Source organism: Cobetia sp. L2A1 (assembly GCF_009796845.1).
Lineage (GTDB): Bacteria > Pseudomonadota > Gammaproteobacteria > Pseudomonadales > Halomonadaceae > Cobetia.
In genome coordinates, this window is record NZ_CP047025.1 from 863,807 (window position 1) to 921,477 (window position 57,671).

The 57,671-nt window shown below is 58.2% G+C and carries 49 protein-coding genes, 1 tRNA gene and 1 riboswitch (2 of these 51 running past the window's edge); of the genes, 24 read left to right on the plus strand and 26 right to left on the minus strand.

What is annotated here, in order from left to right; genetic code table 11:
• Together GQR90_RS03745 and GQR90_RS03750 are read right to left on the minus strand one after the other, a co-directional pair.
• Window positions 1-850, minus strand: partial view of a putative selenate ABC transporter substrate-binding protein gene (locus tag GQR90_RS03745; protein ID WP_158775290.1) — the 5' portion only. It extends 32 nt beyond the left edge of the window; 850 of the gene's 882 nt are visible here — the first part of the coding sequence; the start codon lies at window positions 848-850; its stop codon lies beyond the left edge, outside the window.
• Window positions 851-1,080: 230 nt separating this feature from the next.
• Window positions 1,081-1,938, minus strand: coding sequence for a MurR/RpiR family transcriptional regulator (locus tag GQR90_RS03750; RefSeq protein ID WP_158772940.1), 858 nt, complete (start codon window positions 1,936-1,938; stop codon window positions 1,081-1,083).
• Between the two features lie 376 nt (window positions 1,939-2,314).
• On the opposite strand from GQR90_RS03750, the gene zwf reads away from it, so the two are divergent.
• From zwf to GQR90_RS03765, 3 genes are read left to right on the plus strand one after another with little or no spacing between them, the layout of a single operon-like run.
• On the plus strand, window positions 2,315-3,805 hold the full coding sequence (gene zwf / locus GQR90_RS03755; protein WP_158772941.1) for a glucose-6-phosphate dehydrogenase: 1,491 nt from the start codon (window positions 2,315-2,317) through the stop codon (window positions 3,803-3,805).
• Window position 3,806: 1 nt separating this feature from the next.
• Window positions 3,807-4,511, plus strand: a complete 705-nt coding sequence (pgl, locus tag GQR90_RS03760) for a 6-phosphogluconolactonase (protein ID WP_158772942.1) — start codon at window positions 3,807-3,809, stop codon at window positions 4,509-4,511.
• 49 nt (window positions 4,512-4,560) lie between these two features.
• Window positions 4,561-5,223, plus strand: a complete 663-nt coding sequence (locus GQR90_RS03765) for a bifunctional 4-hydroxy-2-oxoglutarate aldolase/2-dehydro-3-deoxy-phosphogluconate aldolase (protein WP_158772943.1) — start codon at window positions 4,561-4,563, stop codon at window positions 5,221-5,223.
• Window positions 5,224-5,403: 180 nt separating this feature from the next.
• Here the strand turns inward: GQR90_RS03765 and GQR90_RS03770 are convergent, their stop codons facing one another.
• From GQR90_RS03770 to GQR90_RS03780, 3 genes are read right to left on the minus strand one after another with little or no spacing between them, the layout of a single operon-like run.
• The gene (locus tag GQR90_RS03770) at window positions 5,404-6,441 is read right to left on the minus strand and encodes a ketopantoate reductase family protein (RefSeq protein ID WP_158772944.1); all 1,038 of its coding nucleotides are present in this window, start codon (window positions 6,439-6,441) and stop codon (window positions 5,404-5,406) included.
• 26 nt (window positions 6,442-6,467) lie between these two features.
• Entirely contained in the window at window positions 6,468-8,543 is a 2,076-nt protein-coding gene (locus GQR90_RS03775) for a DNA topoisomerase III (RefSeq protein WP_158772945.1), read from the minus strand.
• 58 nt (window positions 8,544-8,601) lie between these two features.
• Entirely contained in the window at window positions 8,602-10,506 is a 1,905-nt protein-coding gene (locus GQR90_RS03780) for a hypothetical protein (protein WP_158772946.1), read from the minus strand.
• A 267-nt stretch (window positions 10,507-10,773) separates the two neighbouring features.
• Between GQR90_RS03780 and GQR90_RS03785 the strand changes: the two genes are divergently transcribed.
• Together GQR90_RS03785 and GQR90_RS03790 are read left to right on the plus strand one after the other, a co-directional pair.
• On the plus strand, window positions 10,774-11,733 hold the full coding sequence (locus GQR90_RS03785; protein WP_233266419.1) for a homocysteine S-methyltransferase family protein: 960 nt from the start codon (window positions 10,774-10,776) through the stop codon (window positions 11,731-11,733).
• Window positions 11,734-11,853: 120 nt separating this feature from the next.
• Window positions 11,854-13,701, plus strand: coding sequence for a YecA family protein (locus GQR90_RS03790; RefSeq protein WP_158772947.1), 1,848 nt, complete (start codon window positions 11,854-11,856; stop codon window positions 13,699-13,701).
• Window positions 13,702-13,908: 207 nt separating this feature from the next.
• Here the strand turns inward: GQR90_RS03790 and GQR90_RS03795 are convergent, their stop codons facing one another.
• Window positions 13,909-15,285, minus strand: a complete 1,377-nt coding sequence (locus tag GQR90_RS03795) for an AmpG family muropeptide MFS transporter (RefSeq protein ID WP_233266420.1) — start codon at window positions 15,283-15,285, stop codon at window positions 13,909-13,911.
• An 80-nt stretch (window positions 15,286-15,365) separates the two neighbouring features.
• Here GQR90_RS03795 and rfaH point away from each other — a divergent pair, with 80 nt between their 5' ends.
• On the plus strand, window positions 15,366-15,893 hold the full coding sequence (rfaH, locus tag GQR90_RS03800) for a transcription/translation regulatory transformer protein RfaH (protein ID WP_158772948.1): 528 nt from the start codon (window positions 15,366-15,368) through the stop codon (window positions 15,891-15,893).
• A gap of 51 nt (window positions 15,894-15,944) precedes the next feature.
• Entirely contained in the window at window positions 15,945-16,451 is a 507-nt protein-coding gene (locus GQR90_RS03805; RefSeq protein ID WP_158772949.1) for an FKBP-type peptidyl-prolyl cis-trans isomerase, read from the plus strand.
• A 565-nt stretch (window positions 16,452-17,016) separates the two neighbouring features.
• Here GQR90_RS03805 and GQR90_RS03810 read toward each other — a convergent pair.
• Window positions 17,017-17,421, minus strand: coding sequence for a ComEA family DNA-binding protein (locus GQR90_RS03810; protein ID WP_158772950.1), 405 nt, complete (start codon window positions 17,419-17,421; stop codon window positions 17,017-17,019).
• Window positions 17,422-17,719: 298 nt separating this feature from the next.
• Between GQR90_RS03810 and pyrF the strand changes: the two genes are divergently transcribed.
• Complete coding sequence (gene pyrF / locus GQR90_RS03815; RefSeq protein WP_158772951.1) at window positions 17,720-18,427, plus strand: orotidine-5'-phosphate decarboxylase; 708 nt, start codon at window positions 17,720-17,722, stop codon at window positions 18,425-18,427.
• 195 nt (window positions 18,428-18,622) lie between these two features.
• Here the strand turns inward: pyrF and GQR90_RS03820 are convergent, their stop codons facing one another.
• On the minus strand, window positions 18,623-19,453 hold the full coding sequence (locus GQR90_RS03820) for an SIMPL domain-containing protein (protein ID WP_158772952.1): 831 nt from the start codon (window positions 19,451-19,453) through the stop codon (window positions 18,623-18,625).
• A gap of 182 nt (window positions 19,454-19,635) precedes the next feature.
• Here GQR90_RS03820 and GQR90_RS03825 point away from each other — a divergent pair, with 182 nt between their 5' ends.
• Window positions 19,636-20,589: an ABC transporter substrate-binding protein gene (locus tag GQR90_RS03825; RefSeq protein WP_158772953.1), complete on the plus strand. Its 954-nt coding sequence runs from the start codon at window positions 19,636-19,638 to the stop codon at window positions 20,587-20,589.
• Here GQR90_RS03825 and cobO read toward each other — a convergent pair whose 3' ends face one another.
• From cobO to ydiJ, 5 genes are all read right to left on the minus strand, one after another.
• The gene (gene cobO / locus GQR90_RS03830) at window positions 20,590-21,189 is read right to left on the minus strand and encodes a cob(I)yrinic acid a,c-diamide adenosyltransferase (RefSeq protein WP_158772954.1); all 600 of its coding nucleotides are present in this window, start codon (window positions 21,187-21,189) and stop codon (window positions 20,590-20,592) included.
• Between the two features lie 132 nt (window positions 21,190-21,321).
• Complete coding sequence (locus tag GQR90_RS03835; RefSeq protein ID WP_158772955.1) at window positions 21,322-23,199, minus strand: TonB-dependent receptor domain-containing protein; 1,878 nt, start codon at window positions 23,197-23,199, stop codon at window positions 21,322-21,324.
• Between the two features lie 134 nt (window positions 23,200-23,333).
• Window positions 23,334-23,588, minus strand: a riboswitch (cobalamin riboswitch).
• Between the two features lie 166 nt (window positions 23,589-23,754).
• The gene (locus GQR90_RS03840) at window positions 23,755-25,002 is read right to left on the minus strand and encodes a NupC/NupG family nucleoside CNT transporter (RefSeq protein ID WP_158772956.1); all 1,248 of its coding nucleotides are present in this window, start codon (window positions 25,000-25,002) and stop codon (window positions 23,755-23,757) included.
• Between the two features lie 227 nt (window positions 25,003-25,229).
• On the minus strand, window positions 25,230-27,164 hold the full coding sequence (locus GQR90_RS03845; protein ID WP_158772957.1) for a cation:proton antiporter: 1,935 nt from the start codon (window positions 27,162-27,164) through the stop codon (window positions 25,230-25,232).
• 289 nt (window positions 27,165-27,453) lie between these two features.
• Entirely contained in the window at window positions 27,454-30,654 is a 3,201-nt protein-coding gene (gene ydiJ, locus GQR90_RS03850; RefSeq protein WP_158772958.1) for a D-2-hydroxyglutarate dehydrogenase YdiJ, read from the minus strand.
• A 355-nt stretch (window positions 30,655-31,009) separates the two neighbouring features.
• On the opposite strand from ydiJ, the gene GQR90_RS03855 reads away from it, so the two are divergent.
• The 5 genes from GQR90_RS03855 to GQR90_RS03875 all read left to right on the plus strand — a co-directional run bounded on the left by GQR90_RS03855 (window position 31,010) and on the right by GQR90_RS03875 (window position 37,443).
• Complete coding sequence (locus GQR90_RS03855) at window positions 31,010-31,882, plus strand: pyrroline-5-carboxylate reductase family protein (RefSeq protein ID WP_158772959.1); 873 nt, start codon at window positions 31,010-31,012, stop codon at window positions 31,880-31,882.
• A gap of 259 nt (window positions 31,883-32,141) precedes the next feature.
• Window positions 32,142-32,519 (plus strand): fluoride efflux transporter CrcB, encoded by a 378-nt coding sequence (crcB, locus tag GQR90_RS03860; RefSeq protein ID WP_158772960.1) that lies wholly within the window; start codon window positions 32,142-32,144, stop codon window positions 32,517-32,519.
• 136 nt (window positions 32,520-32,655) lie between these two features.
• Complete coding sequence (serS, locus tag GQR90_RS03865; RefSeq protein WP_158772961.1) at window positions 32,656-33,933, plus strand: serine--tRNA ligase; 1,278 nt, start codon at window positions 32,656-32,658, stop codon at window positions 33,931-33,933.
• Between the two features lie 198 nt (window positions 33,934-34,131).
• The gene (gene cobA, locus GQR90_RS03870; RefSeq protein WP_325064288.1) at window positions 34,132-35,337 is read left to right on the plus strand and encodes a uroporphyrinogen-III C-methyltransferase; all 1,206 of its coding nucleotides are present in this window, start codon (window positions 34,132-34,134) and stop codon (window positions 35,335-35,337) included.
• 276 nt (window positions 35,338-35,613) lie between these two features.
• Window positions 35,614-37,443: an acyl-CoA dehydrogenase C-terminal domain-containing protein gene (locus GQR90_RS03875; RefSeq protein WP_158772963.1), complete on the plus strand. Its 1,830-nt coding sequence runs from the start codon at window positions 35,614-35,616 to the stop codon at window positions 37,441-37,443.
• A 138-nt stretch (window positions 37,444-37,581) separates the two neighbouring features.
• Here the strand turns inward: GQR90_RS03875 and GQR90_RS03880 are convergent, their stop codons facing one another.
• Together GQR90_RS03880 and GQR90_RS03885 are read right to left on the minus strand one after the other, a co-directional pair.
• Window positions 37,582-38,124: an Mpo1 family 2-hydroxy fatty acid dioxygenase gene (locus tag GQR90_RS03880; RefSeq protein ID WP_199269468.1), complete on the minus strand. Its 543-nt coding sequence runs from the start codon at window positions 38,122-38,124 to the stop codon at window positions 37,582-37,584.
• Between the two features lie 222 nt (window positions 38,125-38,346).
• Window positions 38,347-38,799, minus strand: coding sequence for a nucleoside diphosphate kinase regulator (locus tag GQR90_RS03885; protein ID WP_158772964.1), 453 nt, complete (start codon window positions 38,797-38,799; stop codon window positions 38,347-38,349).
• A gap of 219 nt (window positions 38,800-39,018) precedes the next feature.
• On the opposite strand from GQR90_RS03885, the gene GQR90_RS03890 reads away from it, so the two are divergent.
• Entirely contained in the window at window positions 39,019-39,345 is a 327-nt protein-coding gene (locus GQR90_RS03890) for a YnfA family protein (protein WP_158772965.1), read from the plus strand.
• Between the two features lie 119 nt (window positions 39,346-39,464).
• Window positions 39,465-39,836 carry a hypothetical protein gene (locus GQR90_RS03895; RefSeq protein WP_158772966.1) on the plus strand — a complete coding sequence of 124 codons (372 nt, stop codon included), beginning with the start codon at window positions 39,465-39,467 and terminating at the stop codon, window positions 39,834-39,836.
• Between the two features lie 294 nt (window positions 39,837-40,130).
• On the opposite strand, the gene GQR90_RS03900 is transcribed toward GQR90_RS03895, so the two are convergent.
• From GQR90_RS03900 to bioB, 6 genes are all read right to left on the minus strand, one after another.
• A tRNA-Leu gene (locus GQR90_RS03900) sits at window positions 40,131-40,215 on the minus strand.
• A gap of 123 nt (window positions 40,216-40,338) precedes the next feature.
• A complete protein-coding gene (gene bioD / locus GQR90_RS03905; protein ID WP_158772967.1) occupies window positions 40,339-41,109 on the minus strand; it encodes a dethiobiotin synthase in 771 nt (256 codons plus the stop codon).
• Between the two features lie 10 nt (window positions 41,110-41,119).
• A complete protein-coding gene (locus GQR90_RS03910) occupies window positions 41,120-41,947 on the minus strand; it encodes a methyltransferase domain-containing protein (protein ID WP_158772968.1) in 828 nt (275 codons plus the stop codon).
• Window position 41,948: 1 nt separating this feature from the next.
• Window positions 41,949-42,740, minus strand: coding sequence for an alpha/beta fold hydrolase (locus tag GQR90_RS03915; RefSeq protein ID WP_158772969.1), 792 nt, complete (start codon window positions 42,738-42,740; stop codon window positions 41,949-41,951).
• Window positions 42,728-44,059, minus strand: a complete 1,332-nt coding sequence (gene bioF / locus GQR90_RS03920) for an 8-amino-7-oxononanoate synthase (protein ID WP_267902043.1) — start codon at window positions 44,057-44,059, stop codon at window positions 42,728-42,730. The genes GQR90_RS03915 and bioF overlap by 13 nt, the downstream gene beginning before the upstream one ends.
• Window positions 44,060-44,065: 6 nt before the next feature.
• Window positions 44,066-45,271 (minus strand): biotin synthase BioB, encoded by a 1,206-nt coding sequence (gene bioB / locus GQR90_RS03925; protein WP_158772970.1) that lies wholly within the window; start codon window positions 45,269-45,271, stop codon window positions 44,066-44,068.
• A 440-nt stretch (window positions 45,272-45,711) separates the two neighbouring features.
• Between bioB and GQR90_RS03930 the strand changes: the two genes are divergently transcribed.
• The 6 genes from GQR90_RS03930 (at window position 45,712) to GQR90_RS03955 (ending at window position 50,891) form a co-directional block, all read left to right on the plus strand.
• Window positions 45,712-46,215 carry a ComF family protein gene (locus tag GQR90_RS03930; RefSeq protein ID WP_158772971.1) on the plus strand — a complete coding sequence of 168 codons (504 nt, stop codon included), beginning with the start codon at window positions 45,712-45,714 and terminating at the stop codon, window positions 46,213-46,215.
• A 238-nt stretch (window positions 46,216-46,453) separates the two neighbouring features.
• Complete coding sequence (locus tag GQR90_RS03935; protein WP_442778546.1) at window positions 46,454-47,437, plus strand: serine/threonine protein kinase; 984 nt, start codon at window positions 46,454-46,456, stop codon at window positions 47,435-47,437.
• A 327-nt stretch (window positions 47,438-47,764) separates the two neighbouring features.
• Window positions 47,765-48,316, plus strand: coding sequence for a GTP cyclohydrolase I FolE (gene folE, locus GQR90_RS03940; RefSeq protein ID WP_158772973.1), 552 nt, complete (start codon window positions 47,765-47,767; stop codon window positions 48,314-48,316).
• Window positions 48,317-48,418: 102 nt separating this feature from the next.
• The gene (gene folX / locus GQR90_RS03945) at window positions 48,419-48,823 is read left to right on the plus strand and encodes a dihydroneopterin triphosphate 2'-epimerase (RefSeq protein WP_158772974.1); all 405 of its coding nucleotides are present in this window, start codon (window positions 48,419-48,421) and stop codon (window positions 48,821-48,823) included.
• 82 nt (window positions 48,824-48,905) lie between these two features.
• The gene (locus tag GQR90_RS03950; RefSeq protein ID WP_158772975.1) at window positions 48,906-49,280 is read left to right on the plus strand and encodes a hypothetical protein; all 375 of its coding nucleotides are present in this window, start codon (window positions 48,906-48,908) and stop codon (window positions 49,278-49,280) included.
• Between the two features lie 153 nt (window positions 49,281-49,433).
• On the plus strand, window positions 49,434-50,891 hold the full coding sequence (locus GQR90_RS03955; RefSeq protein WP_158772976.1) for an NAD-dependent succinate-semialdehyde dehydrogenase: 1,458 nt from the start codon (window positions 49,434-49,436) through the stop codon (window positions 50,889-50,891).
• 397 nt (window positions 50,892-51,288) lie between these two features.
• Here the strand turns inward: GQR90_RS03955 and glsB are convergent, their stop codons facing one another.
• Window positions 51,289-52,230, minus strand: coding sequence for a glutaminase B (gene glsB / locus GQR90_RS03960; RefSeq protein ID WP_158772977.1), 942 nt, complete (start codon window positions 52,228-52,230; stop codon window positions 51,289-51,291).
• Between the two features lie 282 nt (window positions 52,231-52,512).
• Between glsB and GQR90_RS03965 the strand changes: the two genes are divergently transcribed.
• Both GQR90_RS03965 and GQR90_RS03970 read left to right on the plus strand, forming a co-directional pair.
• The gene (locus GQR90_RS03965; RefSeq protein WP_158772978.1) at window positions 52,513-52,722 is read left to right on the plus strand and encodes a DUF2061 domain-containing protein; all 210 of its coding nucleotides are present in this window, start codon (window positions 52,513-52,515) and stop codon (window positions 52,720-52,722) included.
• A gap of 63 nt (window positions 52,723-52,785) precedes the next feature.
• Window positions 52,786-53,868 carry an amidohydrolase family protein gene (locus GQR90_RS03970; protein ID WP_233266421.1) on the plus strand — a complete coding sequence of 361 codons (1,083 nt, stop codon included), beginning with the start codon at window positions 52,786-52,788 and terminating at the stop codon, window positions 53,866-53,868.
• Between the two features lie 148 nt (window positions 53,869-54,016).
• Here GQR90_RS03970 and purH read toward each other — a convergent pair whose 3' ends face one another.
• From purH to prmA, 4 genes are all read right to left on the minus strand, one after another.
• Entirely contained in the window at window positions 54,017-55,594 is a 1,578-nt protein-coding gene (gene purH / locus GQR90_RS03975) for a bifunctional phosphoribosylaminoimidazolecarboxamide formyltransferase/IMP cyclohydrolase (RefSeq protein ID WP_158772979.1), read from the minus strand.
• A 67-nt stretch (window positions 55,595-55,661) separates the two neighbouring features.
• The gene (fis, locus tag GQR90_RS03980) at window positions 55,662-55,958 is read right to left on the minus strand and encodes a DNA-binding transcriptional regulator Fis (RefSeq protein WP_024950777.1); all 297 of its coding nucleotides are present in this window, start codon (window positions 55,956-55,958) and stop codon (window positions 55,662-55,664) included.
• Window positions 55,955-56,989: a tRNA dihydrouridine synthase DusB gene (gene dusB / locus GQR90_RS03985; RefSeq protein ID WP_158772980.1), complete on the minus strand. Its 1,035-nt coding sequence runs from the start codon at window positions 56,987-56,989 to the stop codon at window positions 55,955-55,957. Before dusB ends, fis begins: the two co-directional genes overlap by 4 nt.
• A gap of 121 nt (window positions 56,990-57,110) precedes the next feature.
• Window positions 57,111-57,671, minus strand: partial view of a 50S ribosomal protein L11 methyltransferase gene (gene prmA / locus GQR90_RS03990; RefSeq protein ID WP_158772981.1) — the 3' portion only. 354 nt of this gene lie beyond the right edge of the window; the window shows 561 of its 915 coding nt (coding positions 355-915); the start codon falls outside the window, past its right edge — the gene reads right to left on this strand; its stop codon occupies window positions 57,111-57,113.

Genomic DNA, 57,671 nt, shown 5'->3' on the forward strand with positions numbered 1-57,671 from the left:
TCTTGATGGGGGCGTAGTCGTCGTTGCTGGCAGGAATGAAGCCCGAGCGCGGGAAGCTTTCCAGCAGATCAGGATCTTTCATGTCCAGCAGTGCCTTGGTGACGTGTGCAGTGAAGTCAGCCCCAAAGCGCTTGTCGACATCGCCACGCAGAGTCCACTGGTAGTCCGGATAGCTTGGCGTCTGCCACAGCACCTGAACCTTTTTCGGGTCGACCTTGCCATCTTTCACTGCTGCGTCCCATACCGCAAAATTGACGGCGCCGACGTCATAGGTGCCAGCAGCCACGAGCGCGATGGTACGTGAGTGATCACCCGAGAAGCCGACGCGTGAGAACACTTCATCCGGGGCTTTCTGGAATTTCTCACGCAGATAATATTCCGGCATCAGACGGCCGGATGTGGATGTCTTGGCACCGAAGGTGAAGGTATGTCCTTCAATGGACTCAGGTAGCGCGTCGAGCGGTTCAGAGGCATCACCAGCCAGCTTCAGATCACGCCGGGCGATGAAGTAGCTGCGAAAGGCGGCATCTTCAGCACCCTGCGCTATCGCGACGGAGCCCGGCACCAGCTGGCGCGCCTGAACGCCCGTCAGCCCACCGAACCATGCCATCTGAATCTGGTCATTGCGGAAGGCACTGACGGCCGCGCTGTAGGACTTGACCGGAACGTACTCGACATCAACGCCAAGCTTCTCGGACAGATAGTCCGCGACCTTGTCAAAACGCTCGACCAGGCGTGACTCATCTTCGTCCGGAATGGCCGTGAACTTGAAGGAGTCGGCCTGCGCCTGACTGATGCTCACGGGGAGTGTGGAAAACAGGGTCAAAGCAGCAATGGCCAGCCAGCGCATGGAGACATCCTCGGAATTCACGACAATAGACGCCATGCAGCCTGTGCCACATGGAAGGTTTATGGCGCGTATTGTTGTGCCTAGTCTGCGTTGGTGCAAGCCCAGAGCAGTACTGAGGGATCACTCAAGATTACGTCAAGGACGGGTAGTGCGTTTTACCCACCGAATTGGCCGCCATGACAGCGCTATTCAGTGAGCGTGTGCGGCTGTTGTCACGGCTGAAACATCACTCACGATTCCAGTGGAAAGCGTGTGTCCTTGAGGCTGTCCTTGATCTTCTTGAGGTGCTGCTGAAAGTCCTCGCCACGCCGCAGTGTCACGCCGGTTGCCAGCACATCGATCAATGCCAGATGAATCATGCGTGATGTCATCGGCATATAGATATCGGTGTCTTCCGGTGCCAGCACTTCCAATACCTCGGTGCACTCACGGGCCAGCGGAGAGCCGGGGGCGGTGATGCCGAGTACGGCAGCGCCGTTGCCACGTGCCAGCTTGGCGATATCGACCAGCTCGCGGGTCCGGCCGGTGTAGGAGATGATCACGATGACATCGCCGGTATGGCAGGCCGCTGCCACCATGCGCTGCATCAGTACATCTTCATATGCTACAACGGGCAGATTGAAACGAAAGAACTTGTGCTGAGCATCTGCTGCCACTGGGCCAGAGGCACCCAGGCCAAAGAAGCAGATTTGCTTGGCTTGACTGAGATAGTCCACCGCACGCTCGATGCGCTTGGGGTCCAGTGCGCGACGGGCATCGTCGAGTGCCGCGACAGTCGCGCCGAGAATCTTGTCACCATAGGCCTCGGCGTCATCATTCTGTTCGACACTGCGTGATACATACGGCGTGCCGCCGGCCAGACTCTGGGCCAGCTTTATCTTGAAGTCCGGGAAGCCCTTGGCATCAAAGTTGCGGCAAAAACGATTGACGGTCGGCTCGCTGACCAGAGAGGCCTGCGCGAGCGCCGCAATGCTCATGCCTGTGGCCGCTGAGGGGTCTGCCAGAATGACGTCGGCGACCTTTCGCTCGGAGCGGTTGAGCTCGTCGAGACGTTCACGGATGCGGTTGATGAGGTCGTGTACAGCCATTCGCCTATTACCTTGCCATTGTGTAGTGAAATAACTACGTAATCTGGGCATCCTAGCCTCACTCGCCAGGTAGGCCAAGCATCCCTTCGATGCTGGCAGTGACGAGACGGATGCGAAGCCGACGTTTCCTACCCCTTTTAGGTAAGTTTACCTACTTGTGGGGCGATTTGTCTTGAGGATGCGCCGCGTTATCGCTACATTTGTTGTTAATATAACCAGCCATGTATCGCCAACGCCGTTCTGGTGTCCTGTGTCATTCGAGGTCATCTCTTTGTGTACTGCTTCTGCAGTCATGAGGGATTTCTTCAGGAATAACACGCCACTTCTCCGGTTCAGCTCGGCATGCAGGGCAGATTTGACGGGAGAAATCGGCGGCATGAGTTCCGACATCATTCCGGGCGTGGATATTGCCCTGTTCGGCGCCTTGGGCGACCTCGCCAAGCGCAAGCTATATCCAGCCCTATATCACCTCGATCGCGATGGCTTGCTCGACAAGTCAACGCGCCTCATTGGCCTTGCACGCCAGGACATCAGCCTCGATTCCTTCAAGGAAACCGTGGAGGCGGCGCTCAAGGAGCGCGTCAAGCCCGAGCATCTCGATAAGGACGCCGTTAAGCGCTTTCTCGCTCGGATTGGCTACGCTGCGCTGGATTTCAGCACGGTCGAAGGTTATTCCGCGATTGTCGATTGGCGTGTGGATGCCAAGGGCAAGCCCTTGTCGCGGCCGTTGCTGATCTATCTCTCTGTACCGTCACGTATCTATGGCGACATCAGCAGCAATCTGCAGACCGCTGGCTGTCTGGATGAGCAATCACGCGTCGTGGTCGAGAAGCCGATTGGCTCTGATCTCGAGAGTTCTGGTGAGGTCAATGACGCCATCGGTGCCGTATTTGCCGAATCGCAGATCTACCGTATCGATCATTACCTGGGCAAGGAAACGGTCCAGAATTTGATCGCGCTGCGCTTTGCCAACCCGATGTTCGGCAATCAGTGGAATCAGAATCAGATTTCCCACGTCGAAATTACCGTCGCGGAGAAGGTCGGGATTGAAGGTCGTTGGGGGTACTTTGACCAGGCCGGTCAGCTGCGTGACATGGTGCAGAATCACCTGCTGCAGCTGCTGTGCTTGATCGCGATGGATCCGCCATCCAGTCTGGATGCTGATGCCATCCGTGATGAAAAGGTCAAGGTGCTCAAGGCATTGCGCCCGATCACTGGCGAGCGCCTGAACACTGACTTGGTGCGCGGCCAATACATCACTGGCGCCGTCGATGGTCAGCGCGTTCCGGGGTATCTGGAGGAGGAGGGGGCGAATACCGAATCGTCGACCGAAACCTTCGTGGCCTTCAAGACCGAAGTCTCCAACTGGCGTTGGGCGGGTGTGCCGTTCTATCTGCGTACTGGTAAGCGCATGCCGGAGAAGATGTCGCAGATCGTCATCCACTTCCGTCAGCAGCCACACTATATTTTCGATCCGGACCAGCGCTCGCTGGCATCCAACAAGCTGATCATCCGCTTGCAGCCGCATGAAGGTATCTCCTTGCAGGTGCTGACCAAGGATCCTGGTCTCGACAAGGGCATGCGTCTGCGTCCTGGGCCGCTGGATCTCGACTTCAACAGCGCCTTCCCCAAGCGTCGAATTCCGGAAGCTTACGAACGTTTGCTGCTTGAGGTCATCAAGGGCCAGCAGTATCTGTTCGTGCGTCGAGATGAAATCGAACACGCCTGGCGTTGGGTCGACACTCTCATCGACGGTTGGGAATCACGTGCTGCAGCGCCGAGTCGCTATCCGGCGGGCTCCTGGGGTCCAGTGTCCTCTATCGCGATGATCACGCGTGATGGTCGTAGCTGGTATGAGGAGTATTGAGATGGCTGCTTCGATAACCACATCTCCTGTTGCCAACGACCCACGTCAGCAGACGGCCGAAGCACTGGCGGAGTATCTGGCCGCGGCGCTGACTACAGATCTCGCGGTTGATCCTGCTGTGCGGGCGCTGTTGGTCGTGTCGGGTGGTTCCACGCCCAAGCCGCTGTTTGCCGCCTTGCGCGACAAACCGCTGGACTGGTCACGCGTGGATATCACGCTGGCTGATGAGCGCTGGGTAAGTGAAGATGCCAGTGACAGTAATGCGCGCTTTGTACGTGAGCACTTGCTGACAGGTGCTGCGAGTGCGGCTACGTTTTATCCGCTGACCAATGCCGAAGCCGAGCCGGAAGCAGGTTGCGCGGAAGTGAGTGCTCGCATCGCGGCGCTGTCCTGGCCGGCCAGTGCGTTGATTCTTGGCATGGGCGGCGATGGCCATACGGCATCGCTGTTCCCTGATGGAGATCGTCTCGAAGAGGCGCTGGAAAGTCAGAATTGCTGCGTGCCAATGCGCGCCCCTAGCGTGCCGCAGCCACGTATTACGCTGAGCCTTGCTCGTCTACGCCAGACCCGCCGTACCGTGTTGCATCTAACGGGCGCTGACAAACAGGACGTGCTGTCGCGCGCTCTGGGTAATGTCGAGGCGGTTCGCGAGTTGCCGATTCGGGCCTTCCTGTCTGCGCCGTTGGCGTTGTATTGGGCCCCCTGATCATATCTGCCGCTGCCATCCATGCGCGCCGCGGCACAAGGAGAATGCCATGAGCTTTGAAAAACAGCTTCCGTCGACCCGCACTACCGAGATCGATAGCATCTGCCAGAAGGCTTCTGTGCTGCCGGTCATCGCCATCGAGCGTATTGAAGACGCTGTGCCGCTGGGCAAGGCCCTTTATGAAGGTGGCCTGACCGTACTGGAAGTTACCCTGCGCACGGATTGTGCGCTGGAAGCCATCCGCCGCATGCGTGAAGCACTGCCGAATGCCAGCATCGGTGCAGGTACCGTGCTGACGCCGGAGCAGTATCGTCAGGTCGAAGAGCTGGGTGTCGATTTCATCGTCACTCCGGGCACTACTGAAGCGCTCTATCAGTATGGCGTGACCAGCAGCGTGCCGATGTTGCCGGGCGTCGCGACCGTGTCCGAGCTGATGACGGGCTGGCAGTACGGCTATCGTCGCTTCAAGTTCTTCCCGGCGGAAGCGGCCGGTGGCGTCAATGCCATCAAGTCCTTCGGTGGCCCGATCAGTGAAGCGCGTTTCTGCCCGACAGGCGGCATCACACTGGATAATGCGGCTGAGTATCTGGCGCTCAAGAATGTGATGTGCGTTGGGGGTAGCTGGGTTGCACCGCAGAAGCTGATTGATGCCGGTGACTGGGATGGTATCCGTGAGCTGGCGCGTGAAGCGTCCGAGCGTTTCCATCACTAAGCGCTACTTGCCAGGTTTTTGGTTGATGATCTGAAGAATATTGGTTGCCCGCCCACTCATGACATCGCGTAGTGGCAGGCAACAAGTACTGCTCTCTCTCGACAGCTTGACTGTTGCTTGTGACCCGTCTCTCGCGAGGCGGGTCTTTTTTTTGTCTCTGGATCACGTAGCAGCAGGTGATCAGTTCAGCTCGCGATAGAGTTGGTCCAGCAACGGTAGCTGCAAGCCATATTGAGCGGCTGTCGAGCGTATTGGGCCGAGAATTGCCGCTATCTCGGTCGGCCGCCCGGCCAATACATCTTGCAACATTGAGGCGCGATTGTTGGCGGTGGTGCGAATCACATCATCAATCAATGCTTGCCACCCTTGGGGTGGCGGCGAGATCTGCTTGGCATTCAGTACGGCGCTTATTTCACTGACAGCCTGGCGTACCAGCAATGAGAAAGGGCGATCACGCAGTTGGCCATTGCGAATCCTGTAGCGCGCCACCAGTGGATTGATCGCCGCATTGATGGCCAGCTTGTGCCACAGATGCTCCTGCATGTTATCTGCGGTATTACTGCTGAATCCCGCTCTCGTCAGCCAGTCGATCTGTTGATGAGCGTCGACGATGGAGGCAGCTGACGCCATTCCAGTCGTTGCCCACGGGCCGAGCCAAGTCTGGCCATGACCTGCATGTTGAACCGGAAGTCTCTGAGGCGAGTGTGATTCCGGCAGCCAGGCGCCTTCTGTCGTACTGGCACATAGCAGGCCAGAATGCTGCTCGGCGAGCCAAGGTTGTGCGCTAAGGCCATTCTGCCAGCAGGTGATGGGTGTGCTGGAGGAGATATGCTGTTGCAGTGTTGCCCAGGCATCTTCCACCCCGTATGCCTTTGTGGTTATCCAGATCGCCATGGGTGTTTCTTTTGGTAGATACTCCATGCTGCCTATGCTTGAATTAGTTATCTTTTGGATAACTAATTCACCTGATGGCGTGGTCATCTCTATTGATGTTTCTTGGGAGGATGGTGCTTGTCTTCCGATCAATAGAATCTCGGGGAGCGATGACTTTCCCTGGGATGCGAGGTCGCCAGCGCGAGCACTTGCGATACGTACTGCCAGCAAGCGCCCGATGGCCCCGGGGCCGATAATCCACAACCGGCCGCCCCGAGGAGTCACCGCCTCAGTAGACTGACGGTGACGAGCAGTCTTCGTTTCAGATGAGGGAGGTGTTGTCATGTACGAGATCTCGAGGGGAGGCTGTGTCAGCTACTGCCTTTACGTCGTGAAGCGGCTGGTTTCTTGCGGGCACCCGAACTATCACTGCCACGTGCGGTAGCGGTGCCGCTTGATTTGCGCCGCATGGTTTTTCCTTTGCCCTTGTTGCCACGCGAGCCGCCTGCCTTGCGTGCCGCCGGTGTGGCACCGCCAACAGTCGCCAGCGCGGCGCTCAGGCGACTGGCTGAACTGTTAGCCAACAGGGCACGTAGATCTTCGATCAGCTCACTCAGGAAGGGCGCTGCCGAGTCGCCTTGCTCAAAGATCATGCTCAGGCGCTGTTCCCACAGCGCAGTACGTTCAGGGCGTGAGACGGCCTGAGGCAGGGCACGAATCAGCGCGCGACCAATGCGCGTTGAACACATTGCCTGTCCTTCGCGTACCAGATAGCCGCGATTGATCAATGTCTCCAGCATGCCGGCACGCGTCGCTTCGGTACCCAGCCCATCGACATCACGCAAGGTGCGGCGTACCGCATCGTCCTCGACATAGCGCGCGATGTTCATCATTGCCTGAATCAGACTGGCGTCATTGAAGGGTTCCGGCGGGCGTGTTTCCTTCTGCTCGATTCCACAGTCGATGATGCAGGCAGCTTCACCTTGCTGGAGCGCTGGCAGTGGCGTGGGCGGAGCGGTGTCCTGCGATTTGTTGTTCGGCTTGTCGTCTGCCTCGGCCGCGCGCTGGAATAGTAGCTTCCAGCCCTCATCAATGAGCGTACGCCCACTGGTTCGGAACGGCTCACCGGCAAACGTCAGCTCCACCTTGACCTCACGGTAGCGATGCGGTGGATAGAACTGCGCCAGCACATTACGCGTGATCATGCGGTAGAGATTGGCCTCATCACGGCTCAGGCGCGCGTAGTCAGGCTCACGCCCTGTTGGTGCCAATGCATGGTGGGCGCTGACCTTGGCGTCATTGAAGGCGCGGGAGCGCAGGCTGAAATCTGCACCACCACTGAAGCGCTCAAGCTCGCCATCGCCACTGCAGGCCGTGATCATGATATTGGCCATGCCCGCGTGATGCTCGCGGGGGAGATAGCGACAGTCGGAGCGGGGATAGGTGATCAGTTGATGGCGTTCATAGAGTGCCTGGCAGGTATCGAGCACCTTCTGTGCCGGCAGGCGGAAGCGGCGCGAGGCATCAACCTGCAATGCCGAGAGCGAATAGGGCAGCGGGGCGGGTTGCGACTTGTCGCTGGCGTCGACGCTTTCAACATGGCCATCGCCGAGGTTGGTCAAGGTCACGAGATGCCGAGCAAGGCGTTCAGCCGGGCGGCTATCCAGCAGGCGCCCTTTGTCATCCAGAGGCAGTGTCGTTCCCTTGGCCGCCAGCCGTGCCAACCAGGGCGAGCTTGGCGCATGCCACCAGGCTTTCAGGCTGCCTGACGCGACACCCGCCTCAATCCAGAGTGGGAAAAAGGCCCGTGGTTCGAAGTTCTCGATGTCCTCATCGCGACGTACCACCAGCCCCAGTAGTGGCGTCTGAACGCGGCCCACCGACAGCACGCCATCATGACCCGCCTGACGCCCCGTCAATGTCCAGGCGCGGGTCAGGTTCATGCCATAGAGCCAGTCTGCTCGCTGGCGGGCGAGTGCGGCTTCATACAGCGGCTGCCAGCGCTGATTGTCTTCCAGCTTGTTGAGTGCGCGCGTGACAGCGGGACGGTTCATGTCGCTGATCAGCAGGCGCTTGACCGGCCCGCGCCAGCGCATGTGCTCCAGCACTTCCTGCACCAGCAGCTGGCCTTCGCGGTCCGGGTCACCCGCATGCACGACTTCGCTTGCCAGCTTGAGCTGCTCACGGATGACCTTGAGCTGCCCGCGTGCCTGGCTGCGTGGTTTCAGCTTCCACTGATCGGGGACGATGGGCAGGTGATCCAGCGACCAGCGCTTGAAACGCTCGTCGTAGTCATCCGGCGGTGCCTGCTCCAGCAGGTGACCAATGCACCAGGTGACACGGGTCTCTCCGGCCTCGATATAGCCATCACGCTTGGCGCTGCGACCTGGCAGCGCTTCGGCAATGGCACGGGCAAGACTGGGCTTTTCGGCGATGATCAGACGCATCGGTCATCCTGAGGCTGCATGGTGATTCATACAGTATGCCGTCGGCGACGTGCGGGGATCAATCGTCGTCGAGGACGCGACGCGCCAGAACAAGCGCGCGATACCAGTCGCGATTGGCGGTCTGGATCATCGGCGGGCGATTGGACAGGTAGCTGATCGGGTGGTGGTCAGCCGGCTGGTAGTTGCTGAGCATGTTGAGGGTCGCTTCGCGAGCACCGAAGGTATCACGCAGGAATTCGATCGCGCGTGGCTCCAGTTCGACGCGATAGTGGCGCACGAGTGCAATGGCCAGTGACTCGGCAGTGCGCGATAGATCATCATCGATTTCACGCACCATGGCGCTGCCCAGTGCCGCCTTGGCGGCGGCCGACTGATTGGGTTCCAGCTGACCGAAGTAGGCAGCGTTGGAGCCATTGATGGCGCGCTGTACCGCGGGACGCGACAGATGTATGTGCGGTTCAAGCGCCAATGCTATCTCGATGGCCATCGCCTTGGCCTTGTCGACGCCCACGCGCAGTACCGTCTCGCGGGCCTGATAGGCGATTTCGCTGTCGACGCGCTTGATACGGCTCTCTTCCAGGTGGTCCGCTATGTGCTTGCAAACCTCGGCCTTGGCCTCGTCGTCCAGTGCGATGGTCTTTTCCTGAATACGCAAACCGCGACGACCGGGGCCGACTCTCAGGCGAGTGGCACTGTCTGACATCTGCGAGGTGATGTTCTCCCAGCGCTTGGACATCTTGAGGAAGACGGCGTGGCTGCGTCCTACCTGGTCATAGGCGTTGGTCACCGTCTTGTACAGGCGGATGGCGTTGGTGAGGATGTCGGCACGAGCGCGCAATACGGTGCGGTGCTCGCGGTCGCCTTCGCCCACGGCGATGGCCAGATGGGTCACTTGCTCGGCGAGTGCATCCATGGCTTGAGTCGAGCGTTGTAGCAGTACTTCGGCACGCAGGCCCGAAGCGGCATCTTCTACCAGCGTGCCGGACTCAGCCAGATAGATGGTCAGTGCCTTGAGGCGTGATAGCCCTGTGGCCTGACGAATGCGGTAGCGAGAGCGGGCATGCTCGAGGTTATCCAGCGTCCGGGCCAGTTTCCAGCGACCGCGATATTCAAAGTTGAGTAGCGGAATCTTGCGACCGCTGATCAGCTCGAAGGCCAGAATCAACATCTCTTCCACATCCTGCAGCGTCATCAGCAGATCGTTGTCCTGCTCGATGGCCGCCAGCACTCGCTCGATGAAGTTCTCGTCGCGTGGTACGCCCTTGTGCAGATCCGGTGCACGGCCTTCAAAGCGCTCACGCAGCAAGCCGATCGCTTCTGGTGCCAGCTCTGATAGTTCATTGAACTGCGGATCAAGCCATTCACGGTTCAGGCTGTTGATATCGCGGATACGCGCATGCAGACCGATACGACGATACACGTCAATCTGACTGATGATGCGGGCGGCATCGCGGTCATCCAGTAACTCCAGTGCCGCCAGCTCAACGCCTTCTGGTGCAAGGTCCTGTTTGCGCAGCAGCATGGCAGCTGCCTCACGACGGCGTGCATCACCCTCAAGGCTCTCGACGATCAGGTTGCGCGTGGCGAGGATCAGCTCCGGCACCGTGTCGATCACGCGCTCGATCTTGGCCTCGGTGCGGTCATAGCGACGTGAGCTGGTCAGGTTGTGCGCGATGTTGGCGATAATCCCCGCGACACCTGTGATCACGGTGTAGGAGATGAAGAAGATGTAGTTCTCGAAGGTGGGTTCTTTGCCATATCCGAGCAAATAGCCACCCCAGGCACCCAGCAGCGTCACGGGGCCTGCCGTCCATAGAATCTGCGTCAGGCTGACGGACCACGGTACGCGCTCTACCGCCTGAGTGATGCGGCGAATCTCGTCGCGGCCCTCGCGCTCAAGACGCACTTGTGGCGCATCATTGGCGGTGTTGATACGGGGGCGAAAAGGACTCGGCAACAGCAAGGCAAGGTTCCTTGATTCAGACAGGACATACGGGGAGGGAGGTCAATGGAGTGTTTCGTGACTGTCGTACGGTGATCAATGATAGCGCCGATAAGGTTGTCAGACGAAAGACGATGCTAACAGTAGCATTGGCCGACCTTTTTGCTCCAGTGAACTGCGGGCCGAAGGGGTATTGCGCATGCTAGAATTCTGTCCCTTGACTGGCCGCAAGGCCAGTGCTGACAAGTCATTGGTATCCCTTGGTCATCAAAAATCTCAGGAGGTTGTGTGGAACGTGTAGAAGGCGCTGAGGTTGGAGCGGAAACCGTCACAAGGTCTGGAACGGTCGTGTTGCTGGATGGCGGAATGGGCCAGGAGCTGATCAGGCGCAGCGGACGGACACCGACGCCATTGTGGTCGACCCAGATGATGTTGGACCAGCCCGAGCTGGTGCGTGATCTGCACCTTGATTTCATTCGTGCGGGTGCGCGTGTCATCACGCTCAATACCTATACTGCCACGCCGCAGCGCCTTGGGCTGGCGGGTGCGGGCGAACTCATCGAGACAGTTCACACAGCAGCAGCCAAGGCAGCGCGTGACGCGATTGCACTGAGCGGTGAGACAGGCATCAAGGTGGCAGCGTGTCTACCGCCGCTGGTAGCGACGTATCGACCGGATGTTGCACCGGGGTATGAGGTATCGCTGGAAAGTTACCGGACCCTGGTGGCGCTTCAGGCGCCACACGTCGATATAGTGCTCTGCGAGGCGATGTCTTCGTGTGATGAAGCCCGTGCGGCTGCCACGGCTGCGCTGGAAAGCGAGCTGCCGGTATGGGTCGCGTTGACCGTCAAGGATGACCAATCGTCTACGCTGCGCAGCGGCGAGCCGCTGGCGGACGCCGTCACGCTGCTGGAATCCTTGGGCGTATCGGCCATCTTGCTCAATTGCAGTGCGCCGGAAGCCATCGGGGAAAGTGTGCCGACACTACTGACCAGCACGCTGCCGGTGGGCGCCTACGCCAACGGTTTCACCTCCGTTGCAGCCTTGCAGCCAGGCGGGACTGTCAGTGAGCTCAAGGCCCGCCAGGACCTGGGGCCAGAGCAATATGCAGCGTTGGCGCTTGGCTGGGTGACTGCTGGTATCAGTATCGTCGGCGGCTGTTGCGAAGTCGGGCCGGCACATATCGCCTGTCTGGCCGAGCGCTTGAAGGCTGGCGGATACTCGATTGAATCGAGTCTCACGGCGTAAGCACTCGCTTGTCGGCAGATGAGGGGGAGAAGCTGTCATGATAGACTTCGCCTCCTGATTCGCAGGGCCCTGATGGGCGTTGTGCCTTTAGTCCTGTGAAACGTATTTTTTGGAGATGCCATGCTTGCTGAGTGGGTCGAACGGCTCTTGAGTTACGCCAGTGGTGCGCTGGAAGCCATCCGCGCAGATGAAACTTTTCCTGCCTTCATGCAGTGGGCGCATGCCGAAGGTCTGAATTACGTCGGTGGTGATGAAGCACTCGCCGTCGCGCTGGCGCCGGTGCTTTGGAGTCAGACACCACTGGTGCGCCTGAATTTTGCGTGCGAGTCGCTGGCGCCACCGAATCGTAATGAGCCTTGCTGGTGTGACTCCGGTCGCAAGTACAAGCAATGCTGCGACAAGGCTCAGTTACCGCCAATTCCGGATCATCTGATGTGGATGCTGTCGCTGCGCGAGTTCAAGGGTGAGCAACTCAAGGCGGCGCTGGCTTCCGCTCTGGCACCGGCGCAAGCACTGCTTGAAGCGGGATTGATCAGCGCCGAAGCGGGTAGTCGTGGTCGCGCTCAGCAGATCATGGAGTCGCTATTCGATACCAGTGACTGGTCGCGCCTTCCTGAGCAGGCTGAGCCTGGCTTCGAATTGCTGCTGGACCTTTACCAGGAGCGTGGCTTCACGCGCAAGAAAGCGCTGCTGCTGGATGAGGTGCTCGAACGTGGGCCTGCTTTCCTGCGTGGTGTCGCGCTGGAGCATCAGTGCCTGCTGCACCTCGACAGTGATGATCTTGGCTCAGCGCGGGCAGCCTTCATTCGCGCCCAACAGACGCTGCCGGATTCGCCGACGCTGGCCTATATCGAAGCCATGTTGTTGCTGCACGAAGGCCAGCCGGAAGAAGCGCAGGATCGCGCTCGCTTCTGGTGGCGACGTCTCTCCAAGCAAAAGGATATCGAACCCGGGCAGCTGGAGTTTCTGGCTGACCTGGCCGAGAACCCTCGCGCGACGCTAGCTGAGCAGATGGTCAATTCCGATGAGTCACTGTCGGACTCACTGGCCTCGTTGCAGGCGTTGTTCGAAGTACTGACACGTCCACCGCGCCTGGCATTGGACACACAGGAAGATGGCAGCCTGGTGTTCGGTCAGAATGCCGAGCAGGCCGTGACACTGGGCTTGTGGGAAGCGGTATTCCCGGCACGTATCGAAGAAGAGGCGGCATTGGCGCTCGATATCGACCCGTGGGAAACCCAGGACCCCAATGACTGGCTTCAGCAGCTGTGCGCCTGCCCGGAATGGTTGGATACTCCCGCCGTCTGCCAAGGCGTGATTCTGGCGCTGGCCAGTCGTTTCGGTAGCTTGCCGTGGATGTCTGATGCCTTCTTCGTGCCACTGGCGGTGCGCTTCGGCTACTGGCTTGACCAGATTGAAGAGGCCGGTGGCCTGCTGCGCTGGGAAGATGGCGACAATGCCCAGCTGCTGCGCTGTGGTCTGGGACTGGTCATTGGCATGGAGCGTGGCGAGCGTGAACGTTCGCGTCAGCTGGCGGAGCGTCTGCTCAAGCTCGATGAAGAAGACAGTCTCGGGCTGCGAGAGCTGGTGCTCGATCAGCTGCTGCGCGAAGGACGCAATGATGAAGCCATCATGCTGGCGGAGCATGATCTCGAGCGACGCACTGCCGACGAAGAGATGCCGCTGCTGGGTATCCTGATGGGGAAAGTGCTGGCGCTCTATCGCCTTGAACGTCTTGCTGATGCGCAAGAGGCACTGATCATCGTACGTGAGGCCAATGCCCATCTGATCAATCTGCTGTTGGCTGAAAACCCGCGCCCGGTGAGTCTGGTAGTGGATGCGCCAGAACCAGGTTCACGTGGTGAAGCCTGGCAATATCGCACGCTGATGCGCGATCAGTGGAAACGCAGTGATGGTGCCCTTGAATGGCTCGCCAAGCATCGACAGGACGTTGATGCTTCACGGTGACGAGTGATGCTTTGTAGAAGACGAAAAAACCCCGCAACGCTTCGGCGTTGCGGGGTTTTTTATGGCGAGGGCCTTAGTATTGAATCTGCCCCGTCCTGAATAGCGTTGACTCGTTCTGACTTACCTTTTGGGAGAGTGGGATGAACCTGGATAACCCTCCCGAAGAGTCCCCACGCTCGCCATACCCCCAGTGACTCATTGACTAAGTCACTCTGCCGAGACGGTAGATGCCTTATGTGGCGTCGCCAGCATTGCCCCCCAGTGACGGAAGCGTAGCAGCAGCAGTAGGCCCGGGATGGCGGCAAGGGTACAGATCCAGAAGAAACTGTCCCAGCCAGCTGCCTCGGCAAGGTAGCCGGAAGGCGCAGCGATCACCACTCTTGGCAAGCCCATGATTGAGGACAGCATGGCGTACTGACCCGCGGTAAAGCGCTTGTCGGTCAGGGCGCCCATGAAGGCGATGAAGGCGGCACTGCCCATGCCAGCTGCCAGATTCTCGAACGCTACTACACCTGCAAGCCAGGGGAGGGAGTCTCCGACATGGTGAAGCCACACGAAGCCTGCGGTCGAGATCATCTGCAATAGCCCGAACCACCATAGCGCCCGGTAGATACCGATGCGCATGATCATCAGACCGCCAAAGAAGGTGCCTGCCAGTAATGGCCATAGGCCGAACAACTTTACGGTGGTACCGATCTGGGCATTGGTGAAGCCGATATCCTTGTAGAAAGGCGTGGTCAGGTTGCCCGCAACGGAGTCGCCAAGCTTGTAGAGCAAGATGAACAGTAACAGCCAGATGGCACCATCGCGCTTCATGAAGTGGCGGATGGGGTCCCACAGGATTTCATGCAAGTGGTGGGCGCGCGGTGCTGCATGGGCCTTGGGCTCAGGGGCGAGCAGAGTGACCAGCATGCAGGCACCGAGCGCGCCAGCCATGATCAGGTAGGTGATGCGGAAGCCGATCAGGTCCGCCAGCACCAGGCCGCCCGCCGAGGCTAGCAGCATGCCGATTCGGTAGCCGTAGACATAGAAGCTGGAGCCTAGACCTAGTTCATGATCCGGCAGGTGCTCACGACGGTAGGCGTCGATCACGATATCCTGGGTGGCACTGAAGAAGCTGACCGCTAGTGCGATGGCACCCATGGTCAGTGGTGCCATGTGCGGATCTTGCAGCGCGAGCAGCGCAATCAGCGCTGTCAGCGCTAGCTGAGCGATCATCAGCCAGCCACGCCGTCGCCCAAGGATAGGCGGCATGATGCGGTCCAGCAGCGGAGCCCACAGGAATTTGAGTGTATAGGGGAGTCCGACCAGCGCTAGCAGGCCAACCGCATCCAGTGCCACGCCGGCATCGGTCATCCAAGCCTGGAGTACGCTACCAGTCAGCAGTAGCGGCAGGCCAGAAGCGAAGCCCATCAGGAACGTGATACCATGACGACCAACGAGTAAGCGTAAATCCTTTGAAGTCAAAGCCTTGCCTGTCCTTGCCGAGAGTGTGACCGCACATGCCACCCGCGATGTTTCGATGAAGTGATCGCGTGTGCCTTCAGTTGCCGGATTGTCGCACTGCCTGTCTGCAAGAGCCATGTATTGTCCTGCATGACAGCAGATGAGCAAGCTGGTACCGAGGATGTATTCACGGGGCAGGCAGGTAACAAGAGGTCATCATGAGTGAAGCCCAGGATGCTGCCAAGGCGCGCTGGTACCTTATCCAGTGCAAGGGCGGGGAATCCTTTCGCGCTGCCGAAAACCTGAAAAATCAGGGCTTTCATGTTTTCCATCCTCTGCTTGAGGTGGAGAAGAAACGCGGTAGCAAGCTGCGTTGGGTTGAGGAACCACTCTTCCCTTACTACCTGTTCATTCGCCTGGATCAGGTCGACGACAACTGGCGTCCGATTCGTTCGACACGCGGTGTACTCAAGCTCGTCAGCTTTGGGACGACACCAACGGCAGTCCCCACGGCGCTGGTTGATGCGCTCATGGCCAGTGGCGAGTGTCGCAAGGACCAGCCGGCGGAAAACGTGTATTTTCGTGCGGGCGAGCAAGTCGAGATCATTGATGGACCGCTGACATCACTGAGCGGTGTCTTTGAGGTCAGCAAGGGTGACGAGCGTGTCATCGTGCTGCTCAATTTGCTCAATCAGCAACAGCGAATCGAGTTGTCGAGTCGCCAGCTGCGTCGCACTGAGCGCTGAAGCTGTCCCAAATCTTGTTATTCTGAACCCGAAGACGTGAGTGGAGTCCCCATGCCGATTTCTCCGCAGCAGGTAGTCAGCCTGCATTACATCCTGCGCACTGCTGATGGTGCCACGCTAGACAGCTCTCTCGACCGTGAGCCGATGGATTACCTGCATGGTCATGACAATATTCTCGCGGCGCTGGAAAGCGCGCTGGAAGGGTGTGATGTTGGTGATAAGCGCATTGTCTCTCTCACGGCCGCTGAGGGTTTCGGTGAGCGTGATGAAGCGCTCGTTCAGTATTTCGGGCGCGATGCCTTCGGCCCTGGCGAGATTGGCGTCGGCATGCGTTTTCAAGCGCGTACGCCCGAGGGGCAGCGTTCTGTAACGGTACTCGAGATAGGAGAGCGGCAGGTCAAGGTTGATGCCAACCATCCATTGGCGGGGCAGGCGCTGGATTGGGATGTCGAGATACTCGATATTCGAGATGCCACGCGTGCTGAGTTGTCAGCAGGACACCCGCTGGGCCTCGATGTCAGTCATACCGAGATCGAAGACAAGAAAGTTCGCCGTTGAGGGGCTGCTACTTCAGATATGTTGTGGTTGCCGGCCTGGTACCTGATATGCAGGGGTAAAATGGCGTGTCACGCCACTGGATGACGACACAAAAAGAAGGCGCTCTCGACAATTGTCGGTGCGCCTTCTTTTGTAATATCGGCATATCGTCTATCTCGGCATAGCATCAATATCAGCAAAAATTGATATGGATCATGATGATGTGCGTGGTCGAGGCGCTGCATGACATGGCTTGATGCAGGTCATCTTTCTTGTTCAGAAGTCGCGATATCCTGTTGTCATCAGGAACGGCGTCAAGGAGTAGAAAGGTGTCAATCGCAGGCAGAGATTGGCATTGCAGGATACCTCTTGGGGAAGAGGCAGGCCAAGGATGGCCTATCTGCCAGAGTCTGACATGCAGGTGTCAGTCTTATCGTCAGGGGAGGGGGAAACCCCGCTGGCCGGCCTTCGGGTCGGCTTTTTTTGTGCTACGGCCTCAGGTTGAGACGGAAGCTCCCTGGCAAGAAGCCACAGCGTTAACTGTGGCCCTCATATTTTGACGCTTCCATTGGTATCGATGCCGCTATCAGCTCTCGTTGGCCACTACCTTGGTGAGAGATTCAGGAGGCGCCGTTTTCTGGCCTTGTGTCTTGCTCGTGACCTTGGGTGGTGTGACAGCAGCAGTTGATGCCTTGGCAGATGGTGCTTTGGTTGATGAAGTCTTGGTCGCATTGCCCAGCGTCAGAGTGGTATCCATCCGCTGCAGCGTATTGGTGCTGATACCTTTGACATCCGCGAGTTGCTCGACCGAAGTGAAAGGCCCATTGGCTTCCCTCCAGGCCACGATAGCCGCGGCCTTCTTGTCGCCTATCCCCTTGAGCTGGGTAAGCTGCTCAAGATTTGCCGTATTGATGTTCAGCTCTGCCGCCTGGCTGAGTGAAGAGAACGCCATCAGGCCTGCTACGACAAGTGTTCCTAGAACAGTTTTCATGATCGTATCCTTTGGTCATGATGTGGTGGCCTTGGAGGTAGAATGCCGGGGCTGACCACCTGTCGCCCAGTGCGAGAATTACTGTGGTCCAGTGGTTATATTTTTGGTTATTTAGAATTAAACGATTGCTCACGCTTTCACGCTTTTCTGTCATCAACGTAGAAAAGCGCTAGTGAGGATAGCGAGCTGATTCGTTTCATCTTTCTGTAGGCATACAGACGAAGGGGCGGACGCTATAATGCTGCCCCTAGCCCATGACCCTCTGTCATTGCGCCTTGTCTCAACGCTCGGAGCCTGGATGCCTGTCACGAATTCCCCCCTGATCATCGCCCTTGATTACCCTGACCTCGCTTCGGCGATGGCCATGGCAGACCAACTCGATCCGGCGCGTTGTCGCGTCAAGGTCGGCAAGGAACTGTTCACACGTGTCGGACCAGATATCCTCACGGCGCTGCACCAGCGTGGCTTTGAGATCTTTCTCGATCTCAAGTTTCATGACATTCCCAATACGACCGCTCAAGCCGTGCTGGCGGCGGCTGAGCATGGTGTGTGGATGACCAATGTGCATGCGTCGGGCGGTGCGCGAATGATGGAAGCCGCCGCCAAGGCATTGACTGCACGGAATCTGAAGACGCAGCTGATCGCCGTGACAGTTCTGACCAGCATGGAGCAGCAGGACTTGGCAGACATCGGATTGGACGTGACGCCCCTCGAACAGGTTGAGCGTCTGGCGATGCTGGCTCAACAAAGCGGGATGCACGGTGTCGTGTGCTCGGCACGCGAAACATCGAGTCTCAAGACGCTTTGCGGTTCCGACTTCCTCAAGGTAACGCCAGGGATGCGTCCGAGCTTTGCTCAGGCGGGTGATCAGCGTCGTACCATGACACCGAGCGAAGCGATGGCGGCTGGCAGCACGCACCTGGTGATCGGGCGTCCTGTCACTCAGGCCGACGCGCCGATGATGGCGCTGTCTGCTATTGAGAAAGAGTTGCGTGGTTTGATGTGAGCATTGAGTTGCTGGAATTGCACTACTGGCATTGAGTTGCCGAGCCACTCGGAATAGTACAGATCAAAGTGGTATGGGCTTGAAATGAAAACGCCAGCCGCGTCATTAGCGGCTGGCGTTTTGTGTGGCAGGTATTGCGCGAAGATGATCAGGTGCAAGTCGCAAGTCGCAAGTGCATGTACTCGCCGAACAAGCTTAGTCAGTGGACTTCAGTGCCCAGCTGACCTGTACGTTGCTTTCCAGGCTCAGCTCGCCGGGACGATATTCGCTGCCACTGCTTTTGGCTTCTGCCATGTCAGTACGCATGGCCATCATCTGCGGGCGCGGATTGTTGGAAGATTCGTTGATTGACTGGACTGCGCCTAGCGTAGCTCCCAGCGTTTCAGCCATCAGTTCGGCTTTATGACGTGCGTTCAGGAGCGCTTCCTTGAGTACCTTGTCTTCCAGTGCATCACGATCACTGAGCTGGTACTGCACGCCAGCGAGCTGATTCACACCCGCCCCCAATAGTAGATCAATCACTTCTGGAACCTGATTGAGATCCCCCAGTGAAATACTGATCGGGCGTTCGAGGTGAGTGCGCTGCCACTGCTGTGGATCCTGGTCGTTATCGTTACGCTGATAATACAGCTCAGGACGCAGGTTCAGGCTGCCGGCACTGATCTGCCTGCTATCGATACCTGCCTTCTCAAGTGCCTTGATCAAGGTTGCCATCCGTGTCTCTAGTGTTTCGCGCGCCTGGCGGGCGGCTTCACCTTGTACCTTGCTGTCTGGCGCCTTGTCATCCACTTTGCGAGCAGGCGTCTTTTCCCACAGACGTGCTTCGATACTGGCCTTGTCAGGTGCCGCTTCAACACTGGCACTGGCACTGACATTTACCAGTGCAGGCGATGGAGTCTGATCGGCCTGAGCCGTCCCCAGCGCACTGAGGGCTGTCAATGTCATGCCCAGGCTTAGCACCAGTGCTTTGCGGCTGGTATGCGCAGAGCGAACGACGGAAGGCTTGATGGGGAAGATAGTCAACATGGAAGCTCCTTGGGTGCACGAGGCAGAGATCGGGAGAGGGCTGGTATGACAGGGCGTGACATCAAGTAGGAAGCGATGGGATGCGCTGAGTATCACATGAAGCCATGTTCACGGAGAGGTGACCCTCAAGGCAATGATGAGCAGACAGTTATTGTAGATACAAGCCATGGAGGAAGTACTCATTGAACAAGCCCCATATGGAAACCGGAGTCTCCCCATGCTCGCCTGTCGCGAGTTTCAGACGTCTAGTACTGGGTATGGCCTGCCTGTTGATCAGCCTTGGTGCTGCTCTTCCAGTGCTGGCCGCATCGGCGGTGACGGCTATCGATGACAGCGGTAAGCGCATCACGCTGCCATACGCTGCACAGCGAGTGGTCACGTTAGCACCGCACGCCGTTGAGCTGGTGGCTGCTGCGGGCGGGTTGTCTTCATTGGTCGGCGTCAGTCAGGGCAGTGACTATCCGCTTTCGATCGCTCAGCTCCCCCGTGTGGCCAGTTATCAAGGGCCTGATCTGGAAGCGGTGCTGGCGGCGAAGCCCTCGTTGATCGTGGCGTGGGGCAGTGGCTTGTCGGCAGAGATGCGGGCACGGCTGTCGGCGCTTGGCCTTGTTGTCTTCATCAGCGAGCCAAGGACCCTAGCGGATGTGCTGTCCAATATCACGCGTCTAGGACAACTGATGGGGACCCAGGCAGAGGCGGACAAGCGAGTGGCTGCACTCGCGACACGTATCGATCAACTCGAGGGACACTCGCGTGCAGCAGGAGGCGAGCCACTGCCGGTCTTCTTCATGCTCGGTGACAGCCCAATGACGACATTGGCGGGCGGGCATCTGGTCAATGAGTTGATTCGTCGTTGCGGCGGCGAGCCGCTGCTGGCAGATGCACCGACACTGGTGCCGCAAATTCGTCGTGAGGCATTGTGGTTGGCGCAGCCACACTTGATTTTGCATCCTGTTGTCGCTGGCGCGCCACGTCAGCGTTGGGAGGAAGAGTGGCGGGCACGGAGTGGTTCGCTGGCCTCGGTCGCCTTGGCGGGGCTTGATCCTGATCTGATCAGTCGTCCGGGACCGCGCAGCATTGAGGCGATGGCAGAGGTCTGCGCTGCCATCGCGAAGGTGCGTGCTGACTCACGTTGATCAGAAGTCGATCCCACGGCGGGCCTTGAGGCCGTGATTGAAGCCGTGACGAATCTCGGTCATCTCGGTGACGGTATCGGCGCAGGCGACGAGCTCGCGGTTGGCATTGCGCCCGGTGATGATGACGGTCTGCTCCTCGGGGCGATTTTCCAGCGCGGTCATCACCTCTTCGAGCGATAGATAGCCGAACTTGACCATATACGTCAGCTCATCCAATACCACCAGATAGACGTTCTCGTCGGCCATCATGCGCTTGGCTTCCTGCCAGACCGCCTGGCAGGCGGCAGTATCAGCGTCCCGATTCTGGGTGTCCCAGGTGAAGCCGGTGGTCATGGCGTGGACTTCGAGGTTGGCATCCTCGGCAAGGCGCTCACGCTCTCCGCATTCCCACAGCCCCTTGATGAACTGGATGACGCCAACCTTGTAGCCATAGCCCAATGCACGAGTGATGGTGCCCCAGGCTGCCGTCGTCTTGCCCTTGCCGTTGCCGGTGAAGACCAATAACTGACCACGCTCTTCATTGGCCTGTGCCACCTTGTCATCGACGTGTGTCTTGAGCTTTTCCATTGCCGTTTTATGGCGAGTGTTCCGGTCAGTCATGCTGCTTTCCTCGTCTGGACGATCAGTGCGTCTTCATCGCGTGTCGATGGTTCGTGATTCAAGGCACTGCGCCGACCCATGGGTCGGCGCAGTGCCTGATGTCAGAGAAAGACCCTCAGAAGAAGACCCTCATCAGAAGAAGAACGTGACGCCACCTTCCACGTAACGACCTTCCACATCGTAGCCATTGGCCAATTCATAGTCGCGGTCAAACAGGTTATCCAGTTTGGCGCTCAGCTGCACGCTCGGCATCACCTGCCAGCTGGAGCGTAGACCGACGAGGGCATAGCCCCCCAGGCGGGTACCATCGCTGTCGTAACGCTCACTGGAGCCACGCAGTGTGGTACCGAAGTTCCAGTCATTGACGGCGTAATCGACATCCAGGCGCGCGAAGCGCTTGGCGCGGCGCACCAGCTGACTGCCGTCCGACTTGTCGATCGGGTCCTGCCAGGTGGCGGAGGCCTTGACGTTGAGTGCATCACCCTGCCAGCCACTGGAAAGTTCCAGGCCACGGATACGAGCTTCATCGACGTTGTAAAGGCTAGCGTTGGGGTATTCACCTTCAGAAACTATCAGGTCATCGATGTCAGTCTGGAAGACATTTATACCGACATTCCAGCGCTGCTTGTCGAGACGCCAGAACAGCTCGGTGGTCGCTGAGGTCTCGGCATCCAGATCCGGGTTACTGTAGCCGGGATAGTAAAGGTCAATCAGGTTCGGTGCCTTGAAGGCAGTGGCATAGCTGACACCGATCTGCTGGTCATCCGTCAGCGAGAAGCCATAACTGGCGCTGCCGGTGGTTTCATCGCCAAAGCGATTGTCATCGTCACGACGGATGGCGGCAGACAGCTGATGGCGATCGACTCTGGCCTGCCACTGGGCGTAATAGCCCAGGACATAGCGGCTATCTTCGACATACCCGTCGACATCCAGAGATTCTTCGCGGTAATCGGCGCCTAGACTGACAGTACCCATATCAGTGAAGAAGTCATGGCGCAGGCCTGCTTCATTGCGATTACTAGCGAAGTGGTAGTCGTAATCATAAATATCGTAAGTGGCGCGGGTATGAGCGGCAGTGATGGTCATGTCCCAATCAGGATCGAGGTGCGTCAGCAGGCTGCCGTTGAGGACGGTCTGCTGGCCGCTGCCGGTGCAATCCTCGTCTATATCTCCGCAGCCATCGTAGTCGAAGTCGGTCTCGGTATTGCTGACGCCGACCTCCAGTGTGGCGCGTTTGCCGAAGTCATGCCCCAACTGCAGTTCTGCACCGGTGGCCTCGTAGCCATCATCTTCATTGTTGTCAGACTGCGCCGAATAGCCATCCGATTCATCATGATGGATGTTGGCGGAGATTCGCGTGTCGTCCTCGATGGAAGAGAACTGGGCATTCTGCTTGAAGGTGCCGTTGCTGCCGGCGCGCAGCGAGATCTCGGCGTGCTGGCCATCTTCGCTGCCGCGTCGGGTGATCAGGTTAATCACGCCACCGATGGCATCGGAGCCATAGACGCTGGCGCGTGGGCCACGCACGATCTCGACGCGCTCGATACCGCTCAAGGGCAGCAGTTGCAGATAGGTGGTGCCATCCCCGGCGATGCGCTGACCGTTGACCAGGATCAGACTGTGGCCTGACTTGGTGCCGCGCATGAAGATGCTGGTGGTGCCACCCAGAGGCCCATTGCGTACGATCTCGATGCCGTTGCGCGACTGCAGCAGATCGACCAGCGAGCTTGCCTGCAGGCGGTTGATCTCGTCACGCGTGATGACTTCAGTGCTGGCCAGGACATCATTTTGCAGTTGGGGAATGCGATTGGCGGTGACCTGAACGGTTTCCAATGTATCGGAAGACGTTTCAGCCGCCAGGGCAGCAGGTGCCAGCAGCATGAGGCCACTCAGCGCTGCGCCACTCAGTGTGAGAGATGCCATGCGCGGGCGTCGCAGGATAAGAGACGGGATTACGACGGATTCACCGGACTGCGCGGGCGCGCGACCGTTAGTGTTATAGGTATTCATGAATGATCCTCAAGCGTCGGACGCAATGAGGAGGACAGGCGTGACAGGGTGCGTGAACACACATCGCCCAGACGCATCCTGGCTTGCAAGACACGCTTTCGGGCGATTTGCCACTGGTGAGGCCCTCCGCATCAACCAGTGTGGAAGCGAGGGCCGGTCTCCGGACTGACGCCTGGCGGACTCCATGGAAAGAAGTCTCACCCCCTCATGCGCCTTCCCACCTCCTTCCCTTGGGAGATTCCTGAATGAACAGGCTATCTCGGAGGCAGTGGCTGGTCTTGTCGATCGTTGTCGATCGTTGACGACCGGCATGAGCGTTGCGATCACCGTTGCGGGGGCAGTACGGGGTTCTCACCCGTTTCCCGAACACCCTGGCTTCAACGCGGGTATTGTCTGGGGCAGGGCAAGGGGAGTCAATCAGCAATCCGCCGCTGCGCCGGAATGCTCAGGGCATCTCGTCATCCAGATACGCCAACGCCCGCACGGGGCGGGCGTTGGCGATGCAGAGGCCTGACGTTCATTGCCTACGACTGTTCTACCTTGCAGTGATCCACCTTACAACGACAGGAACAGACCAGCGAGGCTTGCCGACATCAGGTTGGAGAGGGTGCCGGCAAGAATTGCCTTCATGCCCATCTGTGCGATATCGCTGCGACGGTTGGGCGCCATTAGTCCCAGTCCGCCCATCAGGATGGCTACGGAGGACAGGTTGGCGAAGCCACATAGCGCAAAGATGATGATCGCTTCAGAGTGCTCTGAGAGCCTTATCTGATGGCTGGCGAGGTCAGCAAAGGCCACGAATTCATTCAGCACGAGTTTTTGACCGATGAAGCTACCTGCCTGAATCGCCTCATGCCACGGCACGCCGATCACCCATGCGACAGGTGCAAAGGCGTAACCCAGCAACAGCTGAAGCGTGATGTCGTCATAGCCGAACAGGCCGCTGACCCAGCCCAGGATGATATTGCCCAGCGCGATGAGCGCAATGAAGGCCAGCAGCATGCCGCCGACATTGATGGCCAATTGCACACCAGAAGCTGCACCAGAAGCCGCAGCATCAATCACGTTGGTGGGGCGGTCCGTGTCCCTGGCGAGCGCTTCTTCGACGTTCTGCGTCTTGGTTTCCGTTTCCGGAATCAGCATCTTGGCCATCAACAGGCCGCCCGGCGCCGCCATGAAGGAAGCCGCCAGCAGGTACTTGAGATCAATGCCCAGTGAGGCGTAGCCCACCAGCACGGAACCCGCGACGGAAGCCAGACCCCCTGTCATCACGGCAAACAGCTCTGAGCGCGTCATGCCCGCAATGAACGGGCGTACCACAAGCGGCGCCTCTGTCTGACCGACAAAGATATTGGCCGCAGCAGAGAGTGATTCAGGACGACTGGTGCCCAGAAGCTTCGAGAGGCCGCCACCCAGCACGTTGATGACGACGGTCATGATGCGCAGATGGTAGAGCACGGCGATCAAGGAAGAGAAGAACACGATGACCGGCAGCACCCGCAGTGCAAAGACGAAGCCATGGTAATCGCCGAAGGCCTTGGTCATCAGTTCGTCACTGACCAAGGCGCCAAACAGGAAGTCCATGCCCACATTGGCACTGGACATCACGGCCTGAACCCCCTTGCTGAGGGCGAGCAGCATGTCTTTGCCAGCAGGGATGTACAGGACGAAGATCCCCAGCGCCGCCTGGATGGCGAATGCCCCCAATACGGTACGCAGGCTGATGGAACGACGGTTTTCGGAGAGAAGGAAGGCTATCCCCAGCAGGGCAAAGACGCCCACCAGGCCCATGACGATCTGCATCAAGCAGCTCCTGAATGCGTAGGTATTACGTTTGAGGACAAGGCAATAGCACTGGCTACCGGACAAGGTGGCCAAAACTGGCGCGTACTTTACCAGTATTTCGCTCAGCTGTCGGAGTCTGTCAGTAACGTTTAGTGCATTTATTGTGGCCGACAATCCATGACTCCACGCCAGTCGGCACAAGGCCCGCAATATGCGGGCCTTGTGCCATTGGGTGATACGTTGTCTCAGGGATTGGTGTCAGGAAGGCGACTGGCAGGTAGTGGCGTAGAGGTGTCGGTATCAGCGGCAAGTGCAGCACGAGTATCCGTCCTCTGAGATCTGTCCTGCTCGGCTTTGTCAGCTTTGGATTGAGCGGGCTTGGTCAGCTCCGGCGAGTCAGGATAGATCAGGCTGATCAGCGTTTCGCCCGGCTTTGGCGTCAGGGGCAGAGCCGAGGTGGCAATACGGATGCGGCCCTGACTATTGATGCAGAACAACGTCAGCAGACGGTTTTCATGGATGGCGCAGTAATCCTCGAGATTGAAATTCTCGGTGATACTCGTGCGCCGTAACTGGCCACCTTGCGACTGCAGGCTGGCCAGCTTGGCGTAGGTGACCTGGCCATCGAACAGCAGCGGTAGATGTCCCAGTGCTTGATCCTGCTGACGCTTGGCATTCTTGCCGTTATCTTCAGCCAGCCGGAATACCCGCCCATGGCCGAGGATATGCTCGAAATGCAGTGCGGCAAGACTATTCATCTCACGGTAGGGCGACAGCGGTATGAGGTGGCCAATCCCCGTCAGCTCCAGATGTTGGGAGGCATGTTCAGACAGTGGATTACCGTAGTAGACCGGTAGGCCTGCCATGCGTGCTTCTTGTACGGCGTCCCAGTTGGTGTCGGTCAGGCGTACCGAGAAGCCGGCTTCTACCAGCTCACGCGCCACCATGCGCGCCACCGAGTTGGCACCAAGAATCAAGAAGCCGGAGGGTGGCGGCTCGCCCACACCCAGCATCTTGACGATCGGACGTGATAACAGGCTCTGGATCACTACAGTACCGATGATGACGAGGAAGGTCATCGGGACCAGCATTTCCGCACCTTCGATCCCTTTGGACTCAAGCTTGAGCGCGAACAGTGACGCCACGGCGGCCGCGACGATGCCACGTGGCGACAGCCAGGCCAGCAGTGCCTTCTCGCGAAGCGTCAGGCCGCTGCCCATGGTGCATATCCATACCGTCAGCGGGCGAGCGATCCACATCAGGACACCGAGGAATATCCAGGCAGGCCACGAGAGCAGCGACAGCTGGTCTACCGTCAGGCGCCCAGCCAGTAGCAGGAATAGCCCAGAGATCAGCAGTACTGTCAGCGTTTCCTTGAACTCGATGATCTGCTGGGTCGGCACGCCCCGCATGTTGGCCAGCCACACACCCATCACCGTGACTGTCAGCAGTCCTGACTCATGGAATAGCGCGTTGGAAATGGCGAACAGGCCTAGCATTACCATCAGGGTGCCGAAGTTGTGCAGTTTCTGCGGCAGCCAGAAATGTCGCAATACCAACCCCCAGCACCAGCCACCCAGCGCGCCCATCCCCAAGCCGAGGCCTACCGTCTGAGCAAACAGCAGCAAGGTATGGGAGGCAGCATTGCCGGTCATGCCCAGTGCCACGTACTCATAGACGAGTACTGCCAGCAGGGCGCCGACCGGATCGATCATGATGCCTTCCCAGCGCAGAATCTGGGTCAGGTTGCCGCGCGCGCGTAGCGTCTGTAGAAGTGGCATCACCACGGTGGGACCGGTGACCACCAGCAGAGCCCCGAGCACCGCTGCCATCTCCCAGCGCATCTCGAGCAGATAGTGCGCGGCGACCGTGCCGATGACGCCGGTGATCACAACACCAGTGGTGACCAGGCGCCTGACGATATGGCCATGGCCGCGAAGGTCCTTGAAGTCGAGTGTCAGGCTGCCCTCAAACAGGATGACGGCCACCGCAAGCGATACCAGCGGGAAGAGCAGGTCGCCCAGTAACTCGTCTGGCTTCAGCCAACCAGTGACCGGGCCGGCCAGAATGCCGACAATCAGCAGGGGCAGGATTGCCGGTAGACGCATGCGCCATGCCAGCCACTGACAGCCGAGGGCCATCAGGCCGATCATGGTCAGCGCCAGAGCGGGGTCTGTCATCGAGAGTCTTCCTTGGAATCAGCGAAAATGAGTGGTGCCACTGCTGCGATCACCCCTCATGAAATCATCGTATCCTGGTCTTGCTGACCAGTGGTTAATCGCGCATGCACTCATGCCTTCCAAGTGAATGCCTCGCTAACCAATGAATATGTTGTGTGCCTTGCCCAGCCATCATGGACGGGAATGGGCGCAGCCTAGCCGCTGATTTCGTGTGATGCAACGCCGAGTTGCCTGACCGATGACGCTGATGCCAACCCCGCCAAGCTTTGCAGTGACGGGGATCTATCGGCTACTGCACACGACGCAGCAGCGGTAGCAATGACTGCAGCGGATGCGGCAACTGGCTGTCCGAGAATCGTTTGCTCTGGCTACGACACGAGTAGCCGCTGGCGACCAGCTTGCCTTGATTCGCTTCATCCTCGACGACCGATTTCCACGACAGGTCATAGATGGTGCGTGAGGTGGCAAGGTTGCGAGCCTCATGCCCATAGGTCCCCGACATCCCACAGCAGCCGGTAGCAATGGTCTCGAGATTGAAGCCAAAGGCTGCGTAGACCTGCTGCCAAGCCTTGGCTGAGCCAGGAGCATTGGTGCTTTCGGTACAGTGGCTCAAGAGCTTCATGCCCGGGTCCATCTTGCGCAGTGCTGCCTTGGTGACTCCGGCAGGCAGCAGCTTGCGTAGCGTGATCAGCCACTCCTGTAGCAGCAATACCTCGGGCACCGCATCAGGGCCCAGTGTCTTCACATATTCCTGACGATAGGTCAGCGTCATTGCCGGATCGATACCGACCAATGGCACGCCGAAGTCAGCCAATGTCTTGAGGCGCTCAGCCTGACTGCGTGCGGTACGCATGAAGGCACCGGTGAAGCCCTGCACCTGCAGCGGTTTTCCATTGGGTTTATAGGGCGCGACGAAGACGTGGATATCGAGCCGCGACAGTAGCTCAATGATGTCGATGACCAGCTGAGCTTCGAAATGGCTGGTAAAGGCATCTTGAACGATGATGACGCTTCTGGCTTTTTGTGACGCGGTCAATCGGCCCAGCTGAATCGGAGTTGCTTCGCTGACGCCCCAGCTCTTGAGCTGCTTGCGCAGACTGGCACGAGACAGGCGTGGCGCATCCACCATGCCAATGGGACCTGCCATCAGTTTGCTGACCAGGCGATTGGCCAGTAACGCGTTATATAATGGCGCGACGCGCTCGGCCCACGGCAGCATGAATTCGAGGCTGCCGATCAGGTAGTCGCGTAGCGGGCGCTGATAGCGATGGTGGTAGACCTCAAGGAAGCGGCTTCTGAAATCAGGCACGTTGACCTTGATCGGGCATTGCCCCGCACAGGACTTGCATGCCAGACAGCCGGCCATCGCGTCATAGACCTGCTGATCAAAGCCTTGTTCGTCCTTGCCTGAACTGCCTGAGACGGAGCGCCGTGCCTTGAATGAAGCCCCCAGCCGTGCCGGCAGGCGTGTCAGCCACAGGCCCACGCCCTTCAAGCCTGGCGTTCGCGCCGCCTGGGCTTCAGCCAATACATCGCGACCCGCATTGCCTTCAAGACGTAGCCATTCGCGCATCAGGCTGGCGCGTCCCTTGGGCGAGTGAATACGCTGACGCGTCGCCTTCCACGACGGGCACATGGCGTCGTTGGGATCGTAGTTATAGCAGGCACCATTGCCGTTGCAGTAGACGGCACTGGCGTATTCCTGCCACACGCGTTCATCGATCTGACGATCGAGGTCGCCGCGCATGGTCACTTCATCAATCCGCATCAGTTGCGGGTCGAACTGAGAGACACTGGCTGTATCGACATCCTTCTCGGGCTGGTCCGCGCCATCAGAGGCAATGACGGACGTGGCCGGACGCGGTGAGGCGATCTTGCCCGGGTTGAGCTGATTGTGCGGATCAAACGCGGCCTTCACTTCCTGCAAAGCCTCATAGAGGCTGCCGAAGAAGCGCGGCGAGTATTCGGAACGTACGCCCTTGCCATGTTCGCCCCACAGCAGACCACCATACTTGTGGGTCAGCGCGGCCACTTCATCGGAGATCTCGCGAATCATCGCCTGCTGGGCAGGGTCTTTCATGTCGAGTGCCGGACGCACGTGCAGCACGCCAGCATCGACGTGACCGAACATGCCATAGCGCAGGCCGCGTGCATCCAGCGCTGCGCGGAATTCGGCGATATAGTCCGCCAGGTGCTCCGGCGGGACGGCGGTGTCTTCCACGAAAGGCAGCGGGCGAGCTTCCCCCTCGACATTACCCAGCAAGCCCACGGAGCGCTTGCGCATGCCATAGACACGGCCGATCTGGGCACGGCCGCGTGCTTCGGTAAAGCCAAGACGTTCGACACTGGTATCGCTGGCAAGGTGCTCACTGAAAGCGCGCACCTTGGCGTCCAATTCATCTTCTGAATCGGCATTGAATTCGATCAGATTGATGCCGCCAATGGGCGGTGTGCCTGTTTCGCTGGCGGGGAAGAACTCTTCGACGCTATCCCACACGAAATCCTGCATGGCGAGATTGAGGACAGTGTCGTCCACCGTCTCGATGGAGGTCGGGCGATTGTCTTCGACGGCCATCAACGTCTTGGCGTCACGCAGCGCATCCATGAATCCGGCATAGCGCAGGTTGATCAGCGTCGAGCATGGCGCGATGGGCAGGGCGTTCAGCTCCGCCTCGACGATGAAACCCAGCGTCCCCTCGGCACCGCACAGCAAGCTGTTGAGATTGAAGCGACCATCGACTTCGCGCAGGTGGGCGAGGTCGTAACCGGTCAGACAGCGATTGAGAGGCGGGAAGATATCGGCGATTTCCTCGGCGCGCCCGTCAGCGATGGTACGCGCGGTGCGATAGACCTCGCCGACACGGTCATCACGTGCACAGAATATCTCAAGCTCGGCTTCGTCGATGGCGTGGCTGTGCAGACGCGTGCCATCCAGCAGCACACTGTCGAGCGCCAGCACGTGATCACGTGTCTTGCCGTATTCACAGCTGCCCTGGCCGGAAGCATCGGTATTGATCATGCCGCCGAGGGTGGCACGATTGGAGGTCGAGAGCTCCGGCGCGAAGAATAAGCCATGTGGTTTGAGGGCGGCATTGAGCTGGTCTTTCACCACGCCCGCCTCGACGCGCACGCGACGGTTCTCGACGTCTATCTCGAGAATACGATTCATGTGTCGTGAGATATCGACCAACACACCATCATTGAGGGACTGGCCATTGGTGCCGGTGCCACCACCGCGTGGTGACAGCGTGACACCAGCAAAGCGTATCTCATGAGACAGGAGGGCGATGCGTTGCACGTCCTCGGCATCGCGGGGATAGACCACAGCCTGAGGCAGGATCTGATATAGCGAGTTGTCGGTCGACAACACGGTGCGGTTGGCATAGTCCGGACTGATGTCACCGGCAAAGCCTGCATCACGCAGGGCGGCCAGGAAGTCCAGATAAAGCGCGTCGACGGGGGCAGGCGTATTCAGCAGGCGTTCAGTCATGATCTCGCTCGGGCAGTGAGTCGCGTCAGGCAGGCCACAGAGGCCAATGTGCCTAGCTTACCTGAGCTGATCGTGTCGCCCCAGCCCGCCAGGCAGTGAATATCTGTCGATACGGGATAATTCGGTGAAGGAGATAAGGACTGACTACGCTTGAGATAAGCGCCATCCAAGACGCGTCATGCTCTTGTCACGCAGTGCAGATGGTTGATCATCCTGTCAATTATCGCTATCTCTTTATCGTGTTTCTATGCCGTATAGCCGTTATGGCTGTACTTACCGTGACTATTGGCGTCATCTGGTGTTTTCCCGTATCGGTGCTGTTTCCTTTTCATGCTGGGTCATCAGGAGTTAGCTCATGGCATCGCCTTCCTATTCCTCCCCTTGTCATCGCGAGTCTCGCAGTCCCCCTATGCGCCTTGGCGTGCTGGGAGTGGGCGAGCTGACAGAATCACTGCTGGTGGCACTGGCACGAGGCAGTCAACGTGAAGGGCGTTCGCGACACGATCTTGAGTTCCATCTTTCACCGCGTAATGACGTGCGTAGTCATCGCCTTGGCTGGCGATTCGGCGCTGTCCGTCATGTCAGTAACGTTGCCGTCTGTGAGGCTAGCCTGTGTCTGCTGGTGGGCGTGCGCCCGGATCAGCTCGAACCCTTGGCCAGTGAGTTGCGTGAGGCACAGATACTGAAGACTGATCATCACCTGATGGTGACGGCAGCAGGTGTGCCACTGGTAGATTTACAGCGCTGGTTCGCACCGGCTCGCGTGGTACGGGTGATGACAGGGCTGGCAGTGTCGGAAGGGCAAAGTGCGCTGACGCTATACCCTGAAGACCTGCTGACTCGTGATTTACTGAGCCCTGCGGTCAAGCAGGTGATTGCTTTCGAAGAGGAGTCTGCCTTCGAGGCCAGTATGCTGGCCGTGTGTATCAACGCCTGGCAGATGGCGCAGCAGCAGGCATTGCTCGACTGGTTCCAGACGGTACCTGGCATGAGCGGTCCGCAGGCCAGGCAACTATTGATGGCGCAGATGCGTGATGCGTTGGCGTTGATGGAAGCCCACCCCGATACCCCGCCCGGCGAACTTGCCTCACGCATTGGGACACCGGGTACCTGGACAGCACGGGGTCTTGAGCAGTTGGGAGGTAGTGAGGGGGCACATCGTCAGTGGCAGAATGTCCTTGAGCAATTGAGAGATGAGCTGCAGGAGGCGCGTCCGAGCAAGAGCTGAAAACAGGCTGCTCGTGCATGCCAGGGTTATTGGTCTGCCTGGCTCACTGCTTTTGTCGGCTACGGGGCTGGGCCAATGTGCTGGCGCCAGCAGCGTTGTCTTTTATCGAACCCTTCTTTCGTGTCGTTTTCGTTCCCCGCGCTACGGGTTTTTCCTACAATAGGACTTCGACCTACAATAGGGCTTCGATATGCGCCCTGCGGTATGTGGGGGAGAAGACCGTGCGCGGACCGATACGAAGACAAGGCGAATACGACACATGGGAACCTGGTTGGCAGTAGCAGCGGGTGGTGCTCTCGGCGCCTTGGGACGATATTTGGTCAGCGGTTTGATCACCGGCGCCGCTGGGCGCGGTTTTCCGTGGGGAACGCTGGGCGTCAACCTGGTCGGCAGTTGCCTGATGGGCTTCCTGTTCATCTGGGTGACTCAGGAGTTGAAGCTGGCACCCGTATGGCAAGCGATCATGGTGGCGGGCTTTACCGGCGCCTTCACGACTTTTTCGACCTTCGCGCTGGAAGCTCTCAATCTAATGATGAGTGGCCGCACAATGGCGGGTCTGGCGTATATCGCCATCAGTGTAGTGGCCTGCCTGGGGATGGTGGCGTTGGGCATGAAGATTGCGCGGGTATTGCTCTAAGGGGTCTCAATGCCACGTGACGGCTTGTCGAGGCTCGCTGCGGCTGCGAAGTGAGGCTTGGCTGAGGTAGACTAGGCCGCAGAACCTTTCCGCGCCGCCTTGCGGCATGAGTGATCCGACGAGAGAGCCTTCCCACATGCTGGACCCGAAACTTCTGCGCGCTGACCTTGAAGCCACTGCCGAGCGCCTCGCACGTCGCGGTTATCAGCTGGATACCGAAGCCTTCGCTGCGCTGGAAGCGCGCCGTCACGACCTGCAGATCGAGACTGAGTCACTGCAGAACGAGCGCAACACCCGCTCCAAGTCCATCGGTAATGCCAAGGCCCGCGGTGAAGATATTGCGCCGCTGCTGGCGGAAGTCAGTGACTTGGGTGAGCGCCTTGACGCTGCCAAGAAGGAACTGTCGGAGTTGCAGGGCCAGGCTGATGCGCTGGCTGCCAGTATCCCGAATTTGCCGAATGCTGATGTGCCACAGGGCGCTGACGAGAATGACAACGTCGAGCTGCATCGCTGGGGGACACCGCGCGAGTTCGATTTTGACGTGCGCGACCACGTGGACCTGGGTGAGCTCAAGGGACAGCTGAACTTCGAGCTGGCGGCCAAGGTGACTGGCTCACGCTTCGCGGTCATGCACGGTTCCATCGCACGCATGCACCGTGCACTCGTGCAGTTCATGCTCGATAAACAGACGTTGGAGCACGGCTACGAAGAGTTTTACGTGCCCTATATCGTCAACCGTGAATCCTTGATGGGCACCAGTCAGCTGCCAAAATTCGAGGAAGACCTGTTCAAGCTTGATGATGATCGTGAGTTCTTCTTGATCCCGACGGCGGAAGTGCCACTGACCAACATGGTGCGTGACGAGATTCTTGATGTGGCTAGTCTGCCGCTCAAGTTCACCGCTCATACCCCGTGCTTCCGCAGTGAAGCGGGTGCCTATGGTCGTGACACCCGTGGCATGATTCGTCAGCATCAGTTCGACAAGGTCGAGATGGTGCAGGTAGTCGAGGCCGACAAGAGCTACGAGACGCTGGAAGAGATGCGCGGCCATGCCGAAGCTATCCTGCAGGCGCTGGAGCTGCCGTATCGCGCCGTGACGCTGTGTACCGGTGATATGGGCTTCGCGGCTGCCAAGACTTACGATCTGGAAGTCTGGCTGCCGAGTCAGAATACCTATCGCGAAATTTCTTCCATCTCCAACTGCGAAGACTTCCAGGCGCGTCGTATGCAAGCACGCATGCGTGTTGAAGGTCAGAAGAAGCTGCAGCTGGTACATACGCTCAATGGCTCTGGTCTGGCCGTTGGTCGTTGCTTGGTCGCCGTGCTGGAGAATTATCAGAACGCCGATGGCTCCATCACGGTACCGCAGGCGCTACGTGGCTATATGGGCGGTGTCGAAACGCTCAACATCTAACCATGTCGGGTATATCTGTCTATCGCTGAGCCTGAAAGCCCTCACTTCCTTTGGGAAGTGAGGGCTTTTTAACGAGCAGGCTCAACATCCTCTTGGGTGGTTATGCTTATTGGTTATTTTAATGAGTGTTTCTTATGCTCTAAAATGCCAATCACCAGAGGCTGCCTTCCAGCCTTGCAAGCGTTTGTGGATATGCTCATGGAATTTCTCAACCTCTCCTGCGACCCTTCACGACTCCAGCTTTGCCTGATTGGCGGCGGCCAGGAGGCACTGGCACTGGCGGAACGCTTCGCTGGTCTCGGTAGCGATCTTTGCGTGTTCGGTGACGCACGAATGCCGGCGCTGGAAGCGCTGTGCGGGCGAGAAGGTTGGGAAGTGGCCGATACATTATTGCCAGTGCCTGCGCCGAGCCAGCTATGGCTGGTGGCTACGGGGAGTGTCGGGCGTGATCGAGGCATCTTGCGTCACGCACGTGAGCAGCAGGTGATGGTCTTTGCGCCACGCCATCCCAGCGATTCCAGTGTACGTTTGCCACCTCGTCTGGTGGCGGGAGAAGCAGTGTTGCCTGTGAAGGAAAGCGATAATTTCACCGGTACGCGTGGCCAGGTAGCGCTGGTGAGTGCTGGGCCGGGTGATCCGGAGCTGTTGACGCTCAAGGCATTACGTCACCTTCAGCAGGCGGATGTCATTATCCACGACCGTCTGGTGAGCCACGAGATTCTGGCGTTAGCTAACCCCCAGGCACGTCGGCTTTATGTGGGCAAGGCGCGCAGTGATCACAGCGTGCCTCAGGAAGGCATCAATCAGGCGTTGGTAGATTACGCGCGTGCTGGTCACCGAGTCGTGCGCCTCAAGGGTGGCGATGCCTTTATCTTTGGCCGAGGAGGGGAAGAGCTGGAAACACTGGCCAGCGCGGGAATAAGTTTCGAGGTGGTGCCGGGGATTACCGCGGCTTCGGGCTGTGCGGCCTATGCCGGTATTCCACTGACGCACCGCGATCATGCGCAGTCAGTGCGCTTCGTCACGGGTCATTTGAAAGATGGCAGCTGTGATCTTGACTGGGAGTCGCTGGCACGTCCGGCGCAGACGCTCGTGTTCTACATGGGTCTGGGCAGTCTAACGCTGATCTGCGAGCAGTTGATGGCCAATGGCTTGGCTGCCACTACGCCGATTGCGTTAGTGGAGCAGGGCACCACTGCACGCCAGCGGGTACATGTGGCGACGCTGGCTGAGATGCCTGCACAGGTGGCTGGTAAAGGGCTTAAACCACCGACACTGATCATCGTTGGCGATGTGGTCAGCTTGCACGACTCGCTCAAATGGTTCTCTCCGACGGTTACCAGCAGTTTGGGTTGGGAAGACGGCAAGCACCCGACGCCACTTGCGCAGATGCAGACTGCCTAAGGCTGACAACCCGTTTCAGAGCTAATGTCTCAACGCCGTCACGGCTATTCAGCGTGGCGGCGCTTTGCGTTTTAGTGGTGCGACTTATCTCGGTCGTTATCTTCATTGTTGTTCATTCAATACTATTCACTTCGTCAAGCTGTCGTGCTTGGTTGTGTTTTCTTGGTCCAAGGTCGAGATGACGTGAGGTGGGATTGCGCCTATTGTTTCAAGCAATCGTTTGAATGTGCTGCGAGAAAGCATCGCCGCTGCCCCACTGTTTGCGAGGAGAGTTACATGGCCAAGTATCAGGCACCGCTCAAGGATTCACGCTTTATTCTCAACGAGGTGTTTGGCGCCGAGCAGGAGTGGGCTGGCATGGCCGCCACAGAGGAGGTGAATGCTGAACTGGCTGAAGCGATTCTCGAGGAAGGGGCGCGGGTCACGCAGGCCGAACTACTGCCACTTAATCTGAGTGGTGATGCTGAGGGTGCGCGTTTTGAGGCTGGCAAGGTCATCACGCCCAAAGGCTTCAAGGAAGCCTATCGTGTATTGGCCGAGGGTGGCTGGATGGGGTTGGGGGGTAACCCTGAATATGGTGGTCAGGGTATGCCCAAGATGCTGACCGTGGCCTTTGAGGAGATGCTTTACGCGACCAACACTAGCTTCGCGCTTTATCCTGCGCTGAATGCCGGTGCCTGTCTCGCGATGGACAGTCATGCGCCCGAATCCGTCAAACGCGTGTTTTTACCGCGTATGTACGCCGGTGACTGGCTCGGTACCATGTGCCTGACCGAGCCGCATTGTGGCACCGATCTTGGCTTGATTCGCACGCGTGCCGAGCCACTTGAGGGTGATGATGTTCTGCTGGGCTTACCGCGCTACCTGATTACCGGAAGCAAGATCTGGATTACCGGTGGTGAGCACGACATGGTCGATAATATCGTGCATCTGGTGCTGGCCAAGTTGCCGGATGCCCCCGCGGGTACGCGTGGTATCTCACTGTTTCTGGTTTCCAAGCATCTATTGGATGCCGCGGGAGAGCCAGCGGAAGCCAATGCGGTGACCTGTGGTTCCATCGAACACAAGATGGGTATCAAGGCCAGTGCGACCTGCGTGATGAACTTCGATGGCGCTGAGGGCGTATTGATCGGCGAGCCGCACCAGGGGTTGGCCGCGATGTTTACCATGATGAACTATGAGCGACTGTCTATTGGCTTGCAGGGGCTCGGGTTGGGCGAAGTGGCCTACCAGAGCGCAATGGACTTTGCCGCTGAGCGCCTGCAAAGCCGCGCGCCGAGTGGCGCTGTGGCTCCCGGTAAGCCGGCAGACCCGATTCTGGTGCATCCCGATGTCAGGCGCATGGCATTGGAAGTTCGCGTCTGGAACGAGACGGGGCGTGCCTTTGCGGTGCTCGTGGGCCAACAATTGGATCGCGTAAAATATCATGGCGATAGTGAGGTGAAGGCGGCGGCTGATGATCTTGTGCAGTTCTTGACCCCGGTGGCCAAGGCATTGCTGACGGATCGCGGCTTTGATGCGACCGTCATGGCTCAGCAGCTTTACGGCGGCAATGGCTATTGTGTCGAATGGGGGGCTGAGCAGTATGTACGCGATGCGCGTATCGCCATGATCTATGAGGGCACCAATGGAATCCAGGCGATGGATTTGGTGGGGCGTAAACTCTATCGTAATCGTGGTGCCTACGTGACCAGCTTTGCTGAAGTGGTGCGTGCCGAGTTGAGTGCACAGGATGATGATGTCGATACTCAGTGCTTTGCCGAGGCATGTCAGCAGGAGCTTGAGCGTCTGGAGCGTGTGTCAGACCAACTGATTGACCGCGCACAGGAAAATCCCGATGAACTGGGTGCTGCTGCCGGTGATTTTTTGTATCTGACCGGGCTCTGTATTTATAGCTATCTATGGCTGCGTATGGCGCGTGCCGCAGCGCGTGGGCTCAAGGAGGAGGGCGCCTGCGGTGATGGCTTCTACCGACGCAAGCTGGCGCTAGGGGACTACTTCATGAGTCGTATCCTGCCGCGTGCAGTAGCGTTGGAAGCACAGATTGCGGCGGGTGCTCCTTCCTTGATGGCCTTCAGTCTCGAGGATTTCACCCCAGAGCAATAAGGTAGGGCAGCCTGAGGGAGCCGTCATTCCGTCATGAAAATGCTCGTCGATATTTACACGTCGACGAGCATTTTCATGACAGGTGCTTTCTGTCTAGTGGGGCTCTGGCTAGTGGGGCTCTGGCTAGTGGGACTCTGGCTAGTGGGACGTAGGCGTATCTTGCTCCAACAACCAGTAGCGCAGAGTAGGGAATAGCTCAACGAGTACGAATAACGGGCCAATCAGTAGCTGGCGGATATCATCAAGGAACGCAGGCTTGCGACCCTCGATACGATGTCCAATGACTTGTCCCGCCCACGCCAATACGAAAAGCGCCAGCATCAAGGGCACGACTGGCCATTCGAGACCGAGCATGGCAAACATCACTGCCAGGCTTGCCAGTGTCCAGATCAGCATGACCCCCAATGCCCGTAGCGAGTAGCGCGCATAGAACACCAGTGCTGCCAGTGTCAGCACGCTGCCGGGTATCATCCAGACACCTAGTCCGGGTTCGCTGGACATCCCCTGTCCGCCGAGTAACCGCCACAGCAAAATGAGAGTCGCGGTAAAGATCAGCGGTACACATATCAGGTGGATGCGTACATTGTCGGGATGCTGGTGGCTGGCTGCGTAGTGGTCAAGTGCTTCAGGCAGGCGACGCCGAACGGCAGAAGACATCTGTGGATGTGAAAATGTGCTCATAAACGACCTCTGGGCCAATACCGAGAATGCCCCGCTCGCGGATGTGGCGCAGCAGGAGTTTTGGCGAGATGGCGTCAGGCGTGCTCAAGCAGTGGCATGTTTGGATAACATGCTCATATGGCGTAATCAGCTGGCAGTATTATCGACGTTCACGTCAATAGCATAGCTCAGCCCTCGAGTAAGGGTAGCGCGGGCTGAGCTATGGGGACCCCTCAGGCGGGTCTAGAGATGAAACATGCCGCAGGCTTCCGGCTGATGCACAATGGCGTCGATGCGAATGATATCGCTCTCGCCATCGTTCTCCGGCAAGCTGATGCTCTCTCCTATCGCCAGTCCCAGCAGAGCAATACCTAGCGGAGACATGATGCACAGTGGCAGGGCGGCCTCCTGTTTACGGGGCGCCGTTATGCTGCGGCTGATCTCCATCCGTTCTTCATGAAGAGGATCAGGATAATGCAGAATCCACTCGCTCTCGCCAGAGCGTGAACCGGAGAGTCGCAATTGGCTGCGCATGCTGACGCGGTTGGCGGGGAAGTCGTTGGGGGCAACGATTTCGGCCTGAATCAACCGGCTTTCCAGCCGGGTAGCGAGTTCGTCATCCTGTTGATGACTATCGATCAGACGCTGCAGGCGGTCAGCATCCAAGCGGTTGATGATCAGGCATTGCCGTGTCATCCGAGTTTTCCTTGTAAGCGAGTTGCAGAGGGTTATCCACTGCAAGACGGCGCCAATCCTGGCTTTCTTTCGAGTCATGGCAGAGTGTGCTGCCGGCATGGTGCATCTGCCAGCACGTTATCCGCTAATTTATCCTAGCGGCTTTTGTCTGTGGGCGGGAGTCGTCTGAAGCCGACAGCTGGCGGGTTGCTGTCATCTTTTCTCAACAGAGATCAATTCATGTCACTCCTGTGGATCTACCCTCTCGCGGCACTTGCAGAGATTGCCGGTTGCTTCAGTTTTTGGGCCTGGTGGAAGCTGGCGCGCAGTCCGCTGTGGCTCATTCCCGGCTTGATGAGCCTTGCTCTGTTTGCTTGGCTATTATCACTGGTAGACGTGAGTCAGGCTGGACGCGCCTTTGCCATTTATGGCGGCGCCTATATTGCGGTCTCCGTTATCTGGCTGTGGTTGGTGGAACATCAACTACCAAGCCGCTGGGATATTCTTGGGTCTGCCATCTGTCTGCTGGGGAGTGTCATTATCGTCCTCGGTGCTCGAGGGCAGTGACACACGCTCCAGGATGATGGGCTTCTTGCGCGATAAGTATGAGAAAATTAATTATCGGTTATACTCGCTGGCAATGAATAACAATGATGCTTTTTAGATCAAATCACCGAGGCGCCAAGATGACGAGTGAATTACTGTGGGGAGTGGGCGGCCTCGTGGCCGGGATTACCATGGGGTTTCTTCTAGGGCGTTTTCGTCCGCGGCGCGATGAGTGGAATCAGGCAGTGGGCCCACTGATCTCTGCGTTGGCACAGGCAGAGCCGCGCGTGGCGCGTGGCGAGATGCTGGAGCTGGAATCAACACAGTTGGAGGCTTTCCGTCAGATAGCATCACGTGGTGACTTCTATAAGTTCAACAGCGGTATCGAGTACGTGAATCATCAGTTGGCTACCGCTCAGGCAGTACATCGCGATCGACAGCAGCAGCAAGCGCTCCTGGATAGTGCCTGTTTGAGTCTGGCCACGTTACAAAACAGGGTGCGTCGTCGCTGAGACCAAGGCGTGTCGAAGATGTTGTGCCACAACTGGAGAGCCCAGGGCTGGTAAATCGAGAACCGCTTAATCTGGAAATGATGAGGTCAAGGCGTATATAGAGGTAAGGCTTGGTAAGGACGAACAAAGCAGAAATGACTGGCAAGCAATGAGATTCGAAAGCAAGCAGTGGTAAAGCAGAGGTATTCTGAAGAGATAGTGCTGGGCCGTACGTCACTGCAATAGAGGATATTGCAGAGGATAAACCAGGTTGCGCGATGCATTACCTGAGAATCATCAGCGTTTTACTGCTGATGGTGCGGAAGGGGGGACTCGAACCCCCACACCTTACGGCACCAGAACCTAAATCTGGCGTGTCTACCAATTCCACCACTCCCGCTAGAAGCTGGTCAGTATTCTACCTACGATACCTTGCAAGTCAATCGCTTGACTGCATTGTTGGCCAATATTTTTTCCAATATCTCATGACAGTTCAGTCTTCTACCACTCACTCTTCTGCCACTCAGTCTTCAAGGACGTGCTCGCTTCGTGATTCCAGGCCACAGGGCAGCTGCAGATAGCTGGCAGCACGCTCGGCTGCATGTCGACTGTCGCTCATGTCGTCTCGCAACCAGGGCACTACTCCTAGACACGGGACTCTTAGCGTGCGTGATAGCGTTGCCATGTTGTCTTCACTGACTTCGATATCGGCTTCGAGATGATTGATGACATAGCCCGCTATTTCGAGGCCATCGCGCTCGATAGCTTCCAGCGTCAGGCGAGCATGATTGATACAGCCGAGTCTCAATCCCACCACTAGAATTACCGGCAACCCGAGTTGGATGGCCAGGTCAGAGAAGTCTTCCACATCGTTTAGGGGCACTCGCCATCCACCAGCGCCTTCCACCAACGTAAAGTCGCGCGATGCCGTGATCATCTGATGGCGGATATGCGTCTCTATGGCAGCCGCCTCAAGTACCACGCCGGCCTGACGCGCTGCGATATGTGGTGCTATGGCGGGAGCGAAGCGCCAAGGGTTGATGGCTTCATAATCCACTGGTGGTGTGCACTGTGCCTGTAATGACAGGGCATCGGCATTGACCAGCCCATCGTGATTCTCGAAGCAGTCCGACGCCACGGGCTTCAAGCCTTGAGTCGTAAGGCCACGCATACGTGCACGTGCCAATAACGCGCTGGCGATGAAGGTCTTGCCGATTTCGGTATCGGTACCGGTGACGAAAGCGGCGATACCATGACTGGTGGAGGAGGGAGAGGAGATACCCTGAAGGGACATTTTGTTGCCTTTATGCAAAGTTTATTCGTTTTTCGTTGCCGTAATTGACAGGTTTTTCGAGTATTAGTTCAATGACGCAATAGCTAACAGGTAACCCCTGTGTGGTGCGAAGTGTCTCATGGCGCGATCGAGCATGCTGTAACTCAGTGCGTAACAGACGGCGGCCAGTGGCCATTTGAGCGCCAATGCCCTTGATGGAGCCCATGACGCTAGCGAAGTCAGGATAATGAAAGACATGCTGCTGAGTACGCCATTGACAGGCAAGACCTATTGACGTCGCCAGCGTGTTGAGGCGCTCTGCAGAGGGAAAGTGGCGCACTGAATCATCGTTGCGTTGCCAGGCGTGCCGTATTTCGCGCAAGGTGCCAGGGCCAAGCGTATTGATAAAGGCCATAGCGCCCGGACGTAAGGTGCGAGCGAGTTCACTGAGCCATTTTTCTGGCCTGTCGCACCACTGCACGGCAAGGCTCGAAAATACGAGGTCGAGGCTGTTGCTTGCCAGTGGTAGTTGTTCGGCATCTCCACGTAACCAGCGAACCCCGTGATGGTCAGTGATGCACTCATGCGCGGCCTTCTGCAGCATGGCCATCGACAGATCCAGTCCCAGACAGTAGACGAGGGGGTAGCGCGCGGCTAGTGCACGGGTCCAGTGCCCCGGTCCACAGCCTAGATCCAGGACTCGAGAGTAAGCTGGCAGATGTGAAGGCAATGCCTCGAATAACGTGCGTGCCATCACGTGCTGTGCTTGCGCTAGCGTGATGTAGTCGGCAGCGCCACGATCGAAGGCCTGTGCAATACGAGTGCGTGCCGGCGGCAGAAGGTTGGGGGTGGCTTGCATGTCAGTGGCTCCCATTCTTGCCGGTACCACTCTGATTGCCGCCAGCTGCCATTCGCTTCAGCAGTGCTTCTGCTATCGCCTCATGATGGCTCACGGGTAGGCAGTGGCCACCATCAAACTCTGTCACATGATGGCCCTGCTCGCGTAATACCGCGGTCAAGCCAGGCGCTAGCAGTGGATCATGCTTGCCCAGCCAGAATTCCTCCTGCTGTGAAAGCGCCATGGTCCGGCTGGCGAGTTCAGCCAGTCCTGCTGACAACACCTTTGGCGAGTGACTCGTCTGTGTGCCGATCAGTGCGCGTAATTGCTTCAGGCAACCAGGGGCATCGGTCTCGCCACTTGCCTGCCAGCGAAGAAAATGTTGCCAGCTGGCCTCGGGCGAGCGAGTGAAGGCATTGGCGAAGGTCGTCAGCGTATCGGCTGGGAGAGCCGGAAATGTCGTCTGTATGTCTGATGGTGATGACTGCACGAAGTGCGGGCCCATCGCCAATGAGATTCTCGCACCAGGTTTTTGCTCTGCTGTCAGCGAAACTGTGAGTGCTTCGGCGCGCAGAGCACCCAGTGACCATCCTAGCCACAGGCTATGTGCGCCTCCCAATTCTGACAGCAGAGCTGTATTGGTTCTGGATGCTGGGTGCGGCCAATCTGGCGTCAGAATCTCGAGTGAATGGCCGTGAGGCAGTGGCGAAGCGTGAGCATCAAGGAGAGAAGTGAGGCTCGAGATCAGCGGCTGCCAAACGCGAGCATCGACTCCCCAGCCACTGAACAGCACCAGGCGTGTCATCGCGGACATGACGTCTCTCCCGCTGATTGCTGTTCTTGTGCAAGTATCTCGGCAAGCGCTTCCAGTAGCCTATCGACATCTTCTACTTGGTGAGATGCCGAGAAAGTACAGCGTAGACGTGACGTGCCTGGCGGTACCGTTGGTGGCCGAATGGCGGATACCAGGATGCCGCGCGATCTGAGTGCTCCGCTCCATGCCAGTGCGCGCGCCTCACTCCCCAATAACAGCGGTTGAATCGGTGTGAGTGGGCTATCGATAATGTCTATACCGGCAGAGGTATCTCCGGTGAGTCCCAGGGATAGCTCTCTCCCTGTGAACAGGCGTTGACAGCCTTTGCGAAACTGCTGGACACGTGCCTGCAAGTGCGCGCGCCGTTCGGGCTCACGCTCGACGATGTCGAGTGCTGCCAGAGTGGCAGCCGCAACATGCGGTGGTTGTGCCGTAGTGTAGATATAGGGTCGGGCCAATTGAATCAGGCTTTCGATCAGCGTCTCGCTGCCTGCCACGAAAGCACCAGCGCTACCGAGAGCCTTGCCCAGCGTACCGACTACTATCGGAACCTCCGCCAACGAGGTCTCACGACTGACTAGCCCCTCGCCCTGTTCTCCCAGCACGCCGATGCCATGAGCATCATCGATCATCAGCCAGGCATCGTGTCGTTGGCACAATGCGCTTAGACGCTGAATATCGGCACAGTCGCCATCCATGCTGAAGACGCCATCGCTGATCACCAGCCGGTCATCAGCGCGTGAGCGTTCTAGCTGGCGTTCGAGATCGGCAAGGTCACGATGATGATAGCGCCGTGAACTCACCGAGGTCGTGTTCGATGACGCCAGTCGTGCACCGTCCAGCAGGCTGGCGTGATTGAGGCGGTCATGGAATAGATCAAGCGTGCGCCCAGCCGCTCGGGAAGCGCTGGCCAAGGCATCGATGACGCCAAGGTTGGCCATGAAGCCGGTGGAGAACAGTAGCGCGCGTGGTCGGCCAGTGAGAGTGGCCAGTCGGTGCTCAAGTGCGTGATGTGACCGCTGATGACCATTCACCAGGTGCGCGCTACCACTGCCGACACCGTACTCACGAGCCGCCGCGCACGCTGCTTCAATTAATGCGGGATGCGCCGCAAGGCCGAGATAGTCGTTGGCTGCGAAATTGAGCAACTCTGACGTACTGTCATCGGCAGTGACGAGCCTGATGTGCACGCCCTGGGCCGAGTCGAGTGTCAGGCGCTGACGATAACGGTCAGTCTGCCTGCGAGTAGCGAGCAGGCTATCCAGGTGCGCGAAACTTGCCTCTGAGTGTTCACTCTGGGCTGAATCAATGGCGTCCACGATGGTTCAGACCACCATGCCGCATGGTTTACGTTCGCGAGCATGTCCATTGCCCGAGGCTGGAGTCGCTTCCTGCGTGGCGTCATAGAACAGACTGCCTTCCACGTTTGTGCGGGCTTGCGCTTCCATGGCGGCCTTGAGTGCGGCTTCACGCACCTCGTCACTGGCCACTTCGTCGCGCTTTTCAGGGTGCAGGCCGAGACGATTGAACAGCTCGCGGTCACGATTGGCCTGTGGGTTACCTGTCGTCAGCAGGCGCTCACCGTAGAAGATGGAATTGGCACCGGCGAGGAAGGCCAGTGCTTGAGTAGAGTCATCCATCTGTTCACGGCCGGCAGAGAGGCGTACATGGCTCTTTGGCATCATGATGCGCGCCACGGCGATGGCACGAATGAACTCGATCGGATCGAGGTCTTCCACATTTTCCAGTGGCGTACCCGCGACTTTGACCAACATGTTGATGGGCACGGATTCCGGTTGCGGTTGCAGGTTGGCTAGCTGACGTAATAGGCCTGCGCGGTCGGTGGTAGTCTCGCCCATGCCAAGAATGCCACCAGAGCACACCTTCATTCCCGCCTCACGTACACTCGCCAGTGTATCGAGACGTTCGCTATAACTGCGCGTCGTGATGATCTCACCATAATATTCCGGCGAGGTATCCAGGTTGTGGTTGTAGTAGTCAAGACCGGCATCGGCCAGCTTCCTGGCCTGCTGAGTGTCGACCATGCCTAGCGTCATACAGGTTTCCAGCCCCAGTGCTTTCACCTGACGCACCATCTCGGTAACGACTGCCAGATCACGTTCGCGTGGGCTCTTCCAGGCTGCACCCATGCAGAAGCGGCTAGCGCCGGCATCCTTGGCTGCCTGCGCCTGTTCGACCACCTTCTGAATCTCCATCAGTTTTTCTTTACCTAACCCAGTGTTGTAGTGACCAGACTGTGGGCAGTACTTGCAATCTTCGGGGCAGGCGCCGGTCTTGATGGAGAGCAGGGTGGATATCTGTACGGCATTTACGTCGAAATATTGACGATGTACTTGTTGTGCACGGAACAGCAGGTCATTGAAGGGCAAGGCAAGTAGCGCCTCTATCTCTGCGACGCCCCAGTCGTGGCGCACCGGTACATCAGCATCTGTACTGGTAAAGGTACGGGCTGCTGTGACGGCTGCTGTATTCGCAGCTTGCGTGTTCACGCGTGAGGCTTCTACGGTCATGAGATAGAGATCCTTCTTCAGGCAGGGCGAGGGCAGCGCAGATCTCTTGATCGGTCCTGTACATTGATCAAGAGGTCAACGTTCCTTGTTATCAAAGGTTGACTGAAATGATAGAGTTTTGGCGAATCCTGTCAACGTTAAGATATTTAAAAGTTGACCAGTGGCGGCTGTCACGGCCGTGTGCCTTTTGCTCGCGCCAGCAGACGGTCGATATCATGGAGGGAAGCCAGCTCTCGAGCGATGTGCGTTCGTCTGCGATCGTGAGCCACAGTGACTGGTGTGCCGACTGCGATACGATGATTGTCCGCAATCGTCATGCCTGCCCGTGCTGTGCTGAGCCCATGGCCTCTGCGGCGCTGAGTATGTCGCCCTGTGCACGTTGCCTTCTCGCACCACCCGCCTTTCAGCACACTTTTGCGCCGTTGCGCTATGAAGGGGTGGTGGCAGGATTGTTTCAGCGCTACAAGGACCAACATCAGCGACGTGCAGGTAGATTGCTGGGACAGCTGATGCAACGTGAACTGACACCTCTGTGTGAGGCATGGTTGTCGTCGCGTTCCGACGCGTCAGTGATTCTGGTACCGGCAGACAAGCGGCGGCAGCGATTGCGGGGACATGATCCGCTGGCGGGACTATGCAAAGGGTTGGGGGGAAAGGTGCGCAAGCATCAGCAGAAGACAGTCGCAAGACTGAGAAACGATGACTGCTCTCATGATGATCAGCGGCTGCGCGGGCGACGCGGACGTCTAAGCGCGCAGCGGGGGCGTTATGACATCATCGGCCCCTTGCCCGACAGCGTCATGCTGATTGATGACGTGATGACCAGTGGTGCGACGCTTGATAGCCTGGCCCTGGCATGTCGTCAGGCCGGTGCCCGGGAGGTAGTAGCCTGTGTATTGGCCCGTACGCCGCTATCGACAGCCGTCGCGGCACTACGGAGTTAACGTTTTTTCTCGTATTGCACCCGACTTGGTGATCAATCAGGGAGAAGACTGGCGGTGAGAGGGTCTAATCTCATAGCATGCAGGGTCCGGCAGCCGTTTGCTGGTCCATGCCCGAGGAATTGCCATGCCTATTGATCCTGTTTCACCTGCTACCTCGCAATCTTCCGGCACCTCGAGTGATATTGATGCGCTATCCAATGGTAATGCCTGGCCGACATCAACCGCTCAGGATGGCCCGGTGGACAAGCGTTTCCACCCTTTTGATGCACTGGCACCTGATCGTGTGGTCGCTGCTGTCGAGTCATTAGGATTCTGGTTGCCTGGTGAGCCTTTTGCGCTCAACAGCTACGAGAATCGTGTCTACCATCTGGCCGATGACGATCGTCGACGCTGGGTGGCCAAGTTTTATCGTCCTGAGCGCTGGAGCCGTGCACAGATTCTCGAAGAGCATGCCTTTCTGGCTGAGCTTGAGGATGCGGGTGTGCCCGGGGCTCCCGCCTGGGCGAATGCGGAGGGCGAAACCCTCCATCAATACGAAGGGTTTGATTTCGCGCTGTTTCCTCATGTCGTGGGGCGTGCACCAGAACTGGAATCAGCAGAGCATCTGTTTCACTTGGGTGAGCTGATTGGCCAGGTACATGCCATTGGGCGCAAGAGTCAGTTCCAGGCACGTGAAACACTGTCTCCTGCCCGTATTCTCGATGAAAGCCGCGAGAGCGTGCTGGCCTCTGACTGGCTAAGCGAGCGTCAGCGCGACAGCTACACGCGTGTGATAGATGCATTGCATCCGCTGATCGCCGAGCGTAACTGGCCAGCAAGCGCCCTGATTCGTACACACGGCGATTGCCATATCGGCAATATGCTCGGGCGTGACGAGCACTTCGCGCTGGTGGATTTCGATGATTGCCTGAGCGCTCCGGCAGTTCAGGATCTCTGGATGCTGCTGACGGGTAGCAGTGATCCTGAGCTGCACATGCAGCTTTCCGAAGTATTGGAAGGTTATGAGCAGCACTGCGAATTTGACCGAAGTGAGCTCCAATGGATCGAGGCTCTACGTACATTACGCATGGTGCGACATAGTGCCTGGGTCGTGCGGCGCTGGGCAGACCCCGCCTTTCCGCAGGCCTTCTCGCATGTCGCGAGCCTGGGGTACTGGGACGATCACATCCGTAGCCTTGAGCAACAACGCGTCGCGCTGGATACGCCACGCTGGCTGGCTTGACGAGATTGATCCTCCAATGGGGATCGCGCTTGGATAGTCTGCCAGAGCGAAATGTCACCCTCATCGGTTTCCGGTGGGGGTGATGTCGTCATTGAGAAGAGGATATCGCGGGGGATGCTGATGGATATTGAGTGGATCAAGCGGTGAATAGCCAATCTGGAGTGTGATCAGGCCTGCGCTGACGGCATCCCTGAGGTAGAATCTGCCCCTGACATTGAACGCATAGTTATACAGATTTGTTTAGTTGTTAACTATTGTATAGCTTATGTGCTTTACCCCTGCTATGCGTGCTCACGTGCGCCCCTGACCGATATCATAGGCAGACGGATGACCGAAGAGATTGCCAACCACTACCGCCAGATCATCACCGCGTTAGGTGAAGATCCGCAGCGTGAAGGCTTGCTGGACACCCCGAAACGGGCTGCCAAGGCCATGCAGTTCCTGACGCATGGCTATCATCAGTCGCTGGAGGAGATCGTCAACGGCGCCGTCTTTACCTCCGATACTGATGAGATGGTACTGGTCAAGGACATCGAGCTTTACTCGATGTGCGAACATCATCTATTGCCTTTCATTGGCAAGTGCCACATCGCCTATTTGCCTGAGGGCAAGGTGCTGGGGTTATCCAAGTTTGCACGTATCGTCGATATGTACTCACGTCGGATGCAGATTCAGGAAAATCTGACGAAACAGATTGCCGAAGCTGTCCAGCAGGTGACTGGCGCGCGTGGCGTAGCGGTTGTCGTCGAGGCACGTCATATGTGCATGATGATGCGTGGTGTCGAAAAGCAGAATTCCAGCATGAAGACGTCCGTAATGCTGGGTGCTTTCCGCGAAAATCAGCCGACTCGTCAGGAGTTTTTGACGCTGATCAGCTGATGTGAGTATCACGACGCCGCTGCCTTCGGCGGCGTTATCGTGTGAGGGCGCCATCGAGAGCCGTCGATATATGTGCGCCTTCCCTGATAGGAGTCCCAGTCGATGCCGATGCATGCCCTGCACGATGAACATCTCGATCATGACCTTGCCACCATCCGCATCAAGAACCTGCGGCTGCGTACTTATATCGGTATCAATGAAGACGAGATCCAGAATCGTCAGGATGTCGTCATCAATGTCGTGATTCGCTACCGCGCCGCGCGTGCGGTGCAGTTCAATCACATCAGTGAAGCGCTCAACTACCGCACCATCACCAAGCAACTGATCGCGCATGTCGAGGACGGCCGCTTCGCGTTGCTAGAACGCATGACACGCGAAGTGCTCGATATCGTGATGGGGCATGAGCAGGTACTGACGGCACAGGTCGAGGTAGATAAACCGCACGCGCTGCGCTTCTCCGATTCAGTCTCCATCACGTTGTCCGACAGCCGTGAGGTACGCGTCTGACGTCTATCCGGTGTTTCGAAATTGAAAAACTGTCTCTCGAATACTTGTTTGAATACCAGTATCGAATATCAGGAGTCGTCACGTGATCGGTGAAATCAAGACCTTCGATGATGATCGCCAGGAAGGCATTATCGTGGACGAGAAGGGCGCAGAACATGTGTTCGATCTAGTCGGTTGGCGTGGGCGTGGTTTGCCGGGCAGCGGCCTGTCCGTCGACTTTGAACTGCGAGACGGGCGAGCGATGCAGGTCTTCAATGCGCGGGTCAAACAGCAGAAGGCGCGCAGGAAAATACCCGTTGAGTCGCTCCCCTCTGCCTCACATACGGAGTCAAGCACCTCCACTTTCGTTCGTTCCCTCTCTCGTCTTGGCTCGCCATGGTTGGCAGGAGCACTGACTGTCCTGTTGCTGATAACCTTGGCAGGGTTGTGGTTGTTGTGTGATGCCCCCACTCATTAGGCTAGCCTTATCCGTAGCACTTATCAGTAGCATCTGAGGTTCGAGCGTATCGGTAGCGCCTGAAATCCTTGAGTGTTCTATCACTTAGCGCTTTACGTGTTTGATGCTACTGATGTCTCGGTCCGACCTGCACGCATGTCTCGGGAGTCCACCATGGAACATCTTAACGATACTAGTCTGTTTCGCCCCTTTGCTTACATCGACGGCGGCTGGGTAGCCGCTGATTCTGGCGAGCAGATAGAGGTCAATAACCCCGCTACCGGTGAGATCATTGGCCGTGTACCCCGCTTGGGCTATGCCGAGACAGAGCGTGCGATCGAGGCTGCCCAGCGCTCCTTTACTGATTGGAAAGACACGCCTGCACTTGAGCGTGCCGATATCCTGATGAAGTGGTATGCGTTGATGCTCGAGCACAAGGATGACCTTGCGCGCATCATGACGCTGGAGCAGGGCAAGCCGCTGGCTGAGGCCGCAGGCGAAATTCAGTATGCTGCCAGCTTCCTGCGCTGGTTTGCTGAAGAAGGTCAGCGTATTTACGGTGACACCATTCCCGCCGCCAAGCGTGATCAACGCATCATTGTGCTCAAGCAACCCGTTGGAGTAGTGGCTGCGATTACGCCGTGGAACTTCCCGTGTTCAATGATCACGCGCAAGGCAGGTGCCGCGCTAGCAGCGGGTTGCCCCATTGTCGTCAAGCCGGCCAGTCAGACGCCGTTCTCCGCCCTGGCATTGGCAGTACTGGCTGAGCGTGCAGGGGTACCGCGTGGAGTGTTCAACGTCGTGCCAGGCTCCGCGAAAGACATCGCTGCCGCCATGACGGACTCCAGCATCGTGCGCAAGGTGACCTTCACCGGCTCCACCGAAGTGGGTCGCGGCTTGATGGCCAATGCTTCACAGCACATTCAGAAGATTTCGCTGGAACTGGGTGGCAATGCTCCCTTCCTGGTATTCGAGGATGCTGATCTCGATGCTGCAGTTGAAGGCGCGATGGCCGCCAAGTTCAGAAACGCCGGTCAGACTTGTGTGTGTACCAACCGTTTCCTCGTTCAGTCCAGCGTCGTGAATGCTTTCAGCGAAAAGCTGGCGGCAGCGATGAATGCTGAGCTAACGATCGGCAATGGGCTTGATGAAGGCGTCAAGATCGGCCCGCTGATCGACAATGATGCTGTCGAGAAGGTCACCGAACACGTGCGTGATGCCCTTGATAAGGGCGCTGAGTTGCTGCTGGGTGGACACCCGCATCCGCTGGGGGGGAGCTACTTCACGCCGACGCTAATCACTCAGGTGACGCCGGAGATGAAGGTGGCCCGGGAAGAGACTTTCGGTCCACTGGCGGCCATCTTCCCCTTCGAGAGTGAGGAAGAAGCCATCGAGATGGCCAATGACACCGAGTTTGGTCTGGCCAGTTATTTCTATAGCAGCGACCTGAAGCGTGTGTGGCGCGTCTCGGAAGGTCTCGACTACGGCATGGTCGGTATCAATACCGGCTTGATCTCGAATGCTGCAGCGCCCTTTGGTGGTACCAAGGCATCGGGGCTGGGTCGCGAGGGCTCAAAATACGGCCTTGAAGAGTATATGGAAACCAAGTATCTCTGCCTGTCGTTGACCTGATACACCTGTGTTGGTTGAGTGAGAGCCATCACTGACAGAGTGATCGGTGGTACCAGCAAGGCAGTGTCGCAAGCAAAGCACCCGTTCGAGGAGACTCGTGCGGGTGCTTTTTTCTCAATGAATGATCAACGATTGGGAGAGGTTCTGTCGACAGGTGCTCTCTAGTGCATCGCCAATCTCGAGGCTGAGATGACAAATCAGCACTTTTACTGATCAGTGACGGTAATCTCTTGATGAGCTTGTCGGCATTCGCTTACTTGTGAATATGCTTAAGTAAACTACAGTAAGACGGTGGGACCTGTGGTGATAGTCTTCAAGGATTGAAGACAGGGCGAGACGCGTGGCGGACGCGACTCGCCCTTTTTGTGTCTGTCTTTTGTGTTCTATCACCTGGTGCTCAGCCAAGAGGAGAGAGCCCCATCCCCGTCACTAGCCCTTCCAGAGCATGACGCCCGGCAATTGAATTGCCATAGCCATCCAGTCGTGGCGACCATACGCAGATACTCATCTGTCCCGGCAGGATGGCGATGATACCGCCGCCGACACCGCTCTTGCCTGGCAGGCCGACCCGCCAGGCAAAGTCTCCCGCAGCATCATATAGCCCACATGTCAGCAGTAGTGCATTGAGCTGGCGGGCCTCCAATGGCGAGACGACCTGCTGACCATCCAGTGGATTGACGCCACGGTTGGCCAGAAAGGCGAAACTGCGCGCTAGCTCAACGCAATCCATCGCCACTGAGCAACTGTGAAAGTAGGTATCCAGCACATCATCCACATTGGCGTGGACATTGCCGTAAGCCTGCATCAGATAGGCCAGTGAGGCGTTGCGCGCCTTGTGGTCCATCTCGGAGCGAGCCACCTTCTCATCAAAGCCGATGTCATCACTGCCGGAGAGCCGCCTGAGCTGTTCGCGCAGCGTATTCTGGATCGAGACAATACGTGATACCAGCAGGTCGGTAATCACTAGCGCACCGGCGTTTATGAAGGGATTTCGTGGTATGCCATTCTCCACCTCCAGCTGCATCATGGAGTTGAAGGCTTGACCGGAAGGTTCACGACCTACGCGGGTCCAAATGTCATCAGAATCCAACCGTTGCATTGCCAGTACTAGCGCATGCACCTTGGAGATGGATTGTATCGAGAAGCGTGTATGAGCGTTCCCCGCGTACTGAACGCTGCCATCGACATGGCACACGGCGATACCGAACTGATCCGGATCGACCTTCGCTAGCGCCGGAATATAGTCGGCCACCTTGCCTTCATTGAAGCAGCGAGAGGCATCTTCTGTCAGGCGTTCGAGAAGCGACTGGAGGGTGGCGGAGTCAAGTTGCGGCGTCATGGCGACCTTGCAGAAACAGGAAGGGAAATGAAGTGTCAGTCAGATAGGGCTGGCTGGCAGAGCATTCTAGCGGATCTGCTCTCGACTGGCGCGCGTGGATCAAAGCAGGCGCCGAGAAGGACGATAGCCAAGACTTATCGGTAGCGTAGAGGAAAGTGATTTCATAATGCAGATGAGACTCACTATCATTCATTCCATCGAGGCAGCAGGTCCCAGCGTTGTCTCCCGCTTATTCGCTTTGCATCGTTTTGCAGGCGATTGATAGCCCGGAGGGCTGCCGACATGACCAAGACACTGACCTTTGCCAGCATGCACTTCACTATCGCTTTCGGCGTAACCTACCTGTTGACTGGCGATATCGTGGTGGGGGGGCTGGTCGCTATCGTCGAACCGGCTGTCAATACCGTAGCATTCTTCTTCCACGAGAAAGTCTGGAATCGACTGACTGCCCGTCGTCAGCAGATCGAGAGCGGAGCCGTACTGGCGAGCTGAGCGAGCTTGCACAATGGCCGGTGGGCATCGCAGAATCGTGTGCCCTGCCTACCGGAGCCATTCATGTCACTATTCACTGATTCACCAGCGCATCTGGTACGCACTCGCGGTTTTTCGCGGTCGTTGATGATGGGTACTTTGGCGATTGCCACCAGCTTGATGATCAACATGGCCCATGCTGCTGAAGAAGGGGGTTCCCGCCGTTATCATTACAGTGATGCGCACCTCCACTTCGTCGATTTCTTCCAGCAGAGCGATGGTCTGGGCAAGCTATTGGATGCGATGGATGCGGGCCACGTCGACCACGCCTTGATAACTGGTATCGGAGTGGCCAAGAAGTGGCAGCAAGATGCCCCCAAGAAGCCGCGTTACTACATGGGCGATGATGCGCCGGTCTACTGGTATTCGGGCACCGATTACATTCTGGCCGAAGCGCTGACCCGTGCCCCTAAGCCGGTGCAAGCGCGGTTCTCGCCCTTCATCACGGGCTTCAATCCCACCGACCTGAACGCCGCGGATGAGATTCGCCAGCTGATGGCAATTTATCCCGGTTTCTGGAAGGGTATCGGTGAAGTCTTCACGCGCCATGATGACCTGACCCGCCTGACCGAAGGCGAGACACCGCGTGCCAACCATCCTGCCTTGATGAAGGTCTACGCGCTGGCGGCTGAAAAAGGCCTGCCGGTGATGATTCATTCCAACGTCACCAGCAAGCGGGAAGGGCATGAGGGGCTCTATCTCGAGGAGTTCGAGAGTGCCGTGCGTGCCAACCCCAAGACGACCTTCATCTGGGCGCACGCAGGGACCAGTGCCGAACTCAATCGGCGGCTGGGACGCATGACATGGCTGCGGGGTGAGATCGAACGCATGCTGGAAACCTATCCCAACCTGAATATCGATCTGTCCTGGTCAGTGCTGGAGCCCTATCTGCTGGATGAGAAGGGCCAGCCGCGCCCGCGTTGGGTGACGCTGGTGGAACGCTTCCCTGAGCGATTTGTCCTTGGTAGCGATGTCGTGGGTCGCTTCGGCTCGGTAGGTGAGATTCTGGCGAGCTACACGCCGTTTCTGGATGCGCTTGAGCCTACGACTGCACGGAATGTGGCGCGTGACAACTTCCTGCGCTGGGTTAACCTACCGGTCGAATGACCACGGTTCTTGTCATATGTGCATGAAAAAGCCCCCGTCAGCGAGTCGCTGGCGGGGGCTTTTGCGTGAGCGACAGTGGCTGCGCTCTCGCCTGTCACCGGTGTCGATCGTGACCTGGCCAATCGACACCGGTTCAGTTGTCACATTCTCAGTGACGGAAGTGACGCATGCCGGTGAAGACCATGGCGATGCCAGCTTCGTTGGCCGCATCGATGACTTCCTGATCACGCATGGAGCCACCCGGCTGAATGACGGCAGTGATACCGGCAGCCGCTGCGGCGTCAATACCGTCGCGGAACGGGAAGAAGGCATCGGATGCCATCACGGAACCCGGCACGACCAGCCCTTCATCGGCTGCCTTGATACCCGCGATCTTGGCCGAGTAGACACGGCTCATCTGGCCGGCGCCCACCCCGATGGTCTGGCCATCCTTGATGTAGACGATGGCGTTGGACTTGACGAACTTGGCGACCTTCCAGGCGAAAGTCAGGTCGTTGAGTTCCTGCTCGCTCGGGGCGCGTTCGGTCACGACCTTGAGCTCATCACGGCCAACCATGCCTTGATCACGATCCTGCACCAGCAGGCCACCGGTGACACGCTTGAAGTCATGGCCACCAGCGCGTTCGACTTCCCACGCATCAGCGACGTTGAGCAGGCGCACATTGGCCTTGGTCGCGATGATGGCGGCAGCGTCTTCGCTGATGCCCGGTGCGATGATTACCTCAACAAACTGGCGCGAGACGATGGCCTGTGCAGTCTCGGCATCCAGCGGCACGTTGAAGGCGATGATGCCGCCGAAGGCGCTGGTCGGGTCAGTCTGGTAGGCGCGTTCATAAGCGGCCAATGCAGATTCTCCAATGGCAACGCCGCACGGATTGGCGTGCTTGACGATGACGCAAGCCGTCTCCTCGAAGGCTTTGACGCACTCGAAGGCAGCATCAGTATCAGCGACGTTGTTGTAGGACAGCGCCTTGCCCTGCACCTGAACAGCGGTGGCAACGCTGGCTTCACGAGCATCGTCTTCGACGTAGAAGGCGGCCTGCTGGTGCGGGTTCTCGCCGTAACGCATGTCCTGCTTCTTGGTCAGGCTGATGTTGTACTGGCGCGGCAGGCCTTCGCTGCCCCCTTGGACACGCTGGCCCAGCCAGTTGGCGATGGCGCCATCGTAGGCAGCGGTGTGCTCGAAGGCAGCCACGGCCAGGTCAAAGCGCGCGCCATCGCTGACGGCGTTGTCGTTGGCATCCATCTCGGCGATCACACGGTCATAGTCTGCCGCGTTGACGACGATGGTGGTGTGGGCGTGGTTCTTGGCGCAGGAACGCACCATGGTCGGGCCACCGATGTCGATGTTCTCGATGGCGTCCTCAAGTGAGCAGTCCGGGTTGGCCACGGTGGCGGCGAACGGGTACAGATTGACGATGACCATGTCGATGGGGTCGATGCCATGTTCGGCCATTACCGCATCGTCCTGACCGCGACGACCAAGAATGCCGCCGTGGATCTTCGGATGCAGCGTCTTGACCCGGCCATCCATCATTTCCGGGAAGCCGGTGTGCTCGGAGACTTCGGTCACATTGAGGCCGTTGTCCTTGAGTAGGCGGAAGGTGCCGCCGGTGGACAGCAGAGCGACACCGCGGGCGTCGAGGGCACGGGCGAATTCGACAATGCCTGTCTTGTCGGAAACACTCAGGAGGGCGCGACGGATGGCTTGGGGCTTGGCTTGCATGATGCTCCACTCGTGGATCAACAAAAAGACGCCGGGGCACCTGTAAGGGTGCCCCGGCGGGGTGAGATTAGATCAGATCAAACTGCTTGAGCTTCTTGCGCAGCGTGCCTCGATTAAGGCCCAGCATATCGGCGGCGCGGGTCTGGTTGCCCTGGGCGTGGGCCATCACCGCTTCCAGCAGTGGCGCCTCGACCTCGGCCATCACCATGGCATGCAGGTCGGTAACCTGTTCGCCATCCAGATGGGCGAAGTAGCGCGCCATGGAATGCTCGACGGCTTCGCGCAGCGTCTGATGGTGCCGAACCGGCGTCATCAGAGTGGCCTGGCTTTCGTCGTCCGGTGAGAGGGGGTGCCTGCTGGTCATGCTGCGTGACTTCCTTGCGTCTCGGTGCGGGCGATGCCATCCGGCTCGCCGAACAGGCGGGTCAGGAACTGGCGCTGATCATCTGGTTCCTCGAGAGGATTGAAGTGGCGTTTGAGCTCACTGCCATCCTTGCGGGTCGCCAGATACCAGCCCACATGTTTGCGTGCAATACGCACGCCCATGTAGTCACCGTAGAATTCATACAGGGCCTCGAGATGGGTGCGCATCACGTGAGCGCGCTCCACATCACTCGGGCCGGTGGCTACCTGACCAGTCGCCAGATAGTGATTGATCTCGCGGAAAATCCAGGGGTTGCCCTGTGCGGCACGACCGATCATCACGGCGTCCGCTCCCGTATAGTCAAGCACACGGCGCGCCTTCTCGCCGCTGTCGATATCACCGTTGGCAAACACGGGGATTGATACCGCTGCCTTGACGGCGGCGATGGTGTCGTATTCGGCGTCGCCGGTATATTTCTGCTGGCGCGTGCGGCCGTGGATGGACAGCGCTTGAATACCGGCACTCTCGGCCATCCGGGCGATGATCAGCGCGTTGCGCGTATCGCCGCACCAGCCGGTGCGCATCTTCAGTGTCACGGGGATATCCACCGCGCGCACCACGGCGTCGAGAATCTCGCCGACGAGGCGCTCATCACGCATCAACGCTGAACCTGCCGCCTTGTTACAGACTTTCTTGGCCGGGCAACCCATGTTGATGTCGATGATCTCGGCGCCCATCTCGGCATTGAGCATCGCGGCCTCGGCCAGCATTTCGGCATCGCCACCGGCGATCTGCACTGCACGCGGGCCGGGTTCACCCGCATGATTCATGCGCGTACGTGACTTGACCGTATTCCACAGACGCTTGTCACTGGTGACCATTTCGGACACTACCAGTCCTGCGCCCAGCTCACGGCAACGTTGCCGGAACGGGCGGTCGGTGACGCCAGCCATGGGGGCCAGAATCACGCGATTGGGGAGCTGATGCATACCGATGCAGGGCAGGTCGGTATGAGGAGAAGTGTCTGTCATGAGTCTCGTGTCTGATGAGCATGAGGTCTGGCGCGGGGGCGTCATGATACCTAGAGCGCCGCGGGGTTTGAAGACCTATTTCATCCTGATGTATTCCCCGTGGCAATTGAGTGCTGGGCAATCAGGCCTTTTGCGGGCGCTGACCATTGAGCCGCACCCAGCCATCACGTTCCACTGGCGTATCCATGACCAGCCCGGCTTCACGGTAGGCTGCCAAAACGTCATCTGCTTGCGGTGCCAGGATACCTGACAGCGCCAGTAGACCACCCGGTGCGACGTTGGCCGCGATCTGCGGAGCCAGTTCGACCAGCGGGCCGGCCAGGATGTTGGCGACCACAATCTGATAGTTGGCTTCCGGCAGGCGATCCGGATAGCAGAGTGTCAGTTGATCGCTGACGGCATTGCGCTCTGCATTGTCACGCGAGGCTTGCAGCGCCTGAGGATCAATGTCGGTGCCAAGCGCCTGTCGTGCGCCAAGCTTGAGTGCCGCGATGGCCAGAATGCCGGAGCCGCAGCCGAAATCGAGTACGTTATGGTTGGTCAACGTGCCATCCACGGCCAAGCTGTCGAGCCATTCCAGGCATAGCGCGGTGGTCGGATGAGTGCCGGTGCCAAATGCCAAGCCGGGATCAAGCATCAGATTGACAGCATCCTGCTCGGGCGCTTCGTGCCAGCTGGGGAC

Coding starts and splice junctions, on each gene's coding strand:
- GQR90_RS03915 (WP_158772969.1), bottom strand. CDS start 42,740: ATGTCCGCGATGACACGCCTGGTGCTGTTCAGTGGCTGGGGAGTCGAT.
- GQR90_RS03890 (WP_158772965.1), top strand. CDS start 39,019: ATGTCACTCCTGTGGATCTACCCTCTCGCGGCACTTGCAGAGATTGCC.
- pyrF (WP_158772951.1), top strand. CDS start 17,720: ATGCCTGTCACGAATTCCCCCCTGATCATCGCCCTTGATTACCCTGAC.
- crcB (WP_158772960.1), top strand. CDS start 32,142: ATGGGAACCTGGTTGGCAGTAGCAGCGGGTGGTGCTCTCGGCGCCTTG.
- GQR90_RS03955 (WP_158772976.1), top strand. CDS start 49,434: ATGGAACATCTTAACGATACTAGTCTGTTTCGCCCCTTTGCTTACATC.
- GQR90_RS03805 (WP_158772949.1), top strand. CDS start 15,945: ATGCCGATTTCTCCGCAGCAGGTAGTCAGCCTGCATTACATCCTGCGC.
- fis (WP_024950777.1), bottom strand. CDS start 55,958: ATGACCAGCAGGCACCCCCTCTCACCGGACGACGAAAGCCAGGCCACT.
- GQR90_RS03855 (WP_158772959.1), top strand. CDS start 31,010: ATGGCATCGCCTTCCTATTCCTCCCCTTGTCATCGCGAGTCTCGCAGT.
- GQR90_RS03970 (WP_233266421.1), top strand. CDS start 52,786: ATGTCACTATTCACTGATTCACCAGCGCATCTGGTACGCACTCGCGGT.
- cobO (WP_158772954.1), bottom strand. CDS start 21,189: ATGACTGACCGGAACACTCGCCATAAAACGGCAATGGAAAAGCTCAAG.
- GQR90_RS03875 (WP_158772963.1), top strand. CDS start 35,614: ATGGCCAAGTATCAGGCACCGCTCAAGGATTCACGCTTTATTCTCAAC.
- cobA (WP_325064288.1), top strand. CDS start 34,132: ATGGAATTTCTCAACCTCTCCTGCGACCCTTCACGACTCCAGCTTTGC.
- pgl (WP_158772942.1), top strand. CDS start 3,807: ATGGCTGCTTCGATAACCACATCTCCTGTTGCCAACGACCCACGTCAG.
- purH (WP_158772979.1), bottom strand. CDS start 55,594: ATGCAAGCCAAGCCCCAAGCCATCCGTCGCGCCCTCCTGAGTGTTTCC.
- GQR90_RS03795 (WP_233266420.1), bottom strand. CDS start 15,285: ATGGCTCTTGCAGACAGGCAGTGCGACAATCCGGCAACTGAAGGCACA.
- glsB (WP_158772977.1), bottom strand. CDS start 52,230: ATGACGCCGCAACTTGACTCCGCCACCCTCCAGTCGCTTCTCGAACGC.
- GQR90_RS03820 (WP_158772952.1), bottom strand. CDS start 19,453: ATGTTGACTATCTTCCCCATCAAGCCTTCCGTCGTTCGCTCTGCGCAT.
- GQR90_RS03895 (WP_158772966.1), top strand. CDS start 39,465: ATGACGAGTGAATTACTGTGGGGAGTGGGCGGCCTCGTGGCCGGGATT.
- folE (WP_158772973.1), top strand. CDS start 47,765: ATGACCGAAGAGATTGCCAACCACTACCGCCAGATCATCACCGCGTTA.
- GQR90_RS03775 (WP_158772945.1), bottom strand. CDS start 8,543: ATGCGTCTGATCATCGCCGAAAAGCCCAGTCTTGCCCGTGCCATTGCC.
- GQR90_RS03770 (WP_158772944.1), bottom strand. CDS start 6,441: ATGACAACACCTCCCTCATCTGAAACGAAGACTGCTCGTCACCGTCAG.
- GQR90_RS03965 (WP_158772978.1), top strand. CDS start 52,513: ATGACCAAGACACTGACCTTTGCCAGCATGCACTTCACTATCGCTTTC.
- GQR90_RS03885 (WP_158772964.1), bottom strand. CDS start 38,799: ATGACACGGCAATGCCTGATCATCAACCGCTTGGATGCTGACCGCCTG.
- dusB (WP_158772980.1), bottom strand. CDS start 56,989: ATGACAGACACTTCTCCTCATACCGACCTGCCCTGCATCGGTATGCAT.
- GQR90_RS03910 (WP_158772968.1), bottom strand. CDS start 41,947: ATGCAAGCCACCCCCAACCTTCTGCCGCCGGCACGCACTCGTATTGCA.
- GQR90_RS03810 (WP_158772950.1), bottom strand. CDS start 17,421: ATGAAAACTGTTCTAGGAACACTTGTCGTAGCAGGCCTGATGGCGTTC.
- GQR90_RS03845 (WP_158772957.1), bottom strand. CDS start 27,164: ATGACAGACCCCGCTCTGGCGCTGACCATGATCGGCCTGATGGCCCTC.
- folX (WP_158772974.1), top strand. CDS start 48,419: ATGCCGATGCATGCCCTGCACGATGAACATCTCGATCATGACCTTGCC.
- zwf (WP_158772941.1), top strand. CDS start 2,315: ATGAGTTCCGACATCATTCCGGGCGTGGATATTGCCCTGTTCGGCGCC.
- serS (WP_158772961.1), top strand. CDS start 32,656: ATGCTGGACCCGAAACTTCTGCGCGCTGACCTTGAAGCCACTGCCGAG.
- GQR90_RS03835 (WP_158772955.1), bottom strand. CDS start 23,199: ATGAATACCTATAACACTAACGGTCGCGCGCCCGCGCAGTCCGGTGAA.
- rfaH (WP_158772948.1), top strand. CDS start 15,366: ATGAGTGAAGCCCAGGATGCTGCCAAGGCGCGCTGGTACCTTATCCAG.
- ydiJ (WP_158772958.1), bottom strand. CDS start 30,654: ATGACTGAACGCCTGCTGAATACGCCTGCCCCCGTCGACGCGCTTTAT.
- GQR90_RS03840 (WP_158772956.1), bottom strand. CDS start 25,002: ATGCAGATCGTCATGGGCCTGGTGGGCGTCTTTGCCCTGCTGGGGATA.
- GQR90_RS03880 (WP_199269468.1), bottom strand. CDS start 38,124: ATGAGCACATTTTCACATCCACAGATGTCTTCTGCCGTTCGGCGTCGC.
- bioB (WP_158772970.1), bottom strand. CDS start 45,271: ATGACCGTAGAAGCCTCACGCGTGAACACGCAAGCTGCGAATACAGCA.
- bioD (WP_158772967.1), bottom strand. CDS start 41,109: ATGTCCCTTCAGGGTATCTCCTCTCCCTCCTCCACCAGTCATGGTATC.
- GQR90_RS03750 (WP_158772940.1), bottom strand. CDS start 1,938: ATGGCTGTACACGACCTCATCAACCGCATCCGTGAACGTCTCGACGAG.
- GQR90_RS03790 (WP_158772947.1), top strand. CDS start 11,854: ATGCTTGCTGAGTGGGTCGAACGGCTCTTGAGTTACGCCAGTGGTGCG.
- GQR90_RS03765 (WP_158772943.1), top strand. CDS start 4,561: ATGAGCTTTGAAAAACAGCTTCCGTCGACCCGCACTACCGAGATCGAT.